Here is a 57,671-nt window from a genome sequence, read left to right as displayed (position 1 = left end):
TTACTGAGATTCCCTAGTATGTATGATCCAAGTACGATTCAAGCAGGGGCACCATTTGGAACATCTATACAAGATGCATTACAGTATATGCTTCAACTAGGCGAATCAGAAGGTTTTGTCACAAAAGATGTAGATGGATATGCCGCCCATATTGAATGGGGGGAAGGTGAGGAGTTAATTGGTGTGCTTGGACATCTTGATGTGGTTCCTCCAGGCGAAGGTTGGTCCCATGATCCATTTGACCCTTATGTGTCGAATGGTAAGTTGTTCGCTCGGGGTACACAAGACGATAAAGGGCCTGTGATGGCAGCCTTTTTAGCAATGAAATGGCTAAAGGATATGGGTGTAAAGCCAAAGAGACGGGTTCGGCTTATTTTGGGGACAGATGAAGAGCGAGGTTGGGCGTGTATGGAGCATTACTTCAAACAAGAAGAAATGCCATTTATAGGTTTCTCACCTGACGCTGCCTTCCCGGTTATTCATGCCGAAAAAGGGTTGCTGGATATGGAAGTGACCAAAAAGATTGAAGTAGAAGAGGGAAATTCGCTTACTCTTACGAGGTTTGATGGTGGAGAACGATTGAATATGGTTCCTTATAAAGCAACAGCACGCGTCGAGGGGAGTTCAGACGAAGAGATTGAAAGTCTGTTTGATGAATTCCTTTTACAAACAGATTATAAAGGTTCCCTTATTGAAGAAGATGGGGAATATGTCATAACCGTTACTGGGAAATCAGCTCATGCAATGGAACCCCGTAATGGAATTAACGCGATTGTCGGTATGGCTAAGTTTTTAGAGACGTTACCATTCTCTCCATCTGTAAGAGAACTCATGAAGTGGATTGGGGATAAGTTTGAGGATGGTCGAGGAACAGCTTTCTCTATCGAATGTGCTGATGTGATTTCAGGCCCATTGACGATGAACCTCGGAACCCTATCTTACCAGGGTGGCGTATGCATTATGGGCTTAAACACCCGTTATCCTGTAGCGGTCCCTTTTGAAGAATGGTTTAATGCTTTCACTGGTTCTTTACAGGAAAGTGACGCATCAGTCGAAATTCAAGAGCATTTAGAGCCCATTTATTTACCTAAAGACCACCCGTTTGTCCAAAAGCTTCTTTCGATTTATGAAAAGCATACAGGTGATACGACAGAACCGATGGCGATCGGTGGAGCTACTTACGCAAGAGCTTTAACGCAGGGTGTTGCTTATGGCGCGATGTTTGCCCACAGTCCTGATACGGCTCATAATGCAGATGAACATGTGATGGTAGAGGACTTACTTCAAGCGGCTCTTATTTATGCAGAAGCCTTGTATGAACTTGCCGTTAGTGATGAAGATTAGAGAAAGGGCTTGAAACAACTATGAACATTACTTCACCAAATCGAACCTATCGATTTTTTCAATTATTTTATGTGCTCGCCTTTTTCGGGTTTGGATCCCTGTTTCCATTGCTTTCTGTATACTTGGAAAAAGAGCAAGGGTTGGATCATACCCAAATTGGCCTTATTGTAGCTACCATCCCAATTGTCACGATTTTTATCCAGCCGATTTGGGGAATGATTAGTGATATCAGCAGACGACCAAGATTACTTCTGTTTATAGCGGTACTTATGGCAAGCGCTATGTCGCTCTTGTATACACAAATGGATACGTTTTTAACTTTATTCTTGGGGATTATAGCTGTTGCAATCTTTCAATCAGCTGTCGTTCCTTTATCTGATAGCTTGTCTCTTCACTTCGTGCAACAGTTCAATAAAGAATATGGCAATATACGCTTGTGGGGAGCGGTTGGTTTCGCGATTGCTGTTTTTATAGTTGGCCGGATTACAGATGTAACTCAAGATTTAACCTGGGTATTTTACGCGTTTAGTTTTGGACTGGTTTTATCGGCTATTGCTCTTACGGCCTTTCCAAAAAGGGGTCAACATGTTGGTGTGAGCTTCCGTGAGGGCTTTAGAACATTGGTGAAACAAAAAACGTTCCTTTTGTTTTTGTTGTCGAATTTCTTAATATTTGGTCCGGTGCTTGCTAACAACTATTACTTTGGCACGTTTATTCTCACTGTAGGAGGCACTTTATCTGGAGTGGGAATTGCTTTTCTCTTAGCAGCCGGTAGTGAAGCCCCGTTTATGAATATCTCTCAAAAGGTTATTAATAAGATGGGAGTTATTCCGGTTATGATGCTTTGTGCTTCGGTGTCGGGTGCGAGGTGGTTGTTTTACTTCTTTGAACCTTCAGCCATGCTTGTCTACAGTACTACGATTGTACAAGGTATTTCCGTAGGCCTTTATATACCAGCTGCGTTATTATTCGTGCGTCAAACTGCGCCGAAAGATGTTCAAGCAACAGCCGTTGGACTATACTCTGCAGTTGGTAATGGGGTCGGGAACGCGTTCTTTACGTTTACTGGTGGGGTATTGCTAGACCGCTTTGACGTGTATGGGATGTATGGCTTCTTTGCTCTGATGACACTTCTTGGATTACTCATCATTATACTGGTACGTTCTGAAGTTAGCCAAACTTCTTACGCCGCTCAGGCAGAAACATAAGGAGATGATCGATCGTGGCTGAGACCCATTATTTTATAGGGATTTCTTTATCAGTCCCTGCTCAACAGACATTAGCTCAACTACAAAATAATTTGTCGCAAGATGTCTCATATAAGCAGTGGACAAACCCGAAAGACCTTCATATTACATTGACTTTTTTAGGTGGAGTAAAGCCAGGGAAAGTAGAAGAAATACAACAAAGAATGAGGAAAGTCGCTAGATCTCATTCTCCATTCCCCATCCTATTAAAAGGAATCGGAACCTTTGGGAAAGAGAATCAACCTAGAGTGTTATGGGTTGGGGCTGAAAAAACAAACTCTCTTACAGCCCTACATCGAGAAGTGCAGGATCAGTGTGCGGAAGCGGGTTTTAAAAAGGACAATCGTTCCTACACCCCGCATATTACCTTAGCTAAGAAATGGAATAATCCTCAAAAATTTCTCTCATCTATTCCAGAAGCAATGATTGGTGAGGAAGAGTTTGTTCATTCCTTTTCTTTGTTTCGTATTCACCCGGATCAGCAACCAAAGTATGAAAGAGTTGAACACTTTAAATTAGGAGAGGAGGCATAACTTTTATTATGGCACAGTTAGTAAAATTACAAGATTATGTATCGAGGTATACAGCAGATCCTTATCGATATCCAGGTCAATTCATTCGCCTAAAACAAGGGAACTGGAAAAAACTGAAATCCTTATGGAACCGTCGCTTTGAATTAGAAGAAAGCGAATACAATGAGGCACTAAGTTCTTTTATTTATAAAGGGGCCGCTCCGAAAAATGAGCAAGAATTAAAGCAGTACTTCCTTGATGGATTACTTCCCTTTCAACTGAAGTGGGCTTCTCGTACGTTAACAGAGATGTCTTTCCTAGATAAGACATATGAATATGATGAAACACTTCGATACTTATTACAAAGGTTTCCCGATACCTTCCTGCTTCTTTATGATCCGATCTTTCAAATTAAGAAAGCACCAATGGAAGCCGATTCTATTATTGTTCATCCCCAGGGAATTTATTGTGTGAAGCATCTTCAAGAGTCAGAAGATGTCACCTATATTCCTGGGGATGAACGTTCATGGTATAAAGAGGAGAAAAACGTACGTACTCGCTTTTTAAGCCCATTGATTTCATTGAAACGTACAGCGAGAATCATTCAAAGTATCCTGAAAGCTCATGGAATCGAGTATCCTGTCAAACAGCTGGTTCTGTCTTCAACGAATAGGATCGAATATAATCTAGAACCCTATCAGACCGAATATGTTGGTCTTGAAGAATATGAAGAATGGTTTGAACGAATGAGAGGGTTCAAGTCTCCTTTAAAATATCAGCAGATGAAAGTAATGGCTTCTCTCCTCAAACACACTCAAGTCACATCAGTTAAGCGGACAGAATGGGGCCGAGAAGAATCCTTTATGGAAGAATAAAAGATTCTATAGGCTGTGGAGAAGGCTTTCCAATGAAGTACCCTTGCCCGAGGTGAATACCAGATTCTCTTAACCATTGATATTCTTCTGTGGTTTCTATGCCTTCTGCTAACAGCGTTATGTTCAATTCAGATGCTGTTTGTTGCACGGATTCAAGAAATGATTGCTTGGATTGGTCTTTCTGGCAATCTTGAATATAGTCACGGTCAATCTTTACGAAATCGGGTTTTAATAAACTAAGTACTTCTAACGTACTATAGCCACTCCCAACGTCATCCAAGGCAACGTGCATGCCTGATGCTTTGTAAGTTGAAAATATATTATGTAAGTGATCGATGCTGTGTATTTTTTCTGTTTCGACGACTTCAAATATGAGATCACTAGGATCAACATTATATTTCTTTACAATGTTGAAGGTATGACTTAGGCAATGTTCTGGAACATAGATGGTTGAAGGTAGAAAATTGATGAAACATTTTTGCCCATATGGAATAAGTTCAGCTTTTGCTTTTACAGCTTCTTCGCGAGCTTTCTGGTCGAGCATGGAATGAAGACCAGCACGTTTGGCAAACGAAAATAATTCACCGGGAGAAACACTTCCATCCCTTGAGCGTAAAAGGGCTTCGTACCCATATACTTCACCTGTATCCATGTGTACGATGGGTTGAAGATAAGAGGTGAAGTGGCCTTCTTCTATGATCGTAACGAGTTCAGGATGTGATAAACGCTCATACAAATGTTCGATTTGCAAAGGGACCGATTGATCTTGCTTAGTGTCACTGAAATGAACCCATTCCTGGTGCATATTGTGTTCTAATAAAATTTGTAGGTTGTGTAGTAACTCATGATGGGAATGAAATTGATACATAAGGAAACTTTCTCCTTGCTGGCTTATGGGCAGTTGGATTGATTGTTCCCAGTTTTGATACTTGTTTGTCGTCCGTACGGTCATGTACCCACTTGAAGGCAAGGATACTGAAGTGCCGCACCATTGACAGTCGATAGACAATATCATCACTCCTTTTTATACTAGTATAATAGAAATAGGACTATTTTCAGAAGTAATAAGGTTTGGAAAAGGGGATTTTTTTATATGTATATCGTCATTCTTAATCCAGCTGCAGGAAATGGCAGGGCCAAACGCTTACATGAACAAATTTGTACAATCCCTCTTTATAAGGAGAAGGATTGCAGAACATTTACTACAGAGTACGCAGGGCATGGAGAATCTCTCACTCGCCAATTGGTAGAAATATACAAGCATAAGATTGAATGTGTAATTGTAATTGGAGGGGATGGTACAGTTCATGAAGTATTGAATGGATTGAAGAAATTTCCTGATATCCCTTTAGCTTTTATTCCAGGGGGATCTGGTAATGATTTCGGTAAGGCGACACTTCATAAGAATCGACCTGATTCAATCTTTCAGTCAATCTTAAATGCTCCGCATTATTCTCCCTATCGTGCAGGAATGTACAGAATGAATCGGCGCAATCAGAAAGATGCAAGGTTATTTGCAAACAGCATTGGGTTTGGTTTCGACGGTGAGATTGTTCAAGCAGCAAACAAATCTGCTATGAAGAAATGGCTTAATCACTATCATGCAGGCTTTCTCATATACTGTCTGGCGCTTTTAAGGACGTTGCGAACATATAAACCAAAAACGATTGAGGTAACGGTAGATGGGGACACACATATCTATCAAAACATATGGATGGTGACAATCGGCGTTCATGGTTATTACGGGGGCGGTATGAAAATCTTGCCGGGAGCTTCGGAAGACTCTGAGCGTTTGTCGCTTCTCATACTTCAAAACATACCAAAGTGGAAAGTCCTTTTGATGTTTGCGACCGTATTCTGGGGTGGACATACTCGTCTTAAAGAAGTAGAAATTCTAACGGGTTATCATGTGGAGGTAAAAAGCAATGAAGCCTTGGCCTATCATGTGGATGGTGAGGGTGGATATTGCAAATCAAGTCATATTTATAAAGAAAAAATACCGAGGGCGGTATTTAAAGGAAAGAAATAACGGAATAAGACTTGAATTCAACAGTTAAAATGCGTTAATCTATTGTTGTCGTGTCTTTAAAAAATCACCCTAAGTGATAGCTTCTGAATAAGAGGACACGAGTTGATCCAGTACGATATTCATAACTATTATACATGCTTACGATCATAAAGAAAACAAACCTGTACAGATTTGAGGAATTGAAGGTGAATTGGTTGGAACAAATACTCGGTAATGATTGGACAATTACCCCAGCAGGCGGCTCTACAGGAGAAGCTTACTATGCACACCACGAAGGAAAGCGCCTATTTCTTAAACGAAATTCCTCACCTTTTTTAGCTGTGCTGTCAGCAGAAGGGATCGTCCCTAAGCTTGTGTGGACGAAACGAATGGAAAATGGTGATGTTATTACTGCTCAGCAGTGGTTAGAAGGTAGAGAGCTAAAGCCTGAAGAAATTAAGCATCCTCGAGTAGCCCAGCTGTTAAGTAAAATTCACCATTCATCTGAATTGTTAGATCTGCTCATGCGATTAGGGAAACAACCTTTAGATCCTATCGATTATTTAAATGACTTAAAGAAACAAGAACAATGTTCAAGTTTCATTAATACTCAAATAGAGATTCATCAAGCATTACGCTATCTTGAACAACAGCTTCCCCACGTTCAAAACCAGAAGAAAGTCGTTTGTCATAGTGATATGAATCATAATAACTGGCTTTTGACAGATGCAGATCAACTGTATTTAATTGACTGGGACAATGCGATGGTTGCTGATCCTGCAATGGATTTAGGTATGATCTTACATTGGTATATCCCAGAAGAGGAATGGGATGTTTGGCTGGACACTTACGGAATTGAATTAGATGAGCCATTGTTGGTACGGATGCATTGGTACATTGTAGCTCAAACGGTTTCCTTCATCCAATGGCATAAAAATCGCCGTGAAGAATCAGAAGCCGCTCGTTGGCTTGAAGACCTTAAGCGGCTCATGGTGAAATTGGGGATTATTAATATTTAACATTTCCAATAGATGAAACCCATTCTTCTAACTGCGATTGGTTGGATGTGATATGGGTTGTTAAGTCCCCTGAATCTTCCCCGGCTTTACCGTAATCATAAATAGCCGGTAAGGAACGCAGGACATGTTCGTCCTGTAATTCTTTCTTCGAAAGAATGGAACGGACTAGCCGTTGGATTTGCTGACATTCAGAAACGCTTCCGCAGCAGTCTTCTGAATGTTCACTAAGCAAGTCATAAAGAATGTTAACTTGATCTTTCACTGTTAATGGCATACATCTATCCCCTTTCTATCTATAGTTTCTACGGTTTTAAAGGGAATATGTACACCATTATTACAAATTAAATACTCACCCTCCTTTATTAGGGTAAAAAAAGAACTTTGGGATAGGATACATCCCAAAGTTCTTTTTTGTGGTTTTATAAGGCGCTGGCTGTAATGTTTGTTGTTTAAGAAGGGTTTGATTTATGCGTTTGATGCATTCGGTGCATATTTAAGTTGGTTCGCTTTAACTTCTGAATTTGTCTTTTCATGAAGCTTTTCAAATGGGTATACAAAAGCCGCGTAACCTACAAAGGATATGCCTAACATTAAAAGAACCAATGCTTCTGTAAATTTAGATAAGAGAGTTAACATGAAATCACTCCAGTTTCCGTATTTGAACACTTTCTATATCTTAAAATAGAAAGCGCTTCCAACCCAACAGCATTTTTCCCTTTTTTAGGAGGAAATTTAATCGTATATCAAGATCTCGCTTCTTTAAGGTGACAGTGGGGGAAAAAAGCGCTTGTTTCCTTTAAGATAGAAGGTTTAGCTTCGTATCGACAAAAACTTTCACTTTTTATTTGTTCGTGATAAGGTAAACATTGATTATGGTAAGGAGGAAGGCAAGATGCGACTTCGGAATAAACCGTGGGCCGATGACTTCATGAGAGAAAATAATCATGTTGTCGTAGAAGAGCCCTTTTCAAAAAAAGATAAATGGAACGATGAATTTAAAGAGGACCAGCCACTTCATCTAGAGATTGGTTCAGGTAAAGGTGCATTTATATCTGGGATGGGTAAACAGCATCCTGAGGTTAATTTTATAGGTATAGAACGTGTAAAAAGTGTCATTGTAGGGGCGCTTCGAAAGGTGTTAGATGCAGATGTATCAAACGTACGCCTCTTGAATGTAGACGCAAGTGACCTTAGAGATTTGTTTGGTGATAATGAAGTCGACCAGATTTATTTGAACTTTTCAGATCCATGGCCTAAATCTCGACACGAAAAGCGTCGTTTAACTTTCCATACTTTTTTAGAACAGTATGAAGCTGTTTTAAAACCAAATGGCCAAATTGTTATGAAAACAGACAACCAGCACTTGTTTGAATACTCTCTTATGAGTTTCTCGCAGTATGGCTGTAAAATTGAAGAAGTCAACCTCGATCTTCATGGTTTAGAAGATCCTTATAATGTCATGACGGAGTACGAAGAGAAGTTCTCCAATAAAGGTCAGCCGATTTATCGGTGCCGCGTACGCTTTCCGGATAGGTTGACTGATTGATAACGCTTACACCCTGATATTCGTCTGTGTTAAACTGATGAAAGACGGGAGGAAGATGTTATGGAAACGTTACATGTAGGTCGTGCAAAGTTAACGTGGTTAAGTGGAGGGGTCACCCATTTGGATGGAGGAGCGATGTTTGGTGTTGTCCCAAAACCCTTGTGGAGTCGTAAATATCCACATAACGACAAGAACCAAATTGAGCTTCGAACAGATCCTATCCTGCTAGAGTTAGATGGGAAGAAATTCTTAATTGACGCTGGGATCGGCAATGAAAAGATGACAGACAAACAGCTCCGAAATTTTGGTGTGGATGAGGAGTCTTCTGTGGAGGATTCTCTCCAACAACTAGGGTATCATTCTAGAGAAATTGATGGTATCTTAATGACTCACCTCCATTTTGATCATGCTTGCGGATTGACTAAATGGGAAGATGAAAATCTTGTTCCGGCTTTTGAAAATGCAGTAATCTATACTTCTTCTGTAGAATGGAACGAAATGAAAAACCCAAACCTTCGTTCTAGGAATACATATTGGGAAGAGAACTGGAAGCCTATTCAGGATAAGGTTCGCCCTTTTGAGGAATCCATGGAGATTCATGAAGGTTTGCATATGATTCATACTGGTGGGCATAGTGCTGGTCATAGTGTTATTAAGTTTGGTGATGGAGAAGACCTCTTTATTCATATGGCTGATATTATGCCAACTCATGCTCATCAGAATGTGTTGTGGGTATTAGCCTATGACGATTACCCAGTTACTTCTGTCCATCAAAAAGAAGATTGGATGAAATACGGGTACAATCGAAAAGCTTGGTACACGTTCTATCATGATGCTTATTACAGAGCCTTACAGTTTAATCAAGATGGTGACGTAGTCAATCAGGTGAAAAGACAACGGTAGACATGGAAAAAAGGTATCTCCTAAATGGAGATACCTTTTGTGTCATTAAGCAACTACGCTTACGTCTAGGATGGTTCCTGTAGCAGCATCCATATAGAATTCATATTGCTTTGTTTGACCATCCATAGATCTGGATACGCCTCCACGGTAAACCGTGTACGGCAGGTCATCATTTGAGAATTCTTCTGTTTTCATGTGAATCCAAGAACCGCTTATAGGACCTTGTCGTTTGAAAGATTCCTTAGCGATCTTCAAAGCTTTCTCAGGAGATAGTTGCTGTTTGTCGTTAATTTGTTTCCATGCTACTACACCAACTAATGTACCAACACCTAAAGCTACCAATGAACGTTTCAATTTCATTCCTAACACCTCACTACTAACGATTTATACTTAATAGTATAGACGAAAATGAGCAAAATAGAAAATAATAGGGTGGATAGGTGGAAACAATTCTGAACATTCGTTAAAATAATGAAGAGATCAAGTGATAATAAATTGGAGATGAATACATATGAATCAAGAAACGATGAGTTTATTTAAAACCTTAACAGAGCTCCAGGGAGCACCAGGTAATGAACATGCAGTTCGTTCTTTTATGAAAGGTGAATTAGAGAAGTACTCTGACGAAATCATTCAAGATCGTTTAGGTGGCGTATTTGGAGTGAAAAAAGGTGACGGGCCGAAAGTTATGGTGGCGGGTCACATGGATGAAGTTGGATTTATGGTTTCTCAAATTACTCCAAACGGTATGATCCGTTTCCAAACGCTCGGTGGCTGGTGGAGTCAGGTGCTTTTAGCTCAACGGGTTCAAATTATGACAGATAATGGCCCAGTTACAGGGGTAATTGGCTCCATTCCTCCTCATAATCTGACGCCTGAGCAACGGAAGAAACCAATGGAAATTAAAAATATGATGATTGATATTGGAGCAGATGATGCAGACGATGCTAAGAAAATCGGTATTAAACCAGGTCAGCAAATTGTTCCAATATGCCCATTCACACCAATGGCGAATGAAAAGAAAATTCTAGCTAAAGCATGGGACAACCGTTACGGCTGTGGCCTTGCTGTAGAGCTTATGAAAGAGCTTCAAGGCGAAACGCTTCCAAACCAATTGTATTCTGGTGCCACGGTTCAAGAAGAAGTAGGGTTGCGTGGTGCACAGGTAGCTGCTAATATGATTCAACCAGATATTTTCTATGCTCTTGATGCCTCTCCAGCGAATGATATGAATGGAGATAAGAAGGAATTTGGTCAACTGGGCAAAGGAGCTTTACTTCGTATCTTTGATAGAACGATGGTAACACACCGTGGGATTCGGGACTTTATTCTTGATACTGCCGAATCAAATGATATACCATATCAATACTTCATTTCACAAGGAGGAACAGATGCGGGGCGTGTTCATACTTCTAATGAAGGAGTTCCATCCGCTGTAGTTGGAATTTGTTCACGCTATATTCACACCGCTGCTTCTATGATTCATGTGGATGATTATGCGGCTGCTAAAGAACTGATTACGAAGTTAGTTCGGACTACTGATCAAAATACTCTTGAACAAATTAAACAAAACGGGTAACATGTTCAAAGGTTGTCCTCTTTGAAGAAAGGACAACCTTTGATGCGTTAAAATGTAGGTTTTTGATCCAAGAAAGGATGTAACGATGAAAATAATCGTTGGCTCTACCAACCCTGCAAAACTTGAAGCTGTCCAACAGATCTTTAGTCAAGATCAAGTGGATGGGATTGAAGTTTCCTCAAAGGTTTCTTCTCAGCCTTTTTGTGACGAAGAGACACTTGAAGGGGCGATTAATCGAGCTAGAGAATGCGCCAAGACTGAGAAAGGTGTTGTAGGAATCGGCCTTGAAGGCGGCGTTATGGAATTAGAGAATGACTTGTACCTATGTAATTGGGGTGCATTGGTAGATTCTGAAGAGAATACGTTTGTGGCCAGCGGTGCACGAATTCCTCTTCCTGATTCAATTGCGAATGAACTGAACAAAGGAAAAGAACTTGGCGATGTTATAGATGATTATGCAAAAGGCGAAAATATTCGTCATCATGAAGGGGCCATTGGGGTGTTTACAAATGAACTTGTAAATCGCTCAGGAATGTTTGCTCACATTGTACAGTTGTTAAAAGGTCAATACGAGTTTTATTATAATAAAAAGGGCGATGAGTAATCGCCCTTTTTTATATGTGTTTATTCAAAAATATACCCGATCACGTCTAATGCTTGCTCAATGGTTTCAACAGTGACGTTAGCTTTATTCGATAATTCCTTTAGAGGATGATGAAGGGATTCCGGTCTGACAAGTATGGTCGGTATACCTTGATTGATTGCAGTCGCAGCATCCATGGCTGTATTCCATTGCTTATACTTTTCTCCAAAAAGAGCAATGACAAGATCGGATTTGTTCATCAATACAGTGGTACGCAAATTGTTTATACTTGATGCAGCATCATCACGGTATACGTTCCCTGGCTGTTCTCCTAGAATGTCTTCACCAACGGAATCGGAACGTTCATGATTCGTCTGAGGACTTACAAACTGCAGAGGCAAACCTTTTTCTTTGGCTTTCTTCTCTAAATCATTTCTCCAGTCATCGTGGATTTGTCCGGCTAAATAAACGGTTAAATTCAACGTACATCTTCCTTTCCTATTCGCAAAGCTAATTTATTATGTACCACTAAAAAGTGTAGCACAAACGCTTTCATCTTACAGGTAACTAGTGTAAAATCTTTACTTGTCAAATTTATATTCCATAGTATGATAGGTATAGGAAAGATACTTAAGGACGTTACGAGATTTTTCAAGGAGAGAGTATGTGTGAAAGCTTTCAATCCCAGGTGGCTATTACTTACATTAACTGGAATAGCCGTTGTCATTCTATTAGCTCTATTTGTTTCAGGTTTCTTTAAGTCTGAAGAAGCTGTCATCCAAGAGGCGAAGCAAGCTGCTGAATCCTCTTTACATGAAAACGACTTGCCGTTAAATACGGAACTTGAACATGTTTCAATGTATTTGCCGGATTCTATGGAAGTGCTATCTGATTCTCCAAACAACATACTTCTGGAGTCTGATGAGAAGAAGTACATCTTGTTTTATAACCCATATGAGAAGAAGACAAGTCAAACGTTCTATAAATCGGCAAAAGAAGACGAAAATGTTTTGAAGGTTGAGGCGTTTGAACATAAAGAGGTCTTCGGTTACATGAAAGTGGCTGCGATTGAAGAAGATACGTATGAGCTACAAGTCGGAGCTGGCGGTGTGAAGATGACGACAGAAACGGACCTGAGTAACATGGAAGATGACGCTCAAAAAATGATGAAGGTCGTTCATTCGATCGTCCTTTCAACTTCTAACTAACAAACGAATCGGGAAGCTGGCCAAGAAAGTTTGGTCAGCTTTTTTGTTGTTTTGGTTACATTTTTTCGGTACGATGAAAGCGATTGAGAATTAAGAGAGGCGGATGTTGAGTGGGGAAACTCAAAGCATTTTTGCGTAAGAAAGGTGTAACGCTTTCTTGGAGGGAGTATGTTATTACTGCCCTTAGTTATATGGCGCTTGGTCTTTTTTCATCATTAATCATTGGACTTATTATTAAAACAATCGGTGAACAAGTTACGCTTCCGGGAGCTGAAATGCTTGTGGAAATGGGGACGTTTGCCATGGATACGAAGGTGTGGGGAGGGGCCATTGGTGTTGCTATTGCTTATGGTTTAAAAGCCCCACCGCTTGTCATGTTTACGGCTCTCTTTAGTGGAGCATTTGGGGCGAGTCTAGGTGGACCAGCAGGGGCTTATGTCGCCACCCTACTATCAGTAGAGTTTGGAAAGTTGATTCATAAGGAGACTCGATTAGATATTATCTTAACGCCTCTTGTCACCATCTTTGTGGGTTACGGAATAGCCTCTGTGATTGGTCCTCCCGTTAATACTTTTATGGTAAGCTTTGGTGAGGTTATTCAGTGGTCAACCGATCAACGTCCTTTTATTATGGGGATCATCGTAGCCGTATTAATGGGATGGGCATTGACAGCTCCGATTTCTAGCCTCGCGATTGCGCTTATGTTAGACATTAGCGGAATTGCCGCAGGTGCGGCTACTGTAGGGTGCGCAGCTCAGATGATTGGCTTTGCTACAATGAGTTATAGGGAGAACGGAATGGGCGGGTGGTTAGCTCAAGGCATAGGAACATCGATGCTCCAAGTCGGTAATGTCTTGAAGAAGCCAATCCTTATTTTACCTCCTACAATTGCTGGAGCCATTTTAGCTCCTATTGCTACGGTGTGGCTTGAGCTTGAGAACAATGCTCCTGGCGCTGGAATGGGGACAAGTGGATTTGTAGGCCAAATTATGACGTTTCAGGTCTACGGCTTTTCCTGGGAAATTCTCATTCAAATCATTTTGTTGCATATTGTTGGTCCAGCCCTTATCACTTTGTTATTATCAGAGTGGTTTAGAAAAAAAGGTTGGATCCAACATGGGGATCTTACAATAGAGTATGAATAAGGAGCGTTTGTGAAATGAAAACATTAGAATCCATTGAACAATACCAAGACATTATTAAAGGAGACAAGCAAACGATCTTGTTGTTCTCTGCTACGTGGTGTCCAGACTGTCGAGTAATAGAGCCGTTCTTGCCAGAGTTAGAAGAAGCTTATAATGAAGTGCAGTTCTATTATGTGGACCGTGATGAATTTATTGATTTATGCGCTGACCTTTCTGTGTTTGGTATTCCTAGTTTTGTGGCGTTTAAGAATGGAGAGGAAACAGGTCGGTTTGTAAGTAAGGATCGTAAATCACGCGAGGAGATTGAAACCTTTATTCAAGGGTTGTCTAAATAATAGAAGTAAAGAGCTGTTCTGATAGCAATTCAGAACAGCTTTTCTTTCGAATAGAGCGGGGCTAATGAGGGAAAGGGAGCTTTTTTCCCTATCCATTTCATGCTAAAATAGCAAACGTATATGTTTCCTTCACCCTATAAAGGAGGAAGAAGTATGAAGATGACGAGTATTAAAATGAAGAAGTTGCTAGAGTCCAGGTTGCAAAATCCTAACTGGAAGACTCGATTCAACCGTGATAAAGATACATTCCGTGTAGAATGGGCAGATACGAAACAAGGGATTGAAATTTCATTACCAGGCATAATTGCGAAATATGAACAAAAGAAAGATCAGGCTCTTGATGAATTAGAAGACCATATTCAAGAAGCTTTACGTATCATGAATGAGAAACAGCAGTTATCTGGTAAAGAAAAGAGTATTTACCCTGTAATACGTGCTGCTTCTTTCCCCACGGAGTCCAATGAGGGAAAAGCGCTTGTTACCGATGAGCATACGGCAGAAACGCGTATCTATTACGCACTAGATCTTGGTAAGTCCTATCGTTTAATTGATCATGCGATGCTAGAAGAAGAAGGGTTGGACCAAGATCGAATCCGAGAAATAGCACGATTTAATTTACGTTCGCTAGATACGGAAGTAAAGCAAGATGAGGTGGCCGGGAACACATTTTATTTCTTATCCTCTAATGATGGATATGATGCGTCTCGCATCTTGAACGAAGCTTTACTTGAACAAATGAAGGCTCAAAGTGTGGGGGAACTAGCTGTAGCTGTCCCTCATGGCGATGTGTGTATTTTTGCAGATATTCAGAATGCATCTGGTTATGATGTCTTAGCTCAGATGAATATGAAGTTCTTCGCTGAAGGTCGTGTTCCGATCACATCGTTACCATTTCTCTATGAAGATAAGAGTCTTGAACCAATTTTCATTTTAGCTCAAAATAAACCGAAATCTGAACAGTAGGAAAGAAAGGGAGTCAAGTGAATGCAAGTATTTTATAACCGTGATGGAATTGGAGATGTACTAATCATCCCAGTAGCGCAAGGAGACCGTAATGAATTGAAGCAAGAACGTTTCGGTGACATTGTGAAAATTACTGAACAATCAAATGGAAAATTATTAGGTTACAACATCTTTAATGCGTCCACGTACGTGAATATTAATGAGAAGGGGGCTATTCAGCTTACAGAAGAATGGCTCACTTCTATTCATGATGTATTTCAAAAGAACGGCTTAAATGAAGAACTGCATGTCGATCTATCCCCTAAATTTGTAGTAGGATATGTGAAAGAAAAAGAACAACATGAAAATGCTGACAAATTGAGCGTCTGCCAAGTCGACTTAGGTGAAGAAACGGTACAGATCGTATGTGGAGCTCCAAATGTGGACGCAGGACAAAAAGTCGTTGTCGCTAAAGTTGGTGCCGTGATGCCAGGCGGAATGGAAATTAAAGATGCTGAGCTACGTGGTGTTCCATCAAGCGGTATGATTTGCTCTGCAAAAGAACTTGGACTGCCAGATGCACCGAAGGAAAAAGGAATCCTCGTACTTGAGGATACGTATGAAGTAGGACAACCTTTCGAGTTAGCGTAAACGTTTCTGAAATGAATAGCACACAAACAAAACGACCAGAGACAACCTCTGGTCGTTTTGTACTATAACCAATAGGCTCATTTGCTAGGGAGTGCTGCTGTAAGGACTCAAGTGTGGAATCTTTATAAGTAGGTAACCATTCTCTGAAAAAAATGGATTCTTTTGAAAAGGAAGGCATTTTGCCCCCTTGAATAGTGTTTCTGATCCGAATAGTGTAAGGATCACTGCGCCTAAAGTAAGAATTTTAGAATCAGGCATTATGGCGCACTCAAATAGAGAAAAAACTGTTAAAATAGGATTAATTCTAAAATTGAAAGAAAGAGTGAGGCTTCATGTGGAATAGAATGAAAAATTGGTTGCATCAAATGCGACAAGAAGAGCAATCTCCAGAAGATCGACAGCCCCCATTTCCGCAAGAGGATGAAACGAAACATCAAAAGCAACAAAATCAGCAGCAATTTCAAACAAAGATGATGTATCAGTATCCAAAACAGGGGAATTTTCGCTTTCCAATGATTCCTGATCGTCAACAAGAACGAGAACCACGGAAAAACTATCAAAGAAACACAGAGCAGAAGAATGAAGAGAAAAACCGAAAGCAAAATCAACGCTCGAGTTATGAGTCATATAAATATTCATCATCGAATGAGGAGAAAGAATGGAGCAAAAAAGATACATACAAACCATCCTCCTTCGATCAAGGATCCCCCTTCACCCCAAGCAATGTACCATCTCCGATTTATGGGTATGGTAAAAGAGAAGGGCATTTCAGCGAAACGGTTCTTGATGAACTGCCATCCTTTATGAAGAAAACAGATGAAGATGACCGACTCTATGAATCTACTTTAGCTAAAGTATTACCCGAAACACACCCTTCCTCATTTATACCTGAACCTGTTTCAGAGGAAGAGCCCACTTCTTCTCAGGAAAAAGACGAACCAGAAATAGTTGAAGAACCTGAAAAAGACAACGTCGTTAATTTCCATATGGATGAAGAACAAGAACAAGAATACCCCCCTGAAGAAGAGCTTTCAGTGGTTTATGATGAAGATGAAGATGAAGATGAAGATGTTCCTCCAACCATTATCATGTATGGATCAAGAAATTCAGAAGATGAAGCGTTAGAAGAAGATGATGTAGAAGAAATAGATGAAGAGCCAACAAGTGTGAAAGAACAAGAATCCGAAGCACAAGGACAAGAACTTCCTCCTTCTACATTAGAAATGGATGCACAAGAAGAAGTATCACATAGTGAAGACGAATCTGTATCAGAAGACGAATATACAGCATATGGGATGGAAGACCATCAACAGGAGAGCAAATCTGAGGATATGCTTGTGGAACAAGAAGAATCATTATTAGAAATGGAGACTGATGAGAACGACTCGGAGTGGTTGGATGAAGAGGATGATCATCCTTCTGATACAATGGCGTTCGACAACATTGATGAAACATTTGATGCTGGTGTAGTGGAACAGCTAGACACCGATGGCGAGAATGAATCATCAGTGGAGCAGCCAGAAACCAATCGTGAGAATGAATCATCAGTGGAGCATGATAGAAGCGAGCTAGAAGATGAACTTGAAGCTGAAGAAGTTTCAGAGGTTAATCAAGAAAGTCAGGAAGAGGTTCATCCTTCAGAAGAAGAGGATGCTGTTGCTCTCCCTCACTCCGCTCAACAGGAAAGCGAGGAGGAGGTTGCGGCAACTCAAGCTACAGCAGAAGAACAGCGTCCAAAGCGCAGAAGCCGTCCATTCAATGTCATTATGACGCCTAGGGACAAGCGTAACCGTGACCAGCAGAAACAAGCCCCTTCAAAGACGTCTGCTCAAGAAGAAATGAAAGAAGAAGTGAAAGTAGATGAGGAAGAGAAAGAAGAACATAAGGTGGAGGAACAGATAGAAAAACAACTCCCTGTTCAGTCAACCATTCCTCCCTATCACTTATTGAATGATCCACCTGCACGTGTAGAGAGTGAAGATGAGTGGATTGAAGAACAAATGCAATTGCTCGAAACAACGCTTCACAATTTCCATGTAAAAGCAAAAGTCGTAAATGCAATGAAAGGCCCTGCAGTAACCAGATTTGAAGTACAGCCAGAACCTGGGGTGAAAGTAAGTAAGATTACCAACCTTTCTGATGACATTAAAATGAGCTTAGCTGCAAAGGATATAAGAATGGAAGCGCCGATCCCTGGTAAAAATGCAATTGGAATTGAAGTTCCGAATCAGAAGTCAGAAGCAGTCGGGCTGCAGGAAATCCTTGAAAGTGATGCTTTCCAGGGCGAATCCTCTCCGCTGTCTGTAGGGTTAGGTCTAGATATTGAAGGCTCTCCGATTGTAACAGACCTAAAGAAAATGCCTCATGGCCTAATTGCGGGTGCAACGGGGTCTGGTAAAAGTGTATGTATCAATACAATCTTGGTGAGTCTGTTGTATAAGGCAAGTCATGAAGACGTGAAATTTCTATTAATCGATCCTAAGATGGTGGAACTAGCCCCATACAATGAGCTTCCGCACCTGGTAGCACCTGTTATTACAGATGTAAAAGCTGCTACCTCAGCATTGAAGTGGGCCGTTAAAGAGATGGAGCAACGCTATGAGCGATTTGTAGAAGAAGGCGTACGCGATATTGATCGGTATAATGATAAAATGAAAGCCAAAGGCAGATTAAATGATAAAATGCCTTACCTGGTCATTGTCATTGATGAGCTAGCGGACCTAATGATGATGTCCCCTCAGGATGTTGAAGATGCGATTTGCCGAATTGCACAAAAAGCCAGAGCTTGTGGCATTCATTTATTACTTGCGACACAACGCCCATCAGTGGACGTTATTACGGGACTGATTAAAGCGAACATCCCAACCCGTGTAGCCTTTAGTGTCTCCTCACAAGTGGATTCAAGAACGATTGTAGACGCTGCCGGAGCAGAGAAGTTACTTGGTCGGGGAGATATGCTGTTCTTAGAAAATGGAGCAGGAAAGACAAAACGCATTCAAGGAGCGTTTGTATCCGATGATGAAATTGAGCGGATTACAAATTACGTGAAAAAAATCGCTTCACCAAATTACCTGTTTGAGCAAGAAGAGCTCATGCAACAACCTAATTTTGAAGAAGCAGAAGACGATTTATTTGAAGAAGCAGTTCAGTTTGTTATTGATCAGAATGGCGCCAGTGCATCACTCCTGCAAAGACGCTTTAAAGTAGGTTATAATCGTGCTGCACGCTTAATTGATACGATGGAAGAGAAAGGCATTATCTCTGAATCGAAAGGAAGTAAACCTCGTGATGTTTATATCGACCATGCTGGATTTGAAGAGTTGAGACGAGAGCATGAATAAATTACCATCACCATATAAAACTTGTCGAATTCCGTGGAATTTTATACTATAAGAAGATGGATGCTTTACGAGTAGAATGACCATAAGAGGGGTTACAAAGTTATGAAAGAAATCGAAAAAAAGATGAACGGCGAAATCAAGCGCCTCACGAACCAAACGTTTAAGTTTGATGAACGTATTCGGGAAGGTTGGTTCTCGGCCGTTTACTTTTTAAAAACACGTGATATTGTGGAAAGTACACTTCCGGATAACTATATCACTATGCAGTTTTTCCAAAAAGATGACGCAGTACTATGCGGAACAGATGAAGCCATTGCGCTGATTCATACATTTGCTGATCACCCTGAGGAGTTAGAGATTCATTCCTTGAAGGATGGGGACCGGGTTAAGCCGTATGAGACGGTTCTGACGATCACTGGGCCTTATCAGTATTTTGGATATTTAGAAGGGATTATTGACGGAATCCTTTCACGTCGAACCTCTGTCTCCACAAACGTATATAACGTTGTAAAAGCAGCACGCGCTTCTGGAAAGCAAAAGCCTGTTATCTTTATGGGAGACCGTGACGATCATTATACTCAACAAGCTGGAGATGGCTATGCGGCTTATATCGGCGGATCAACGGCACAAGCGACTCATGCCATGAATGAATGGTGGGGGAAAGAAGGCATGGGAACTATGCCTCACGCATTAATTCAAATGTTTCAAGGTGACATTGTCGCTGCAGCTAAGGCCTATCATAAGCAGTTTCCTGATGATGAACTGACTGCACTCGTGGATTATAACAACGATGTCATTACGGATTCGTTGAAGGTAGCGCGAGAGTTTGGCAATGAACTTAAAGGTGTACGTGTCGATACGTCCCGTGCACTTGTCGACAAATATTTCCTGAGAAATCAACATCTAATGGGTACATTTGATCCAAGAGGTGTAAATCCTGAACTCATCTTTGCCCTTCGTAAAGCTTTAGATGCAGAAGGATTCCAACACGTCAAAATTGTGGTTAGCGGTGGATTTACAGAAGAACGTATCCGTGATTTTGAGAAATTAAAGGTTCCTGTAGACATTTATGGAGTAGGCAGTAGCTTACTTAAAATGAATACATCTTTCACCGGTGATAATGTCATGATCAATGGCAAACCTGAGGCGAAAGAAGGAAGACGTTATAGACCTAATCCACGCTTAGAGAGAGTAGAATATTTTAATCCTGAAGACTGACATTTCATTGTCAGTCTTTTCTTTTAGTGAATCTTTAACGTTTTTCTCCATCTTCTTTTACTGCTCACCGAACGCATCGGTCCTATCTCGAAGTGTAATAAGGGAATTTCAGGTTTGGGGACATTCAATTGTGGGAAAGGAGGAGAGCGGTTCAATTTCGCTGTGAGAGAACTTGGAAACGTTGTGGGGTTTCGTAACGGTTTTTGTCGAATTGATTCACGTCTACAAGCTGTTTTGTTATAATAGGTAAGGACGTAAAAGTTAAAGTAAATTAGGCGCAAGTTGAGCTTGAATACATATACTAAGAAACAGAAATGACTGTATAATTGTGGAGGTTCTATCAATATGACAACTTACCATTTTGTTGGTATTAAAGGTACCGGGATGAGTGCACTTGCACAAATCCTTCATGATGCAGGAGAGACTGTACAGGGATCTGATTACGATAAACGATTTTTTACACAAGAAGCGCTTGAAGCGAAGAATATAACCATCCTGCCTTTCTCAAAAGAAAACATTACTGAAAACTTAACCGTTATTGCGGGGAATGCGTTTAGTGATGACCATGAAGAAATTCAGGCAGCTAAGGATTTAGGAGTGCCGTTATTCCGTTACCATGAGTTTCTTGGGGAATGGCTTCAGAATTACACAAGTATTGCTGTAACGGGGGCACACGGAAAAACCTCGACAACAGGCTTGCTTGCTCACGTATTGAGTAATATTAAGCCTACATCTTTCTTAATTGGCGATGGTACCGGAGTAGGACATGAGGCAGGGGAGTATTTTGTGTTTGAAGCTTGTGAATATCGCAGACACTTCCTCGCTTACGAGCCGGATTATGCAATTATGACAAACATTGATTTTGATCACCCGGATTACTTTACAAGTCTTGAGGACGTAGTAGACGCTTTCCAAGAGATGGCTTATAAAGTGAAGAAAGGGATTATTGCGTGCGGAGATGATGATCAGTTACAAGAGATTCAGGCAAAAGTACCTGTTGTTTATTATGGCTTAGGTGATGGGAACGACTTTCAGGCATCGAATATCTACGAAGATGAGAACGGTACAACGTTTGATGTTTTTGTTCGCAATACGTACTACAACACGTACACGATTCCAGGGTATGGAAACCATCATGTGTTAAACGCTCTTTCTGTCATTGCACTATGCCAGTATGAAGGAATTCCATCAGAAGATATTAAACACATTTCAAACTTTAAAGGTGTTAAGCGCCGCTTCACTGAGAAGAAGCACAATGATCAAGTCATTATTGATGATTATGCTCACCATCCTCGTGAAATTTTGGCTACGATTGAATCCGCTAAGAAGAAGTATCCGAAAAAGGACGTTGTGGCGATCTTCCAGCCTCACACGTACACAAGAACACGTATGTTCTTGCAGGAGTTTGCTGACAGCCTGAAAGAAGCTGATTTTGTATATCTTTGTGATATTTTTGGGTCGGCTCGGGAAGAGTCAGGGAATTTATCCATTAACGACCTTCAAGAGAAGATAGAAGCTTCACGTCTTTTAGAGTTAAACGAGACGTCTGTTCTTAAAGAGCATGGAGATAGTGTACTGATCTTTATGGGAGCAGGGGATATTCAGAAGTTCCAAGAGGCTTATGAGGAAGAGTAAATTTATTTTTATTTATAAAACAAAGGCGCAGGAAGTCTTTAGACTTCCTGCGCCTTTGTTGGTTTGGTGAACTTTCAGTAGTGCTTCGTTATCATTTAAGACTTTAAATGTTCTGGGTTCAAAGCTTCTAAATCTTGAACAACAAATCGTCCATCTTTCCTTATTAAAACATCATCAAAATAGATCTCTCCACCACCGTATTCAGGGCGTTGAATCATGACCATATCCCAGTGAATTGCAGAATCATTACCGTTTGGTGCTTCGTCATAGCACTGCCCAGGTGTGAAATGGAAGCTGCCATCGATTTTCTCATCAAAGAGAATATCTTTCATGGGATGAAGAATATAAGGGTTCACACCAATGGCAAACTCTCCGATATAGCGAGCTCCTTCGTCTGTATCGAAAATCTCATTAACCCGTTCTGAGTCATTGGCTTTCGCCTCAACAATCTTACCATCTTTAAATGTTAGGAACACGTCTTCAAACGTGAATCCATTATAAGGGGATGGTGTGTTATAGTGGAGGGTCCCGTTAACCGAGTCTTTCACAGGGGCTGTATATACCTCTCCATCTGGGATATTTAAATGGCCAGCACATTTAACATTCGGGATGCCTTTTATAGAGAATTCCAAATCTGTATCTGGACCAGTAATTCGAACGCGATCTGTTTCTTCCATGCGTTTTACAAGTGCGTCCATCGCCTGATCCATTTTTTTGTAATCAAGGGTGCAGACATTAAAGTAGAAGTCTTCGAACTTCTCTGTACTCATGTTTGCAAGCTGAGCCATTGATGCATTAGGGTAACGAAGAACGCACCATTTCGTCTTCGGTACACGGATCTCTCTATGTACTTTTTGTCCCACTGTTTGATTGTATAATTTCATATTTTCAGCAGGAACATCGGAAAGTTCAGAGATATTTTCGCCAGAGCGAATAGCCACATAAGCATCCATTTGGTTCATCAACGAAGCTTCTTGTTCCGCTTGTATATGTAGCTGTTCATCTGTTGCGTTCTGTAGTAGGGAACGCTGGATTTTAGGGTCTTTAAGAGTTACAAATGGATGTCCTTCTGCTTTATATGCTTCTTCAATTAAACAAGAGATAAGTTCTTGCTGAAGGCCAGTATTTTCTATAAGAACCTTTTCACCTTTTTGTAAATCAATAGAGTAGTGTATAATTTGTTGGGCTAGCTGTTGCAATCTTGGATCGCGCATAACAATTCCTCCTTCTCTATTTATATGATACAGAAATTTCTAGCTAAAAAAAAGAAATGAGTTGCAGGAGTTTTCTTAAAAAAAGAGAATACTATAAAGTAATCCCAATTCTAAAATCGACACGTTTATGCGCACTAGCAAACGGGAAAACGATCAACTATACTACATTTTAAAGGGGTGAATCAGGGGATTATGATCATCATACTATATATCGCGGCACTGATCTTTGCTGTTGCCTTCGCTGTTTTAGTTATTTACATATCCAAAACTCTAAAATCAGCTCGAAAAACGCTTGAAAACGTAGCTTCTACGATGGGCGGCTTAGAAAAGCAAATGGAGGGCATTACAACAGAAACGACTTCCTTATTACAGAAAACGAATCACCTGGCAGAAGATATTGGTGAAAAGACTCAGAAGTTAAACACTTTAGTAGACGGTGTGAAGGGAATTGGGGATTCGGTTCATGAGTTCAACCAATCGCTCCATACAATGTCGAACAACTTGAAACATACAGCTGACCAGAATAAAGACAATGCTGCTCAGGCCATGAAGTGGGGGCAGGTCGGTATTGATCTCTATAAAAAGTGGAAGAAAGAAAAGCCGAAAGATGAACATGTAGTACAATAATTTCAATATATTAGGAGGAATAGAGTATGGCACAAAATCAGAACCAAACCAAGGATCAAAACGAAAACATTAACAGTAAAGACTTTTTGATAGGCACACTAATTGGTGGCATTGTGGGAGCTTCTGCAGCCCTTTTATTTGCTCCTAAATCTGGACGAGAAGTACGAGGCGATTTAAACCAAAGCGCTGGATACGTTCGTGAACGTGCTGGTGAATGGAAAGACGTTGCTTACCAAAAAGGAACAGAATGGAAAGACCGTGCTGTTGAAACATCTTCACAGTGGTCCCAAAATGTTTCTGAAAAGTCACAGGATCTAAGTTCTCGTGTGAAAACAAAAGTAGGCGAATTCCGTAATACAAATGATGAAGCTGAACAAGCTGCAGAGGAAGTCGCTGAAGCGATTGAAGAAGCAGCAGAAGAACTTGAAAGACAACAAGAAACAACAACGACAACTACTTATTAATTAAGGTAGTTTAATCGAATGGTTTTGGGAAAAGTTGCTGGTATGCTACATTGATACTAGCAACTTTTTTGTTGTTATAAAGATATTCTGTAAAGGCATATCCTTAGGAGGATGATCGAAGTTGGCTGTTACATTACTTGAGAACTACGAAGAATTACAAGAGAAGTTAAATCAGCATGAACGTTTTATGTTATTAAAGCATAGTTTGACCTGTCCAATTAGTTCAGGAGCTAAACAAGAATATGAAAGCTACGCGTCTCAAACGGATACTCCGTTGTATATGCTGAATATTCAAGAGTCAAGATCCTTTTCAAATCAAGTAGCGGAGTCCTTTGGGGTTAAACATGAATCGCCGCAGGTACTGCTTTTTAAAGGTGATCAAGTCATCTGGAATACATCCCATTGGCATATAAAAGAAGAGGCGCTCAAAGAAGCTGATCAATAAAAGTTTAATTTCAACTTAAAAGGGGATGAAACGGATATTCGTTTCATCCCCTTTTAGGTTTTGGATACGATGGACAGATCTGTTTCGTTTATAGCCTGATGGTTACCTTGTTGAATTCGTTAGCCACTGTAAGGTAAGGTGATCCCCGTGATGAATGGGTTCAAAAAAGGTGGCTTCCTCATCATTTCTAAAAATTTTAAAGCTCTGGCCCGCTACATTTGTAAGGTCAATATCTGCATAACGAAATACATCTTGAAAAATAAAGGGATCCGCATTGGTTTCTTTCGACTCAATCGTTTGCCCAGGGTAGATCAAATCTGTCGGTTTAAGAGGCGCACCTTTTCTTGTGAATGTACGCAATGATTTCTTGAGCGTTAATTCTTTGTTATTAAAAAAGACGTTTATCTCCTGCTCAGATGGGGATGAACCGTTTTCTTTCATCAGCAGTTGTGCTTCAACTGGGTAATGGACAACCGTTGTGAGATGATCACCATCTTGTAATGGCGTTTCTGGATTACTCTCTTTTCCATTTTTTAAAATCGATATTTTGTGTGCTGCAACTCTATGCTTTTGTTTATTTATGAAAACATCAAAGGGGTCTATTTCTTTAAGTACTTCCTCTTGTTGTATAAAACGAAGGAAAGATAGAACTGTTTGATTGGTTTCAATTTCGACTTTGTCACGGTCTTGCACAATGTAAGACAGGCTTTGTTTATCTCCGTTTACGTGTATAAATGGGTGGAGTTGATAACTCTTTCCGTTCAATGTAATCGTTGAGCGAGGGAGTTCGCCTAAAAGATCTTCTAAAGTCGCATCAGGCGCCTTCCCGTCTTCCCCTTTCTCCACTTTGAAGACATCTCCATTTTGAATGGGGTCATTAAGAGAACAAGGGTGGTTATTCTTTAGTAAGTTTGGTGCTGTTCCATGCTCCCCTTTAAGGGTAAGTTGGTTTCCGTTTAAATAGATTACTTTTCCTATACCTGGACGCCCAAATAGCTTCTTGATCTCAATTCCTGCTGCAAGGAGACAATCGCCAACTGTAAGCGTTTTGATATCGAACAAGCGGATGGTCCTTTCGTTTACCGTTACGCTAATATATTGAACAGGATTTTGGTTAGCGGCAATCGCAATACCGATTGGAGTAACAAAAGCAGGGCCTATTGGAAGGTTGTCTGTTTTCTTTAAGGATTGAATGGCATCTATACCTCTGATGGCTACTCGGTTAGCAGGTAGATCCAGTAGCTGGGCAAGTCTTTCAGATAAGGTTGGTGTTAAGCTTCCTCCTCCAACAAGCATAACCGCTTTAGGAGCTTTATGGTTTAGCTGGATGATTTCATCCCTAATGGTATGACTTAGCTTTTCAATAGCAGGCTCAATAGCCTTCGTTACTTCATCATAGCTTACGGTAGTTTCGAACCCGAGTATATCTGATATGGTAGCTTCTTGGTTGTGGCTGATATCCCTTTTTGCTTGTTCAGCTAAAGGGAAATCCAACAGGTAATGGTCGCTGATGGCTTCTGTAATTTCATCCCCTGCAACTGGCACCATCCCGTATGCGGTTACCGTTCCTTCGTCTGTAATGGCTATATCACTGGTTCCCGCCCCAATGTCTACTAAGGCAACGTTTAAGCGCCTCATGGAAGGGGGGATGAGTACGTTAATAGCGGCGATCGGTTCTAATGTGAGAGCTTCCATTTCAAGGTCAGCTCGATGTAATGCAGCAATTAAAGATTCAACCACAACTTTAGGCAAGAATGTAGCAATTACCTCGACTGTGACTTCATCTCCTTGCTGGTCAATCAATGAACCTAATTCTTGACCGTCAAGATGATAATGTAAAACGGAATAGCCAACGCAGTAGTAGTGGGTTGTTTCGAGCTCAGCTTCTTCTCGGGCTAATTCATATTGAGCTTGCTGAACACCGGTTAATTCTAAATGAGTGACATCCTCATCATTCATAAGCGGATGTCCGCTTACAGATTGCTTGATGCGTGTTCTCTTTGTTTTTAGGGCTCTACCTGCTGCGGCGACACATACTTTATGTAAGGGGCCATGTTTTTCTTCTAGTATTTGCTTCACAGATGAAATGGTCTCTGAGACAGATCGTACATCATGGATTTGACCATCCACCATTGTTCGCTCATTATGTTCAATGGAAACAAGATCAATAACTTCGTAAGAATCTGTCGCTTTCATCAGGATTAACCCCACAACAGATCTCGTCCCGATATCAAGCGCAAAGATGCGTTCTTTCAATTTTCTCGACCCCTTTATTAAATTTCTTCGATAAAAATATTAAAAATCCCCGTGACAATTAAAATAATATTAGCTATAATGATGTCTAATTATTATGAATTTATCATAATTTCATCTTTCTAAACAAATTGGAGGCGTATGAGTTGAGTAATGAAGAATTAGACCAGTTAAGACAAGAGTTAGACAAGTTAAATCTAGACATTTTAGATTTAATTAACAAAAGAGCAGAGATCGCGCATCAAATTGGACAGGTGAAGAAGAAACAGGGCATGAATCGTTTCGATCCCGTGCGTGAACGCGCGATGTTAGATACGATTACAGACCATAATGAAGGTCCTTTCGAACATTCTACAGTTGAAAACCTATTTAAAGAAATCTTCAAAGCAAGCCTTGAACTACAAGAAGATGACCACCGTAAAGCGCTTCTTGTTTCTCGTAAAAAGAAACCAGAAGATACAGTTGTTACCGTAAGAGGAGAAGAGATTGGAAGTGGTGATCCTTCTTTCATTATGGGACCATGTGCGGTTGAGAGCTACGAGCAAGTTGCTAAAGTAGCAGAAGCTGTGAAGGCTCAAGGGCTTAAGCTACTCCGTGGAGGAGCTTTCAAACCACGTTCATCTCCTTATGATTTCCAAGGTCTTGGACTTGAAGGATTAAAAATATTAAAGCAAGTGGCTGATGAATACGATCTCGGAGTTGTAAGTGAAATCGTTAACCCGGCAGATATTGAAACCGCAGTTGATTACATCGATGTAATTCAAATCGGTGCTCGCAACATGCAAAACTTTGAGTTGCTTAAAGCGGCAGGTTCTGTGGACAAGCCAGTTCTATTAAAACGTGGCTTATCCGCAACGATTTCCGAATTTGTAAATGCTGCTGAGTACATCATATCACGAGGGAATGAAAACATCATTCTTTGTGAACGAGGCATTCGCACATACGAAAAAGCAACCCGGAACACGCTCGATATCTCAGCTGTACCGATCTTGAAGCAAGAGACACACCTGCCTGTATTTGTAGATGTTACCCACTCTACAGGTCGTCGTGATCTTCTTCTTCCTACAGCGAAAGCAGCAATAGCCGTTGGAGCAGACGGGGTAATGGCAGAGGTTCACCCGGACCCGGCGGTAGCATTATCCGATGCAGCTCAGCAAATGGATATTGAAACATTTAATCAATTCATGAAAGAATTGAAATAGGTTCTTGCATAAATAGACAATTTAATCTATATTTTAAAGAGGAAAAGTACGCCAACGTCACGTTGGCGTACTCTTTTTCTTCAAGAAAATATTTCTACGTATATACACTTCCATGCAACTCTTTCTTACATAGATGTGTTGTTTCAAATGGAATGGTGAATACTGCATATAAAAGCATTGGAATGGCCGATTTATTGCGCTCTCATTAGCAGTGTCGTATGATTATATAGAGATAGAATGAGGGAAAATAAAGATAGAGGCGTAACTTTGAGGAGGTTATAAAGTATGAATGTAACAATATACGACGTGGCACGTGAAGCCAATGTTTCCATGGCAACGGTTTCCCGTGTAGTCAATGGAAATCCAAATGTGAAACCTGCCACAAGAAAGAAAGTATTAGACGCTATTGAGCGTTTAGGGTATCGCCCAAATGCTGTGGCTCGCGGTTTAGCAAGTAAGAAGACTACTACAGTAGGTGTCATTATTCCAGATATCTCAAGTATCTTCTTTGCTGAATTAGCTCGTGGTATTGAAGATATTGCGACAATGTATAACTACAACATTATCTTAAGTAACTCTGATCAGAATAAAGAGAAAGAGCTTCATCTTATTAATTCCATGCTAGGGAAGCAAGTGGACGGGCTTGTCTTTATGGGTGGTAAGATTACCGAAGACCACGTAAGAGAATTCCAAAATGCATCTGTTCCAGTTGTATTAGCAGCGACTGTAGATGAAACAAATAAAGTTCCATCCGTTAATATTAATTATGAAGAAGCGGCTTATGAAGCAACGAAAACGTTATTCGGTCATGGTAATGAGCATGTAGCCTTCATTTCAGGCCCTCTTGAAACAAATATTAACGACCAAAAGCTAGCAGGTTATTACCGTGCGATTGAAGAAGAAGGAAAATCTTATGGAGATCGTTATGTAATCCGTGGTGATTACACTTACGATAGTGGGATTGAAGCACTAGAGCAATTAATTAACATGGAAGAACGTCCTAGTGCGGTATTTGTAGCTTCAGATGAAATGGCGCTTGGTGTCATTCACGGCGCACAAGATAAAGGACTACGCGTACCTGAAGATGTAGAAGTATTTGGCTTTGATAATACACGTTTAGCAACGATGGTTCGCCCAACCCTTTCAACGGTAGTTCAACCGATGTATGACATTGGCGCTGTATCCATGCGCTTATTAACCAAATATATGAATAACGAAAAAGTCGAAGAACAAAATGTAATTCTTCCACACCGAAATGTCGAAAGAAACTCAACAAAATCATAAATATGTCGATATAAAAAAATAGATCATTAGGGTTTTATATTAGGGAGAGAGACAATGAAACGAAATGATTTATTAACTCCAATCGGCATATTTATAGGGATTACGATGATCTTCGTAGGGATCTTTACTACAGGGGGAGCAAGCGATGTAGTATCTTTCATTCAAATTTCCTCGATGATCATTGTGCTTGGTGGCCTTGCAGCTGCGCTCTTAATTAACTTCACGTTGGACGAGATCAAACTGACCGGAAAGGTACTGAAAGAATCTTTTCAGACAAATGATCAGAACTTATCAGGACTGATTGATCTGTTTGTACGTCTTTCTGAACGGGCGCGTCGCGAAGGCCTTTTGGCATTAGAATCAGAGTTAGAAGAAGTGGAAGATCCTTTTATCAAAAAAGGTATTCTTCTAGCGGTAGATGGAATTGAACCAGAGGTTATCAATGATATTATGAATGCTGAAATATCAGCTATTGAAGAAAGGCACCGCAGGGGTCGTGCGATTATTGAGAAGGCGGCAGAATATGCTCCGGCTTGGGGTATGATCGGGACTTTAATTGGTCTTGTTCTGATGCTTAAGAACCTAACAGACCCAACTACACTTGGACCAAACATGGCGATTGCTTTGTTAACGACATTTTATGGGTCTGTCCTTGCCAATCTAGTGTTTTCTCCAATGGCTGGGAAGCTTGCTAACAAGACAGACCAAGAAATCTTTATTAAGCAAGTTACAATAGAAGGTGTAATTGGAGTCCAATCAGGCCAGAACCCTAAAATTTTAGAAGAAAAGCTGAGTGCTTTCCTTTCTGGAAATGAACGTCAACGTCAGGAGGAACAACCGACTGAGGATTTGATGGGGGAAACGCCGAATGAAGCTTAGACGTCGTGACCGTGAACAAGAAAAAGGTGCTCCGAAGTGGATGGTGACATTTTCAGATCTAATGACATTGATTCTTGTGTTCTTTATCCTTCTATTCTCTATGTCACAGATTGATAAAGAGAAATTTGAAGCTGTGGCAGAATCGTTTCGTAGTCGAGCTATATTTGATTTCAATCCTTCGGTTGTAGATCACAATTATCCTGCAGATCAAAGGAATAAGGAACAAGACCAAAAAGATATGAGCGAATTCGAATCAGAGAAAAACGATGATGTGAACAAAGATCAGGAAACAGGTGCTAAAGATACTCAAGATTCCTTAAACAATCTTGTGACTGAAGTCGAAACGTTTCTTAAAAATAATGATCTGACTGAAAAGATCACAGCCAACCGTACAGACCGAGGTGTTGTGCTTACGCTACAAGAGCAAGTACTCTTTAATACAGCTGAGGCTGAAATTATACCCAATGGTCAACCGTTCTTAAAGAAGGTGGGGCAATTGTTAAACAACATTCCAAACCATGTGAAAGTAGAAGGGCATACGGATAATCGTCCAATCTCAACTTATCGTTTCCCATCCAATTGGGAGCTTTCAGCAGCACGGGCAAGTGGTGTGATTCGATACTTAGCAGAGGAAACAGCTGTAGATGCAGCGCGCTTCACAGCGGTAGGGTATGGAGATACAAGACCCATCGTGCCAAATAATTCAGAAGAAAATTGGCAAAAGAATCGTCGGGTGGAAATTGTGATATTAGATCCAAATTACGAAGAAAAAGAAAATACAGCGTCTCCTCAATAAGAAGAGTGTTCCCTTGAACTTTCAAGTCATCATGGGAACACTCTTTTTTTATGATTTCATATAAACTCTTGTCTTCTATAACCATTCCATACTTTATCGAGACATACTTCTCTTATTTAGGGAGGTTATGTTTTAGTTGAATAAACTGCATGGCTTTTTCTAAGACTTTTTCGTTTTTTTCAGTAATTTCAAGCTTTCTCGGAATTTCTTTGTATAGTCCTGAAGCGTCATGCCAGGAAGAAGGAAGCTGAACAGGAGCTTCTTGTTGCCATTTGGCCAGCCACTCTTTAGGCAAAGGGCCTTCTGCTGGTTCGTTATGAGCCATGACGTTCCAAATTTGCGCCCATGCACGGGGTACAACTCTCCAAATATCATATCCGCCCCCACCTAAAGCAATCCATTTCCCTCCACAATATTCGTGGGCTAGTTTATGAGCGATTTGTGGAATGAATTCATATAATTGGGATGTACAGCATAAATGGGTTAAAGGATCTAATACGTGAGCATCTGCTCCATTTTGGGTTACAATAACGTCTGGTTTAAAATACTCAATCACTTCCCTGAATGCGGTTTCATAAACGTGCATAAAAGACTCATCCTCTGTAAACGCATCGACAGGGATGTTGAAGCTGTATCCATAGCCTTCTTTAATTCCTCGCTCGTTGACATTCCCTGTACCCGGGAAAAGGTACCTGCCTGTTTCATGAACGGATAATGTGCAAACGTTAGGATCATCATAAAAGGCCCATTGAACCCCATCGCCATGGTGAGCATCCGTATCAATATAAAGAACTTTCGCCTGATAATGTTCTCGAATGTATTGAATAGCCACCGCACCATCATTATAAATACAAAAACCAGAAGCTTTCCGTTGAAAACCGTGGTGAAGCCCTCCGCCTAAGTTTAAGGCATGATCTACCTTGTCTTGCATGACTGCATCGACAGCTGATAAAGTCCCGCCGACAAGGAGAGAAGAAGCTTCATGCATCCCTTCAAACATGGGTGTATCTTCTGTACCGACCCCAAATTCAAATCCTTCTTCTTCGCTAAGTTTTCCTGAACTTGCTTTTTTTATCGCTTCTACATAGGGTTTCTCGTGTACGAGAAGAAGTTCTTCCTCTGTAGCCATCCTTGGAGAAATGAGTTCCTTCTCTGTAATGGCTCCTATACTTTGAAGTAATTCATAAGCTAAGGTCACTCTTAATTGATTAAAGGGATGATCATCTCGAAATCGATACGTTCTAAAGTCTTCTGAATAGACAAAACCGGCTCTGCAGGTCATTGTTCCATCCCCGGCATATTAGGCCATAACACTTCATATCCTTCAGCTTTTAAATCTTCAATAACAGGCATCGGGTTCATGGTTTGCAAACGGAACACGAGTACTTTATAAGTAGAGTCAGGCTGATAAGGATAGATGAGTACAGATGTAATATTCGTCTTGCGCCTTCCGAGGACAGCTGTCACCTCTGGGAGGATACCGGGCTTATCAATTACTTTAATCTCAATTTGAGAGCTTTGGACCGTTACGCCTGTAAGTTGAATCATTGTATAAAGCATGTCTTTTTCAGTAATAATTCCGACTAATTTGTTTGCTTTAGTGACGGGTACACATGCTATTTCATGTTCATAAAAAATACTAGCGATTTCTTCAACGAAATCTAGTGGGTGAGCTGTAATAACGGGGGAACTCATAATAGATTCTAATGTATTTTGGAGCGCTTCTTTATCTTGCTCGATTTGGAAGACAGAAGGACTCGCATCTCGGACATCTCGGTCGGAGACGATCCCAATCACGTGGTGATGCTCATCAACAATGGGGATATGTCGAATATGATGATCATTTAATAATTTTAAAGCGGTTTCAATAGTTTCGTTTGCTCTTAAAGAAATAACCTCTGTTTTCATAACTTCTTCGACTAACATTTACAGACCTCCTCGATTCGCGCGATAATTTCGTCTTGTTAAAAATCTCAATTCTTCAAATCGATCAATAGATGATTGAGGTACTCGGCTTCCAATCCGTGCCATTAAGCAGTTTGCTGGATGCGACACAATTTCAGGATCATCAGTAGGGTAAGGGGTTAAACCGCCTGCCCCCATCATTCTCTCCATAACGTTTCGGTAATTCCAGATGTTTAACCCTGTTCCTGAAAGGTCCCAGTGCCAATAATATTCAGTAGAAATGACTATAAAATCTTCCATCTCGTCATCCATCATCGACACTTTTAATAACCATGAACCTATTCCGTAACCTCTGTAATCTTGAATAACTTCAATAGCTCCAAGCTCAAGAAGGTCTTCCATCTCGAATTTAGACCATCTTTCTAATGGATCAGGATAAAGGTAAGTGACATAGCCTACAATGGTATCTGATGTTCTTGCAATTAAAATTCTGCCTTCGTCAAAATCAGCAATCTTTTGAACGGCTTCAAACTGCTTCGGAGCCGGTCTGAACGCTTTCAGACCCTCGTGGAAATGATAGTTTGCTAGTTCTTCTGAAGGGAGAGGGCCTTCAACAGTAATTGTTCCGCTTTCTGTTACAATCTCTTTAGAATGATATTCTTTCGTATGCTTCATGTCTCCACCACCTAACGTTACCTATATTTGTTATCTATTATACAGTAAATCTGCCTGAAAAAAATACCTTCCCTTTAATATGGTGCTCTCCTAATCGGTTCGAGGAAGAAGTGGTTACACGTAGCTTCGATTGAAACACCAGGGAACATTATCAGAGATAAAAAACAATCCCGGTAGCTAAATGCTACCGGGATTGTTGTAATGTTTATCCTTCGGAAGATGAATCATCATCTGTAGAGGTATCTCCGCCTGTATCGCCGGATTCTCCAGATCCTCCGGAGTCATTGTTTGACCCGGAATTATCGTCATTTGATGAACCATCATTATTCGTTTCGCCAGAAGAATCGTCATTATTGGAATCATTATCTGTATTATCATTACCTGAATTGTTGTCGTTGTTAGAATTGTCATTATTGTTGCCGCCATTGCCATTATTGTTATTGTTATTGTTATTGTTATTGTTACCAGAACCTTGTCCAGGATCAGTTGGAGGAGGGTCTGGTGTGAAATCTCCGTATTTATAAGCTGGAGATGCGGCTGACTGCATTCCAAAGTAATCAACAGCTCTTACGACATATACACCGCGACCAGAAACACCTAAGCTAGAGCTAGCGGAGCTTCCGACTAATTGGAAACCAGCGCCAGGGACTGGGGCTCGGTAAACGCGATAGCCTACTACATCTCTGCTTCCGGATGGTGCCCAGTTCAGAACGCCACCACTTACGGATAAGGAAGATGGAGCGGCAGGGGCTTGACCATCGTTAGGAACTGCATCTGTCGATGGCACTCGTACATTAGCCCATTGGCTGTTATTTGGTACAAGCTTATCTAAGCTATCAAGTCGATCATAATCGTTTCGCTTAATATAATCGGGATTAAAGAAAACGCCTTGATTTGTAAACTCAGTTGGAGTTGAATCTCCCGCTACATAAGCTTTACCACCAATTTCTACATAGTTTGTAGCAATTAGGCTGTCATCCCTTTTGGTTGGTGCATATTTAGCATAATAAAGGTCGCTCTTCACAAGCCCCATATCTGCACACAATTCTGAAGGAAGTAGTCCAGAAGCTGCGCAGTAGGATTGTCGTACAATCCCTGAAGGACGTTTGAAACTTTCTTTTGGAATCATTAACTCTGGATCAATGTCCGATACTGCATTGACGACGTCAGTCCATAAGTTAACGTTCCGGTTACTATACCCTAATGAGCAGTTATAGCATTGATTGACAGGTTTTGGAGTGTCATATCCCATCCACATACCCATTGTTACGTTAGGGTTTGTTGCGACAAACCAGGTGTCATGGAAATTCTGGGATGTTCCTGTTTTTCCTGCCCAATCTACGCCAGGATATTTAAGGTGATTCTTTGCGTAAGTAGCTGTACCGTAATCTAGTACATCTCTCATCATATCAATGGTTAAATAAGACGATTGTTCAGCAAAGACATCAACAGGCTCTGATTTGTGCTCATAAAGCACGTCACCATCTTTTGTTTCGATCTTATCAATCATAAAGGCATCTACGAATTTACCCATGTTACCAAACGTCGCATAAGCATTCGTGTTCTCTTCTACTGTTACCCCGTAGTCAAGACCGCCAATGGATGCTGATAAGTGGTGTTTGTCACCCTCAGTTAATGTAGTGAAGCCCATTTTATCAAGGTAAGAAGCTGGGTTCTGATTAATTATATCTACGTATGTCTTCGCGGCAGGGACGTTAAAGGATTTAGCTAATGCATAGCGCATTGATGTAAGTCCATGATATCTTCCTGTATAGTTCCCAGGGTTCCACATGTCTGTACCGGCATCGAATTTAGTGCTGATATCAGCAATCACGCTACCCGGATGTCCTGCTCCTAAATCTATAGCAGGTCCATATACAAGAAGTGGTTTCATTGTACTACCATTGGAACGTTTGGAATACGTAGCGTGATTTACTGTGGATATTTCGTAATCACGTCCACCGATAAAGCCGATAATTTTTCCGGTTTTATTCTCGATGAGCATTCCACCTACCTGAGTAGGTTCCATAATGGTTTTCTCTTCACCGGTTTCAGAATCAACCTCTTTTTCAGGAAGATCTGGACCATAATGATTGTAGTTAATACGTAATTCTTGCATTTTATCGTAAATCTCTTTGTTAATCGTGGTATGAACTTTTAATCCATCCTGCGTAAGAGTACGGTCTGCAAGGTTAGAGTACTGTTGTTGCAAGGAGTCATTATTGGCTAGGTCTTCTGCTGTGTAGCCATCTTGTTTAGCAAGAATTCCTTGCAAAACTTTGGTGGCGCGCTTTTCAATTTCAACTGTAAGATAAGGATACTCTTGAATAGGAGAAGGTTCTGGTTTGGCAAAGTTTGCAGCCAGGTTGTAATCAATAGCCTTCTCGTACTCAGCCTTTGAGATCATCTCGGCTTCAAGCATACGCTCAAGAACGGTTTGCATACGTTCAACACCGGGTGCGACCCCTTCTTCTGATTTAATTTCTCCACTATTTGTAAAAGGAGTATAAAGATAAGGACTTTGTGGCATTCCTGCAATATAAGCTGCTTGAGGAAGATTTAAATCTTTGGCGCTCACTCCAAATACCCCTTGAGCAGCGGTTTCGATTCCTGCTATGTTCCTGCCGGATGAATTACGACCAAATGGAACAACGTTGAGATAGGCTTCTAATATTTCATCTTTCTCAAAGAAGCGCTCTAAACGTAAGGCAAGTAAAATTTCTTTTGCTTTACGTTCAAATGAAACTGTATCTGTTAGAATCTGGTTCTTGATTAATTGTTGGGTAAGTGTACTACCACCCGTTTTTACGCTTGCGTTTGTGACTTCTTGGAAAATGGCACGAAGGATTGCTTTTGGAACAACCCCATTATGTGTATCGAAATATTCATCTTCTGTCGCTTTAATGGCGTTGACCACATGATTAGAGACTTGATCAAGCGACACTTCTTCACGATACAAATCGGACTGAATCTTTCCTAAGTACGTATCACCGGCAAAATACAGTTTCGACGTTTCTTCATAATTGTAAATGTCTTTTTCCATTTCGGCTTTAGCTCGAATGGGCTCGTCTTTAACGAGTGAGGCGAAGTAACCGGCACCTAACCCACCAGCAAAGAATACGCCGATAACACCTACAATGAGGAAGAATAACACAATGTTCCAGATCACATCATAGGAAATCCGGAAGTACTTTTGAAGTTTTCCGTCTTCCCACCATTGACGAAGCTTTGATCTATCTGGACCATTGGAATGGTTCTGGCTCATATAACGACCTCCTATTCATACACGCAATATTATACCATATTGCACCATAAGGAGACATGGTTCAACAGGAAATGTGTGTTGCTTTTTAAAAAAATATATGCTATAAATTATGTCACAGTCACGAACGATAATGAATAGTAAACATAGAAGGGTTGAAGTAGTAAGAAGTTCCCTGTTTCAGAGAGCTGACGGTCGCTGTGAGTCAGTACAGAGCAACTTACGAATTACGTCCTGGAGTTTTCTTCTGATGAATCAGAAGACGGGTGAAACCGTTAGAATTTCCTTGAGTGGCAACCATTAATTTGGTTGCAACAAGGGTGGTACCGCGAGAGAACCTCGTCCCTTTTTTAGGGGCGGGGTTTTTTGTGCTCTGGGATAAATGTTGTCCGTAGTATAACCTGAAGTGGGCGCCTTCAGTACTATCATTTCGTTTATGTCGTTAACTTTTTTTGGATTAGGAGTGTTGAAATTTGGATATTTTACAAGATCTACAAGCAAGAGGCTTAATTAATCAAATGACAGATGAAGAAGGTTTAAAAAAACACCTTGCTTCTGAACAAGTAACACTCTACTGTGGATTTGATCCAACAGGAGATAGTCTTCATATAGGGCATTTGCTTCCTGTGCTCATTCTTAAACGATTCCAGCAAGCAGGTCACCGCCCGATCGCCTTAGTCGGTGGGGGCACTGGTATGATCGGTGATCCAAGCGGACGTTCAACAGAACGTCAATTGAATGATGAGGACACAGTTCGTTATTACAGCGAACAACTAGCAGGCCAGCTTGCTAAGATTTTGGATTTTGATAAGGGTGAGAATGCAGCTGTAGCTCGTAACAATCTGGACTGGTTGAACCAAATGACAATGATTGAATTCTTACGAGATGTAGGGAAACACTTTGGTATTAACTACATGTTAGCGAAGGATTCAGTAGAGTCTCGTATTGAAAATGGAATCTCGTTTACAGAATTCAGTTACATGATCCTTCAATCTTATGATTTCCTGAACTTATTCCGTAAAGAGAACTGTACATTACAAATCGGCGGAAGTGATCAGTGGGGGAATATTACTGCTGGGCTAGAGCTTATTCGTAAAAACTCTACAGAAGGAGAAGAAGCGAAGGCGTTTGGTTTAACTGTTCCACTTATTACTAAAGCAGATGGTAGTAAATTTGGTAAAACAGCCGGTGGGGCTATTTGGTTAGACCCTGAAAAGACTACGCCATATGAGTTTTATCAGTTCTGGATTAATACAGATGACCGTGATGTTGTAAACTTCCTTCACTACTTTACATTCTTAAGCCTGGAGGAAATTGCGGAGCTTTCTAAGGAAGTAGAAGAGCAGCCTGAGAAACGTGTTGCTCAGCGCCGATTAGCTGAAGAAATGACGAAGTTGGTCCACGATGAGCTGGCTTTAGAACAGGCTGAAAAGATTTCAGCAGCACTCTTTAGTGGGGATCTAAAGCAGTTAACTGGAGACGAAATCGAGCAAGGCTTTAAAGACGTTCCTACTTATCGTTTAGAAGAAGAGGAAAAAGGATTGATTGATTTGCTCGTGGAAGCTAAGATCTCCTCATCAAAGCGTCAGGCTCGTGAAGACATTCAAAATGGTGCCATTTACATTAATGGTGAGCGTGAACAGGATATGAAATACACAGTGAGCGCTGAAGACCGTATAGATGGCAAGTTTACAATCATTCGCCGTGGTAAGAAGAAATATTTCTTAATTCGTTTCGAAGGGTAATGATTGAATCGAGAAAAAGGCCGGTTAGAGATCACTCTGATCGGCCTTTTAATTTTATTCTATTCGTCTCTTTTGATGCGGTAATGTTGAAGGTGGTAAGGGAGCAAGGTTGTGTATCGTTTTTGAAGAAACCGATCATCTATAAGAACGATGGTACCGGAATCTTCTTCAGTACGAATGAGTCTGCCTGCTGCTTGCAATACTTTATTCATACCGGGATACATATAAGCATAATCGAACCCGTTTTTGCCACGATTATTGAAAAATTGCTTCATCAGATCTTGTTCATCATTTAATTTAGGTAAACCGACGCTTACGACTAGAACCCCGTTTAACCGATTCCCTCTCAAATCGACTCCTTCTGAGAAAATCCCTCCTAATACAGCAAACCCGATTAATGAATCCTCTCTGTCTATACGAAATTCAGACAAATAGTGTTCCCGGTCTTCCTCTGTCATGTGCGGGGTCTGGAGTAAAACGGAGGACTGATGATCTCGTTCTTGGAATCTCTCATACACCTGTTCCATATATACGTAAGAAGGGAAGAAGATCAGGTAGTTGCCGGGTCTTTCTCTTATTAGATCCTCTATTGTGTGTGCGATGGTTTCTGCTGACTCCTCACGGTCATAGTAACGGGTGGATGTCGGTTGAATAAATAAGTCCACTTTGTCTCTGTCGAACGGTGAAGGGATGGAAAATGTATAATCGCCTTCAGTCCATCCGAGCATATCTTTATAATAATCAAAAGGAGCGAATGTGGCCGAGAAGAAAATGGTCGCTCCGTACCCCTTCGTCGTTTTATGAAGAAGTGATGAGGGGTCAATACAGAATAGCTTCAACTCGACTTCGCTTTTGTAACGCCTGATGTAAGAAAGGTAGGATTCATCGTAGAACTTTGAAATGCGTATGAAACTTAACGCCATAAAGTAGGTTTCAAGTAATAGAGATTCTGTATCCTCAACAAAAGGAATTTCGAGTTCTGCTAGTTCAGTAAACTGTTCTACTTGTTCCACGATCCCTTCAGGAATCTCTGCACTTGTCAGCATATAGTCATCGCCCATAGATTTCTTTAGAGAAAGAAAGGATTGGTCGATTGTGTGTAATGCTTGATATAGATGGGGATTCTTTGTTTTATATTCCCGCTTTAGCTGTAAGAAGGATGACTTTGTTAGAAGAGAAGAGTACATAGCCTGCGAGCGGTCAACAAGGTTATGCGCTTCGTCTATAAGAAGGGTTGTCTTCTTCTTGGTGTCGTTCCACAAGCGTTTGAAAGATACTCTTGGATCAAATACATAATTGTAATCGCAAATGATAGAGTCAGCATGATAGGCGACATCTATTGAATACTCGAAAGGACAAACCTGATGCTTCCTAGCGTAATATTCAATAACTTCTCTTGTCATAAGTGTTTCACTAGACAATATATCGAGAAGGGCGTGATTAATACGATCGTAATAACCGTCAGCAAACGGGCAATATTCTGCTTGGCACCCTTCGCTTGTAAAGCACATTTTATCTTTGGCAGTCACTGTGACGGTATGAAAGTGCAGACCACTCTCCTCCATTAAATGAAGTGCTTCTTCAGCAGCTTGCCTTGTGATCGTTTTTGCAGTTAAGTAGAATAACTTTTCTGACCTACCTTCACCAATGGCTTTTATGGCAGGGAAAAGGGTTGAAATGGTTTTCCCGGTTCCGGTAGGCGCATGGGCAAACATGGTCTTATGATCGCTAATGGTTTTATAGACAGCTCCAGCAAATTTTCGTTGACCGGGCCTGAATTCTGGATAGGGGAAAGGGAGTTGTTGTATACTCTGTTGCCGCTTGTCCCTGTGCTGGCTCATTTGTTCCGCATATGGAATATACGCCTTGATGACATGCTCGAACCACTCTTTTAATTCATTGGCCGTAAAAGATTCCGCAAATTGCTTCCGCTCAGAAGATGGTAAGTGTACATATGTAAGCTGTACATCAATTTCATCCAAACCTTGCTGCGTCGCGTAAATAAACGCGTAGCACTTCGCCTGAGCCCAGTGCACAGGGTGGGAGTCCTTCTTTATATCAAAAATAGAAGAGGAGGTTGATTTAATTTCATCAATCGTAATGGTATTGGTTGATTGAAGCAAGCCATCACAGCGTCCTTCTATCTGGATTTCGAGGGAGTCCTCTATATGAGTATAGGCAAGGTGCATTTCTTTGAAATCTTCTTCTCCGTATTCTTTTTGTACCATTTGATGTGCTTTTGTTCCTTCTGTTAGGGATGTGGTCGATTTAAAACGCCGATCCAGGCTTCCGGATCGGTAAACGTATTCAACCAATGCTCGTATGGATGTTTTAATCTGTGTCATATAATCACCAAGTTCTTTTGTGTAGTCTAAGTTTAAAAAGTGAGGTGATGTTAAGGAATATACGGGAAAAACATCTTTTTGTATAAGGCGATTGGCTTTTTACAAAAAGATGCCTTGTCCGTACGATCCTAAGCACCACGCTTACACTTTTCAATCTAGAGTAGTCTAGAAAATAAAGATCGCAGAAACGATGGCAGTCAGAAGAAACGTGATTGCATAGATAATGGATAGAATTTTAATACTTGAGTTCTTCTCATATTTATGGGATCTCTGTAGCTCTGCTGCGGGGGATTCTCCTTCAATTTCTCTTCGTTCTATGGACTTATTTACATCTTTACCAACTAAAAGCGTTCCAATAAAGGCCAGTACGCAAATCCCAATCACAATACTGATATATAAGGTATACACGTGACCCCTCCTTTATATTTATACTCTTAGTGTATCAGGAAATGGAAATAGATGATAATGAAAGGAGAAAAGAGCATAAAAAAACACCCATCCAAAAGGATGGGTGTTTGCGGAAGCTATTAACGAGAGTAGAACTCAACGATAAGTGCTTCGTTAATTTCAGAAGGCATTTCAGAACGCTCAGGGAAGCGAACGTAAGAACCTTCAAGCTTTTCTGCATCGAAAGATACGTACTCAGGTACGAAGTTGTTAGCTTCGATTGCGTCCTTGATCACGTCAAGGTTAGCAGATTTTTCGCGAACTGCGATTGTTTGACCAGGCTTCACACGGTAAGATGGAATGTTTACGCGTCCACCATCTACAAGAATGTGACCATGGTTAACTAGTTGGCGAGCTTGCGCGCGAGTGCGAGCAAGACCTAAGCGGTAAACGATGTTGTCCAGGCGAGACTCTAGAAGTGTTAAGAAGTTTTCACCGTGGATACCTTTCATGTTACCTGCTTCTTCGAATAAACGACGGAATTGACGTTCGTTAACTCCGAAGATGAAACGAAGCTTCTGCTTTTCTTGAAGCTGTGTACCATATTCTGAAAGCTTTTTACGCTGGTTAGGACCATGTTGGCCAGGAGCGTAAGGGCGTTTTTCTAGCTCTTTACCAGTACCGGATAAAGAAATACCTAAACGACGAGATTTTTTCCAAGTGGAATCTGTGTAACGTGCCATTGGATGATCTCTCCTTTACTATTTTTATTTTGTATAAAATAAAAACAGAAGTGTTCCGTTCTCGATGCTCATTTTGTTTTCATGTACCATCGCTCCAGCAGCCGAGAGTTACGCGATACACCTCTTAGTAGAGAGGAACAAAATGATGACAACAGTGGTTCACCAAAGCTGCCTTTTATTTTACACAAACGCTATTATAGAGTTTATTTGATTAGAAGTCAAGGAGTATCAAGAAGAATATCATCTAATTCGGTCTTTGGGTAAGGAGGCTGTGTTATAATGAGGCAAAAAATTTCGAAAGGTTATTTTATATGAAGTTTAATAGCGATCATACACCACCCACGAAACGTTCTCAACTTCTACGCTATGTGCTCATTAGCCTATTTATAGTGGCGGTCCTAGTTGCAATAATGGTACAAAATAATCAAGCAAAACAAATTATGAAGCCAACTCTAGAGCAACAACCTCTGTTAGCTATTCGGCACAACGTGGAAGAAGTAGAGGTTAGTTTAATACAACTACAGGAAGAAGTTCCTTATTTGGTGACGTTTGACATAGACCCTTTTACCTATTCTTTTTCAGCCAAAGCCTATAAGAGACTAAATCAGCCGATTCAAGAGATTAACTATTCTAAGGACGGGGAACTATGGGTAAAACGTAATAACGAATGGTTTTTATTGGATGAGGACCTCGTTGAACGCCCCTCTTCTGCTCGTTCGCCTATGTTTGAAGAACGTGTCTCTTTCATTAAAAAGGTGATTAAAAAGGGGGATGTTTTTCAGATGACAGTACGTTTACATGACCATAATGAATGGTCAGAAGTCTTCCAAAAGCGTCCTATAGATATAGAGAAGTTATATGTTAATGAAGAGGTTTGGGTTGTTCTTTTAGATGATTTCACAGTTGAAATTGTAAAAAAGTGAAAAATTAATGAAAAGTAATAGGAAAAAAAGACTATAAGAAGTATAATGATAAAAAGAAAAGCTTGTAGAGAACTCCACTGAAATAAGGTGATGGATGTATGATTTCTAATAAACCCAATAGTCAATTTCATAATCAATTAAAGGCACGTTTCTTTGACTTGGTCACCCATAATGGAGCGACGGATTGGATGAACTTCTTAGAAGAAATGGAAGTTGTCATAAAAGAAACCCTTGGAGCAGCTAACGCCCATGTATACATATATAATGCATCTGAAAATACATTTAGGATGATTTCTTCTGAGGGGGACGACACACTAGCGCGTGAGATAAACGCACAGTATTGGAGCGGGTTACGTCAGCATCATGGGATGGTTGGTTCACCCATAAAAGAGAGTAGCTTTCAAGAGGATACATATCGTTACTTCATCCCATTAACCCACGAAGGAGAAGTCTTTGGTTTAGTAGGGGTGACTTTTCATACACCTGAGCACCTTACCTTTCATCATTTAGAAACTGTTGGTGAAGAAGTTTCTGCTCTTTATTTAAAGATGAGAAATTACTATCAATCTTTAGATGAGGAAAAACGACATGAGCGCTTGTTCAGGGTTACAGCCAAGTTCCACTCTTCTATGAACATGGATGATGTGCTTGGGGAGATCATTGATACACTACGTCAGCTATATCCGGAGTTTGAATATTATCTGTTGCTCTCCCATGATTATTCTAGTTCTCATGACTTGCCGATTCGTGAGCTAGTCTATGATAGTGATGGAGCGAACAGATCTAGTGCACAAGCCTATTTAACCGGGGAAATGCAGTTCGAAGAATCCTGGAATGAGCGGCAGTCTTGTTTCTACGCTCCGCTTAAAGGGAAGCAAGGTGTTTACGGCGTTTTACAAGTCGTGGCACCAAAGAGTATCCATTTTCTTGAGGAAGATATTAATTTTATTACTTTATTAGCTAATACTGCGGGCAACGCTTTAGAGAACGCCAGGTTGTACCAACAGTCCAAACGTTTAATTTCAGATTTGCAGCTAATAAATGAAACATCACACAAACTTAATTCAAACTTGAGATTATCTGATACCATTTCGTTCTTATCTAACCAGATTCGACAATCCTTTGATGCTGAGCAAGTGGGCGTGCTTCTTTTTAAAGACGGGGAAGCTAGGGATTATGAAGTATTAAAGGAAAGTTCATCGTTCTTTTACCAGGACAAGAGTGAGGAGCTTCTCCGTTATATTACGGATTCGATTGGTGCGCAGAGGGATGCGTTATTCATAGGTGATTTCTCTGTAAAGAATCCTAGCTTCTATAGTCCATATCAATCGGTAATGGCGATTCCTATGATCCAGACTGAATCGTTAAAAGGCGTCGTCATCGTCATGCATACAGATCCGTACTTCTTTAGTTTCGAAACGTTTAAGCTCTTGCAATCGCTTGTCCACCATTCAACGCTTGCATTTGCGAATTCCATGCTAAGAGAAGAACTAGAGCAACTAGTCAGTACAGATTATCTAACAAAGCTTTATTCAAGGAAGCACTTAGATGAAACCATTCATAAACATTTTGTGAAAGATCGTGATGGATCCTTTATTATAGTCGACATTGATAATTTCAAAAAAGTAAATGACACGTACGGTCACCAAGAAGGAGACCGGGTCATTATTGAAGTGTCGAACCTGCTGAAACGCGAAATAGAGAATATCGGAATTACCGCAAGATGGGGCGGGGAAGAATTGGCCATCTATCTTCCGGAAATTGACTTAGATGAGGCCTATGAAATTGGTGAGAAATTGGTGAATAGAGTGAGAGGCTATACGACCCCGCGTGTCACTATATCGTGTGGCGTTTCTTATTGGAATAAGTCAGGTGATGGGAGAGTTGTTGATTTATTCAGAAGGGCAGATAGGGCGCTTTATGAAGCAAAAGAGTCAGGAAAAGATTGCATTAAACGTGAGACGAATAATGGGCAAAGCATTCATAGAAACTAGTGAAGACCCTATACATGTAAAAAGAGCTTGGAGATCCAAGCTCTTTTTTTAATCTTTATATATACTGTTCGACAAGTCTTGCGAATTGCTCAATAAACATTTCATCAATCTCATCAAAACGGTCTTTAACAGGACTATCGATATCTAAAACGCCAAATACGTTTCCGTCCTTATACATAGGGACCACGATTTCGGATTGACTTGCAGCGTCGCAGGCAATGTGACCAGGGAACTGATGGACATCAGCTACGCGCTGTGTTTTCCCTTCTGAAATAGCTGTACCGCATACACCTTTTCCGCTAGGGATACGAACACATGCTGGAAGTCCTTGGAATGGCCCTAAAACAAGCTGGTCCTGTTTCCAAATATAAAATCCTACCCAATTTACCTCACTAAGAAACTGGTTTAATAGGGAAGAGGCGTTGGATAGATTTGCGATTTGATCCGGCTCATCTTCAATTAAAGCCTTTAACTGCTTTAACAATAATTCGTAATTTTGTTCTTTTGTTCCATTATAATGTTCGACATTAAACATCATGCATTCCTCCTAATTTGGCAAAAAACCTAATAGTGCGGGGCGAAAGTTGACGAGCGATTCATGCAGGATTCTTACCTTATTCAACGAATATTTTCGAATAAGGAGGTCATGTGCTATGACAAAATCGTCAACAAGACAAAAAGTGATGGATGCAGCGTGTTTGTTGTTTTATACGAAAGGCTACACTGGAACCTCTGTTCGTGATATCGCCGCAAAAGCCAAAGTTAATGTTTCGCTGATTAGTTACCATTTTACAAATAAACAAGGGTTACTTGAACACCTTATGGTCCAATATTTTGAACCTTATATAGAAGCTATTGAGCAACAGAAAGATGTAGACCCACGCCTTTCTTCACAGGAAAAACTACGTAAAATGATAGAGGTTATTATACAGTATAAGAAACAGCATCATCAATTTACTTGCTTTATTCACCGTGAGTTGACGCTTGATAATGTTCTAGTACGAGAAATGATGGTTACGTATTTAGCCAAAGAAAAATTTATTCTATTTAAGCTGTTTAAGGAATCGTTACAGCATACTAAGATTAAACAAATGCAGGTTCAATACTTGTTTCTGCAATTTAAGGGAATGCTTATGATGCCCTTTTTAATGCCTTACGAAATGAGAGAACATGTCCTGTGGGATCAGTCCCCTGAGTTTTTTGTGAAGCAGTATACAGACACCATTATGCACTGGCTCGATCATGTGTACCAAACAGGCGGTCTTCCGCCAAAGAAAGAAAGCATCATGTAATAGAAAGATAGTCGCGCTCGTGGGATTTCTCCCTCGGGCGCGTTATGATTTATAATCAATCTTATTAGGTGTGTTAACTGTTAGTCTTGTAGGTGTAGATTTACCTGATCATACCCCGCACCGAGGTCTTCCGCTTTGTGTGCATCAGATCCGTAAATAAGTTTGATCCCTTTTTGCGAAGCTTTCTTTACAATTGGTAGGGGAGGGTAGGTTGTTTGGCAGTATGGTTTCCTTAAACCAGCAGTGTTTACATCCAACGAGTATTCTTTTTCCTTAACCTTCTCTAATACTGCATCTGTCTCTTGTGCAAAAGACGTGGATGTGGGGAACAAACTCTGAAATTTATTTGATAGAGTCATATGGCCAATACGAGTAGGTTTATAAGGTCCTAAATCTGCCTCTATTGAACGAAGGAGTGTCTTGTAATAAAGTCGATGCACTTCGTCAACACCACCTGTTTCATTTACAAGTGTTTGGAAAGAAGCTGGATTATAGTCAAGACAGACATATTCGTTCCCAGAAAGAAGAAAATGGACAGATAGTATAGAATCTGTTAAATAAGGTCCGTATTGATTAAGGAAATTTGTAATTTCTTTCTGATACCCCTCAATGTAATCGACTTCTAATCCGATATGAATTGTGATGTCTTTTTCGTAAGTCCTTTTTAAATCTCCTAAGGTGGTAATATAATCATCGATTCGTTTGATATCCATCCCACTATCCTTTGTAGGTACAGGGTCTTTGAAGGATGGCGGTAACGGAGCGTGTTCCGTAAAACTGATAGATGAATAAGTTTTTGAAATGGCGTTTTCAATGTAGTGTTTTAGGGTATCCCTTGTTCCATGGGGGCAGAAGGGCGTGTGTACATGTCCATCTACGATCAAAATGAAACCTCCTCCAAATAAGATGTAGAAAAAATTGTAAAAAGGTTAATAAATTTGAAAATATTTAGCCAAAATGACCGTTTACATGGTATCATAAAAACATTACTATATACATATTTTTACCTGGTATGACATAGATGAATTATTGACAGTTAGGAGGCTTTATATGGCGTATGGCATCGGTGCGATACTAGCAGTGATTGTTGGAATTATTGTGGGGTTAATTTTTAGAAAGCGGGTATATGATGAAGTCGATCGGCTAGAAAGCTGGAAGATGGATGTTATGAACCGTGAAGTGACAGAAGAACTTTCAAAGGTGAAGTCCCTTAATTTATCAGGGGAAACACAGGAAAGGTTTGAATCATGGCGTTCTGAGTGGGATGACATTTTATCAAAGCAGTTACCGGACCTTGAAGAGTATTTATTTGATGCAGAGGAATATGCAGATAAATACCGATTCGGCTCTGCTAGGAAAGTGTTAGCTTCCATTGAAGAGAAGTTAACAGCCATTGAAGCTTCAATTGATAAGATGTTTGAAGAGTTAGATACGCTGCTTCATTCAGAAGAAAATAGCCGCAAAGACATTGAAACACTCCATCCACAAACGAAACAACTTCGCAAAAAACTATTACAACAACGCCATCGATACGGGAGTGCTGAAGTCCGTTTTGAAGTTCTAATCGATACAGCTGATGAGAAACTCCAACATTATTATCAGCTTGTAGAGCAAGGGAATTACTTCGAAGCGAATGAACTTGTTCAGACCATGAAAGACGAAATCGATCAACTAACTGTCCAGATTGAAGAATTTCCATCTCTTTATAAGATGTGTAAGCAAGAGCTTCCATCTCAAATTGAAGATTTACTTAACGGCTTACAACAAATGAGTGAGGACGGATACCGTGTTGAAGCTTATCATTTCAATGACGAGCTTGCAGCTTTTCAAGAGAAACTCAGTAGCTACACCGAGCAATTAGAAAATGCTGAGATGGAAGAAGCGCGCACGGGAGCCCTTGAAATTGAAGAACGTGTAAATGAAATGTTTGCTCAACTAGAGAAAGAGGCAATTGCCAAAAGTTATGTTGAAAAACATCAGCCAACACTGTTATCTCAATTACAATCGATTCGAGAAGATATTCGCATAAGCAAGGAAGAGATCGAAGTATTGCAGCATACATACCAATTTGAAGATAAGGATTTAGAGATCCATGCAAGTCTTGAAAAATGGGTAAACCTGCTAGTGAAACAATATAACGATATTTCTGATGAGCTTGAAGAGGGACTGTCCCATTTGTCGATTCGAGAAGATCTCGAACGCTTTGAAGTTCAACTTCAAGAACTTATGGAACAGCATCAACAATTTAAAGACCGCTTACACGAGGTTCGAGCTGGTGAGCGTGAAGCGCAAGAACAAATTACCGCTATGAAGCAAAAGCTTATTGCTGTTAACCGGAAGCTTCAAAAGAGCAATATTCCTGGTGTCCCTCTTTATTTACAAAATGCCATTGAAGCTGCTGCTCATTCTCTCCATCGAGTTCATGATCTGTTAGATGAGCAACCTCTTGATATGGTGAAAGTACGTGAAGCACTTACTAATGCTACGAAAGAGACAGAAAGTGCTTCTGAACAAACGGAATTACTCTTGGACCAGGCTGCTCTGGTTGAAACCATGATTCAGTACGGAAATCGTTATCGAAGTCAATATCCTTTCACGGCGGCAAAGCTTTCAGAAGCGGAACGCTCTTTTAGAAATTATGAGTATGATCATGCCTTGGAATTGGCAACAGATGCACTTGAAGAAGTAGAACCAGGTGCACGTGCACGCTTAGGTGAATACGTCGGAGTGAGCACAACGGTAGGTTAGGAGGCATTCATGAATAAACGCTTAGTAATGAGTCTCTCCGTCCTATCTATAGGAGTTTGGATGATTACCATTATTCTGCTAATGGTACCTTCTGAAGAGACTCTCGCAGAAGATCATAGTCAACGTTCAAATCCTTCTATTGAAATGAAATCTTCAGATCGATTGGCTCAAGTTGCTTCCCGTTTTGAGTCCTCTAGAAGCAATCAAGTCATAGAAAAGGATAAAGGAACGTGGCAAGAAGTAGGATTGACTCGCTCCTGGGCAAATGAATGGAGTCAGGATGGTACATTTTCTATTGATGATCTATTAACTAAATTAGAGATTAAGAAAGAGCCCTTTCCCTTTTAGGAAAGGGCTTTTTCTATGATGAACAATCTGAAATGTCTTCTAGATCATGTTATAGTTATATTGAATTACAAGAGCGATTGACAGATGCCTCAGGTGAAACGTATGATAATAGAATTGATTGCAATAAGAGAAAAGGGGATCGGTGCCATGATTTACTTCGACAATAGTGCCACGACAAAACCATATCCCGAAGTGTTAAATAGTTTCCAGCAAGTATCTGAACGATATTATGGAAATCCTTCTTCTATACATGCATTTGGAAGCGAGGCTGAAAGACTTCTTCAACAGTCGAAAAAGCAAGCTTCAGGGTTGCTTGGTATTCATGCTGATGAAGTTGTATTTACTTCCGGAGGAACAGAAGGCAACAACATGGCTATAAAGGGAATTGCTTTACAACACCAAAATCGTGGGAAGCATATTATTACTACGACGATTGAACACCCTTCCGTGTTGGAAGCTTGTCGTTCATTAGAGTCGCTTGGATTTGAGGTCACTTATCTTCCTGTTAACGGTGCTGGCCGTATTAGTGTTGAAGATGTTCAAGCAGCTATTCGAGAGGATACGATTTTAATTAGCGTTATGCACGTCAATAATGAGTTAGGGACGATTCAACCTATAGAAGAAATCGCAAATGTAGCTCGTCAACATCCGAAGCTTTACTTCCATGTAGATTATGTACAAGGACTAGGGAAAATTGACTTGGATCTATCGCGTATTGATTTATGCACCATGTCGAGCCATAAAGTCCATGGGTTAAAAGGAACGGGTATTCTTTATGTGAAGCGAAACACTTCTCTATTTCCATTGTTACATGGAGGAAGTCAAGAGGCCTCTTACCGGGCTGGGACAGAGAATCTTCCTGGCATTGTATCTATGGTTAAAGCACTCCGGATGACGAAGGAGAATCAAAAGCAAAAAGGGAAACACCTAAGAGAATTACACCAGCAGTTGTATGAAGAAATCTCTAAATTTGATGAAGTTGTTATGAATACACCTTCAGAAAGTGCTCCTCATATTGTGAATTTTTCCGTTCCCGGGTTTAAACCAGAGGTCGTTATTCATGCTTTGGGAGAACGGGGGATCTACATTTCTACTAAGTCAGCTTGTTCTTCTAAGCATGCAGATGAAAGTGCTGTTCTAACTGCATGCGGGCATTCACATGAACGGTCTTCGGCCGGTCTTCGTGTAAGTATCACGTATGATAATACCATGGAAGAAGGAGCTCGTTTTATACGAGTGCTTCGTGAAGTATTAACCGAATTAAAAGAAGTAATGGGGTAGATAACATGCATTATGATCATATATTAATCCGCTACGGGGAAATGTCCCTGAAAGGGAAGAACTTAAAACACTTCGTAGCCAAGTTGTATGAAAATGTAAAAGCGAAGTTGCACGACTATGACGCAATTACAATTAAACGAAATCGGAATCGTATGTACATCTTGCTAAATGGGGAAGATCCTGAGCCTATCTTAGAAAGATGTAAAGATGTTTTCGGTATTCAGTCGTTTAGCTTAGCAATTAAAGTGGACAATGAAGAAGAACAGATGAAAGAAGCTGCGATTTATGCCTTGACGCATGCGGAAAACGCCAAGACGTTCAAGATTACTGTACGCCGCGTAGACAAAGATTTCCCTATAGATTCCCAAGCTATGAATCGGGTTCTTGGCGGTTATGTGCTTTCAAATACAGAAGGATATACTGTAGATGTGCATAATCCTGATGTGGAAATTAATGTAGAGATCCGTAAAGACGGAACCTATATTACCTCAGAGAAAATACTTGGGGCAGGAGGACTTCCGGTAGGTACAACGGGAAAAAGCCTTCTTCTTCTATCAGGTGGTATTGACAGTCCTGTAGCAGGATATCTGTCAATGAAACGTGGTGTTGAAATTGAGGCGATTCACTTCCATTCTCCTCCTTATACAAGTGAGCGTGCGAAGCAGAAGGTACTTGATTTAGCTAAGCAATTGACTCGTTATGGCCATAAAATTAAAGTCCATATTGTTCCATTTACTAAGTTGCAGCAAACCATTCACCGTGAAATACCAGAAGGATATGGCATGACCGTTATGCGTCGTGTCATGCTTCAAGTGAGTGAACGCGTTGCAGAGGAAAGGGGAATTCTTTCCTTTACGACGGGTGAAAGTCTTGGTCAGGTTGCCAGTCAAACGATGGAAAGCATGAACACGATTAACGAGGTCACCAATTACCCGATTATTCGTCCGCTTGTTTCAATGGATAAACTAGAAATTATTGATATTTCTAAGCGAATTGATATGTATGATATCTCGATTCGTCCTTTTGAAGATTGCTGTACAGTATTCGTGCCGAGTGCACCTAAAACGAGACCAACTCGTGAGAAAGTGCTGCAATATGAAGAGCGTGTTGATTTCACCGATGAAATTGAAGAAACGCTTGCAGGAATTGAAACAGTTGAATTTGAAGAGAGTCAAACAGAAGAAGAGGACGAATTTTCTGATTTGCTCTAAAAGATAAACTTAGCTGAATTTCCAAAAACTGTTCAGAATGAGATCCTCCTTGTGAAGCCATGCTAGTAGTAACAAGGAGGTGAGAATCACATGGCATATAACAACTCAAACGAACTTGTAGTACCTGGTGTACAACAAGCTCTAGACCAAATGAAATATGAAATCGCTCAAGAATTTGGCGTACAGCTTGGTCCTGACTCTACATCCCGTCAAAACGGATCTGTAGGTGGAGAGATCACAAAACGTCTAGTTCAAATGGCTGAACAGCAGTACAACGGTGGCCAACAATAATTGAATATGATGGTATGAAAGGGCAGTGGCGACACTGTCCTTTTCTTATGGGGCGGGAGTCGGAAAGTTGTGACTTTATCAAAGAATATGATATGGTACAAAAAAACGAGGGAGTAGGTACAAATGGCAGAGTTATGGTATGGTGGAACGATTTATACAATGGAGCAAGAAGGGGAACAAGTAGAAGCGGTTGTCACCAAGAATGGTCGTATCCAAATGGCCGGTTCTCTTGAAGAGGTGATGGCTGTGTGGAAAGGTGCAATTGATCAAGAGCATCATCTTCAAGGCCAGGTAATGTATCCAGGATTTGTGGATAGCCATTTGCATATTATCGGTCACGGCGAGCGTTTACTTCGCTTAGATTTATCCTTTATGACATCTCCTGAAGAAGTGAAAGAAGCGTTATCTTCCCATGCTTCGCAGTTGCCACATGGTCAGTGGCTAATTGGAGAAGGATGGAACGAGAATCAGTGGGCAGACCCCCGTATTATACATAAATCAGAATTAGACGAAATTTCAACAGAACATCCGATCATGTTAACACGTGTCTGCCGCCATGCTCTTTTGGCTAACTCAAAAGCCATGGAACTAGCAGGTGTCACTGAAGATACGGAAGATCCACAAGGTGGAAAAATTGTTAGGGATGAGCATGGTTTGACAACGGGTTATTTTCTTGATGCAGCTCAGGACCCAATTAAAGATGCTATGCCTGAATACACCCAAAGTTATTTAGAAAAAGCTATTTCGGTGTCGATAGAAGATTTAACACGTAATGGTATTGTAGGCGGTCATAGTGAAGATCTAAATTACTACGGTGGTTTCAGAAAAACATATGATGCTTTTTTGAATAGTATCGGGCCAAAACATACTAAATTTAGAGCACACCTTCTCGTCCATCATGAAGTCTTAGATGATATGTTGGCAGATGGTTTGACTTATAAGAGTGGAACGGAGTTCGTCGAGCTTGGAGCTGTGAAGATCTTCTCAGATGGAGCGATAGGGGGGCGAACCGCTTTGTTGTCAGAAAGCTATGAAGATGATAAAGGGAATAGGGGAATGGCGATTCATGAAGAAAAGCAGTTAGCCCAGATCGTGAAAAAAGCTCGGAAGCATGATCTTCCTGTAGCGGTCCACGCTATTGGAGATGAGGCGGTAGCTATGATAACACGAATTTTAAATGGCGTACCGGATGCTCCCCATCGAGACCGCATTATTCATGCTCAATTCATGAGAGATGAACTTTATGATCAAGTGAGCTCGACGAATGCCATTGTGGATATTCAACCTACTTTTGTTTCGTCAGACTTTCCATGGGTGCTTGATCGTATTGGAGAACACCGCCTACAAAACGCTTATCCATGGAAGAAGTTGCTCCAAAGTGGCATTCCTTGTGCTGGGGGTTCAGATGCGCCTATAGAAGAGATTAACCCCCTTCTTGCGATTCAGGCAGCGGTTACGCGTAAATCAATCCATGACCAAAAAGCATACGGTATTGAGCAGTGTCTTACTATGTTTGAAGCTATTTCTCTTTATACAAAGGGGAGTGCTTATACGATTCATGAGGAAGGGAAGCGTGGGTTGATAAAAGAAGGTTATGATGCGGATTTCACCATTTTTGATCGCGATCTCTTTGCTCTCCATCCTGATCGTCTCCTAGAAGCAAATGTAACAAGAACAGTGGTTGATGGTACAGTTGTATATCAACGGTAACCGAATGAAAAACGTCTGGGAAGTTCACCTTCCCAGACGTTTTTTTATAAGAATGTTCGCTTTACGCGTTCCCAATAGGAATTATTCTTTAATTTAATCGTTTTAATGACCTTGTCGCTTAGATTAACTTTTACACTCCGTATATTTCGAATCGGAAGAGCTTCGTTATCAATTCCTAAGATCGGGTAGTCATTCCCGTCTTGGACAAGTTGAAGATCTAGTGTGCGATCACCACTGAGAATGAAAGAAGATCCGAGTGTACGGTAACGGTTGCTATTAATAGAAGCTAATTCAGAAACTTGGAAGCATGGTAGTTTAGGATCAACGACTGCCCCCTTTGTCGATTTGTTGTACCCTGTGCTCCCTGTTGGAGTAGCGACGATTAGTCCATCTCCTCTAAATGATTCAAATGGGATATCATCGATGAATACATCAATTTCAATCGTCTTAATAAGAGTTGAGCGCATGCTCAGTTCATTTAAGCAATAAAATGAAGATTCATTATTGATGTTTGCTTCAATAACGGGAAAGCGTCGAACTTCTAAAGCTTCATGCATCATAGAATGAACCATTTCATCAAAATGATCCAAGTTAAAGTCGCAGTATAAACCTGATTCATTTTTAGAAGTTGTAATCCCTGAATAAAGGCAATCTTCACGGAAACCCGTTTTCCTTACCGACTGAAGAAACATTCCGTCTCCTCCAACGCTAATAATGATATTAGCATCTTGATGATTTTGAACAATTTCAAAACCATTTTCTCTTGCTAAATCAAATAAAGGTGTGAGCTTTTCTATAAGCTCGTCCTCATGTTGATAATAAAAAAATAGTTTATTCCGATTCAGCATCATCATTTTTAACACTCCTCTTTAAATGGCGATCTCTTATATACATTTCATGTAACCCTACGTTCCCATCATACCAAAAACGTAAGCGTTTTCTAAATAAAATAATGTCAGATTGTTTAAATTTTATGAAAGGGGATGAAACTAATTAGAAAAGGAGGGATGGAAGAATGGTTTGGGTTTTAGCAGTCGTTTTATTTTTTTTAGTTAATATCATTATTGTTTGGTTTTCTAGATTATACATCACGCTGACCTATTTGCACTCTTCCGATCGTGACTTTCTAAAACTGGAATTACGAATATGGAAATGGGTACGAATCAAAAAGGAAGTTCCTATGATGGCTCTAGATAAAGAGGATCTCTCGTTGAAGACAAAGGAAAAGACAGAGGTCGGTAATAAAAACGAAGGAGAACAGGAGAAGTCGTACACACCAGAAGAAATATTGAACCGTTTTCAAAGTATTCAAGACCTTGTTGGAAGTGTGATTGGATTACATAAGATAGTAAGACGTTTTCTAAGAAAAGTACGTGTGCATACGCTCCTTTGGGATACACAAGTTGGGACTTCTAATGCGAGCATGACTGGGATGATATGCGGGGGCATCTGGTCTGTTAAAGGGGCACTCATTGGTATGGTTTCAAACTATATGGTGTTAAAAGCCTCCCCTGAAATCTATGTGACGCCATATTTTCAACAAAAGCATTCCCAAACTCGGTTGGAGTGTATGATCTCATTTCGTTTTGGGCAAGCTATATTCGCAGTATTACAAGTCGTTCGGTACTCACGTGGAAACATACCGAAGTGGCGGAAGAAACCAGCGTAATTCTTAATTAGGAGGTACAATCATGTCAGAACATCCAATTCAAGGTTTAATGACCACTGCTATGGAAAGTTTAAAAGATATGATCGATGTCAATACGATCATTGGAGATCCAGTTGAAACACCAGATGGAAGTACGTTAATCCTCACCGTATCCAAAGTTGGGTTTGGCTTTGCGGCAGGAGGAAGTCAATTTAAACAAGAGAGTGGTAACAAAAACCAACAGCAACAAGGGAATGGATCAGGCTCAAATGGAGAGGAACTTCCATTCGGAGGAGGTAGCGGTGGAGGTGTTTCTATTACGCCAATTGCTTTCCTGATCGTGAATAAAACATCAGGTGTCAAGATGATCCACTTAGATGAAAGTACACATCTATATGAGCGTATGATTGATCTGGCACCACAAGCAGTACAAAAAATTCAAGACATACTTAGTAAAAACGGCGATAAACAAAATGGTCAATCCTCAGGAGGTAGAGGCCAAAACCAAGGGCAAAATGGTGGTCAAAGCCAAGGTCAAGGACCCGGCCAAAACCAAGGTAGTTCAGACGGACAGAATTACTCCTGGTAGGAAATGATTAGACAAGGAAAGAAACTGCCTTCATAATAGGGAGAGTCGGGCTCTTTCCTTGTTTCATACATACTTAAGGATTCTAGAAGAGCTTTCCTAAAGAAAATCAGAGGAGGAATGCATCATGGCATCTATTACATTTAAAGAAAATCCCGTTACGCTTGTTGGGGATGAAGTAAAAGTTGGCGACAAAGCTCCTAACTTTACTGTACTTGCTAACGACCTTTCAGAAGTTTCTCTGGAGCAATATGATGGAGTGAAGTTAATCAGTGTGATCCCATCAATCGACACAGGGGTATGTGACGCTCAAACACGCCGTTTCAACGAGGAAGCTGCTCAGTTAGATAACGTCAGTGTCCTAACCATTAGCATGGATTTACCATTCGCACAGCGTCGCTGGTGTGGTTCAAATGGTATTGAAAACGTAGATACACTTTCTGACCACCGCGATGCTTACTTTGGTGAAGCATTTGGTGTGCTTATTAAGGAAATGCGACTTCTTGCACGCGCTGTATTCGTTGTAAACAGCCAAAATGAAGTTGTACATGCTGAATACGTATCAGAAGCAACAAACCATCCTGATTACGAAGCAGCCATCTCAGCAGCAAAAGACGCTCAATAAACGTTTAACCCACAAAGGCTAGGCATCTTGGTTTCTTCCTTCTTTGTATACATCTTTGTATGCAACTTAGAGGTTAACAAGACGCCTGGCCTTTTTTGATAGGGTGCCGTTACGTTTAATAGTGCTTGGGGTTGCTCGGGGACAACTCGCTTTCCGCGGCGAGCTGGGAAGCCTCCTCGTTCGCTAGCGCTCTCTGTGGGGTCTCCCCTAAGCTCCTCTTGCCGCAGGAGTCTCGCAGTCCCCGAGCAACCCCTGGCGTAAAGGAACTTAACGCCCTCAAGCTCTAATGATGGCATGTTTCCGTTCTTCTTTACATGGCAAAGGTGGGCCTGGAAACTGCGAGACTCCCGTGGGCAGAAGAGCCTAGGTGAGACCCCGGAAGCCGACGTAGTCGGCTGAGGAGGCTCACCAGCTCCCCACAGGAAAGCGAGTAGTTTCCAGGCCCACCTTACGCTCACGTTACAGCGAACGGAAACCGCGAAACTTTAGCGGAGATTTGTGTTATATAGAATTTCTAAGCTTCGCTCTTTACATAACCCGAAATAAGATGTAGCCTCTAATTTGGTAATCATACGATGCATTTGCTAAACTAGTAAAGTTGAACGTGATAATAGGAGGAATTAACATGGATCAGTCACATGTTGAGTTATTATATACATGGCTCGATGAAACGGCCGAATTAATTGGCCAGGAGATC

General features: G+C 40.7%; 56 protein-coding genes and 1 other annotated feature (2 of these 57 running past the window's edge). Of the genes, 39 read left to right on the top strand and 17 right to left on the bottom strand.

Annotated elements, in window-relative coordinates; genetic code table 11:
* The 4 genes in view from pepV to LQ226_RS09185 are tightly spaced (at most 20 nt apart) and all read left to right on the top strand, a layout consistent with a single transcriptional unit that may run on beyond the window.
* Positions 1-1,344, top strand: partial view of a dipeptidase PepV gene (pepV, locus tag LQ226_RS09200; protein WP_231417517.1) — the 3' portion only. Its footprint begins 69 nt before the window's first position; 1,344 of the gene's 1,413 nt are visible here — the last part of the coding sequence; the start codon falls outside the window, past its left edge; the stop codon is at positions 1,342-1,344.
* Positions 1,345-1,364: 20 nt separating this feature from the next.
* Positions 1,365-2,552, top strand: a complete 1,188-nt coding sequence (locus LQ226_RS09195) for an MFS transporter (protein WP_231417516.1) — start codon at positions 1,365-1,367, stop codon at positions 2,550-2,552.
* Positions 2,553-2,566: 14 nt separating this feature from the next.
* The gene (gene thpR, locus LQ226_RS09190) at positions 2,567-3,124 is read left to right on the top strand and encodes an RNA 2',3'-cyclic phosphodiesterase (protein WP_231417515.1); all 558 of its coding nucleotides are present in this window, start codon (positions 2,567-2,569) and stop codon (positions 3,122-3,124) included.
* An 8-nt stretch (positions 3,125-3,132) separates the two neighbouring features.
* On the top strand, positions 3,133-3,978 hold the full coding sequence (locus LQ226_RS09185) for a nuclease-related domain-containing protein (RefSeq protein WP_231417514.1): 846 nt from the start codon (positions 3,133-3,135) through the stop codon (positions 3,976-3,978).
* On the opposite strand, the gene LQ226_RS09180 is transcribed toward LQ226_RS09185, so the two are convergent.
* Complete coding sequence (locus LQ226_RS09180) at positions 3,965-4,993, bottom strand: EAL domain-containing protein (RefSeq protein WP_231417616.1); 1,029 nt, start codon at positions 4,991-4,993, stop codon at positions 3,965-3,967. The two genes, LQ226_RS09185 and LQ226_RS09180, sit on opposite strands and share 14 nt — an antisense overlap.
* Before the next feature lie 78 nt (positions 4,994-5,071).
* Between LQ226_RS09180 and LQ226_RS09175 the strand changes: the two genes are divergently transcribed.
* On the top strand, positions 5,072-6,007 hold the full coding sequence (locus tag LQ226_RS09175) for a diacylglycerol/lipid kinase family protein (protein WP_231417513.1): 936 nt from the start codon (positions 5,072-5,074) through the stop codon (positions 6,005-6,007).
* A gap of 134 nt (positions 6,008-6,141) precedes the next feature.
* Positions 6,142-7,005 (top strand): phosphotransferase, encoded by an 864-nt coding sequence (locus LQ226_RS09170; RefSeq protein ID WP_370635467.1) that lies wholly within the window; start codon positions 6,142-6,144, stop codon positions 7,003-7,005.
* Here LQ226_RS09170 and LQ226_RS09165 read toward each other — a convergent pair.
* Positions 6,995-7,279, bottom strand: a complete 285-nt coding sequence (locus LQ226_RS09165) for a YtzH-like family protein (protein WP_231417512.1) — start codon at positions 7,277-7,279, stop codon at positions 6,995-6,997. The two genes, LQ226_RS09170 and LQ226_RS09165, sit on opposite strands and share 11 nt — an antisense overlap.
* Before the next feature lie 191 nt (positions 7,280-7,470).
* Positions 7,471-7,641, bottom strand: a complete 171-nt coding sequence (locus LQ226_RS09160; RefSeq protein ID WP_231417511.1) for a hypothetical protein — start codon at positions 7,639-7,641, stop codon at positions 7,471-7,473.
* Between the two features lie 256 nt (positions 7,642-7,897).
* On the opposite strand from LQ226_RS09160, the gene trmB reads away from it, so the two are divergent.
* On the top strand, positions 7,898-8,551 hold the full coding sequence (gene trmB, locus LQ226_RS09155) for a tRNA (guanosine(46)-N7)-methyltransferase TrmB (RefSeq protein WP_231417510.1): 654 nt from the start codon (positions 7,898-7,900) through the stop codon (positions 8,549-8,551).
* A gap of 60 nt (positions 8,552-8,611) precedes the next feature.
* Entirely contained in the window at positions 8,612-9,454 is an 843-nt protein-coding gene (locus LQ226_RS09150; RefSeq protein ID WP_231417509.1) for a YtnP family quorum-quenching lactonase, read from the top strand.
* 45 nt (positions 9,455-9,499) lie between these two features.
* On the opposite strand, the gene LQ226_RS09145 is transcribed toward LQ226_RS09150, so the two are convergent.
* Positions 9,500-9,814 (bottom strand): PepSY domain-containing protein, encoded by a 315-nt coding sequence (locus tag LQ226_RS09145; RefSeq protein ID WP_231417508.1) that lies wholly within the window; start codon positions 9,812-9,814, stop codon positions 9,500-9,502.
* 151 nt (positions 9,815-9,965) lie between these two features.
* Here LQ226_RS09145 and LQ226_RS09140 point away from each other — a divergent pair, with 151 nt between their 5' ends.
* Together LQ226_RS09140 and LQ226_RS09135 are read left to right on the top strand one after the other, a co-directional pair.
* A complete protein-coding gene (locus LQ226_RS09140) occupies positions 9,966-11,033 on the top strand; it encodes a M42 family metallopeptidase (protein ID WP_231417507.1) in 1,068 nt (355 codons plus the stop codon).
* 85 nt (positions 11,034-11,118) lie between these two features.
* Entirely contained in the window at positions 11,119-11,637 is a 519-nt protein-coding gene (locus tag LQ226_RS09135; protein ID WP_231417506.1) for a DUF84 family protein, read from the top strand.
* A gap of 20 nt (positions 11,638-11,657) precedes the next feature.
* Here the strand turns inward: LQ226_RS09135 and LQ226_RS09130 are convergent, their stop codons facing one another.
* Positions 11,658-12,098 (bottom strand): YtoQ family protein, encoded by a 441-nt coding sequence (locus LQ226_RS09130; protein WP_231417505.1) that lies wholly within the window; start codon positions 12,096-12,098, stop codon positions 11,658-11,660.
* Positions 12,099-12,284: 186 nt separating this feature from the next.
* On the opposite strand from LQ226_RS09130, the gene LQ226_RS09125 reads away from it, so the two are divergent.
* The 8 genes from LQ226_RS09125 (at position 12,285) to murC (ending at position 22,091) form a co-directional block, all read left to right on the top strand.
* Positions 12,285-12,824, top strand: a complete 540-nt coding sequence (locus tag LQ226_RS09125; RefSeq protein WP_231417504.1) for a hypothetical protein — start codon at positions 12,285-12,287, stop codon at positions 12,822-12,824.
* A gap of 110 nt (positions 12,825-12,934) precedes the next feature.
* Positions 12,935-13,969, top strand: coding sequence for a PTS sugar transporter subunit IIC (locus tag LQ226_RS09120; RefSeq protein WP_231417503.1), 1,035 nt, complete (start codon positions 12,935-12,937; stop codon positions 13,967-13,969).
* Positions 13,970-13,983: 14 nt separating this feature from the next.
* Positions 13,984-14,304 (top strand): thioredoxin family protein, encoded by a 321-nt coding sequence (locus tag LQ226_RS09115; protein ID WP_231417502.1) that lies wholly within the window; start codon positions 13,984-13,986, stop codon positions 14,302-14,304.
* 153 nt (positions 14,305-14,457) lie between these two features.
* Complete coding sequence (locus LQ226_RS09110; protein WP_231417501.1) at positions 14,458-15,267, top strand: DUF1444 domain-containing protein; 810 nt, start codon at positions 14,458-14,460, stop codon at positions 15,265-15,267.
* 21 nt (positions 15,268-15,288) lie between these two features.
* Positions 15,289-15,897 carry a YtpR family tRNA-binding protein gene (ytpR, locus tag LQ226_RS09105; protein WP_231417500.1) on the top strand — a complete coding sequence of 203 codons (609 nt, stop codon included), beginning with the start codon at positions 15,289-15,291 and terminating at the stop codon, positions 15,895-15,897.
* 344 nt (positions 15,898-16,241) lie between these two features.
* Positions 16,242-19,238 carry a DNA translocase FtsK gene (locus LQ226_RS09100; protein WP_231417499.1) on the top strand — a complete coding sequence of 999 codons (2,997 nt, stop codon included), beginning with the start codon at positions 16,242-16,244 and terminating at the stop codon, positions 19,236-19,238.
* Between the two features lie 102 nt (positions 19,239-19,340).
* Entirely contained in the window at positions 19,341-20,456 is a 1,116-nt protein-coding gene (locus tag LQ226_RS09095) for a nicotinate phosphoribosyltransferase (RefSeq protein ID WP_231417498.1), read from the top strand.
* Between the two features lie 345 nt (positions 20,457-20,801).
* Positions 20,802-22,091 (top strand): UDP-N-acetylmuramate--L-alanine ligase, encoded by a 1,290-nt coding sequence (gene murC / locus LQ226_RS09090; RefSeq protein WP_231417497.1) that lies wholly within the window; start codon positions 20,802-20,804, stop codon positions 22,089-22,091.
* A gap of 95 nt (positions 22,092-22,186) precedes the next feature.
* Here the strand turns inward: murC and LQ226_RS09085 are convergent, their stop codons facing one another.
* Positions 22,187-23,305: an aminopeptidase gene (locus LQ226_RS09085; protein ID WP_231417496.1), complete on the bottom strand. Its 1,119-nt coding sequence runs from the start codon at positions 23,303-23,305 to the stop codon at positions 22,187-22,189.
* A gap of 192 nt (positions 23,306-23,497) precedes the next feature.
* On the opposite strand from LQ226_RS09085, the gene LQ226_RS09080 reads away from it, so the two are divergent.
* The 3 genes from LQ226_RS09080 to ytxJ all read left to right on the top strand — a co-directional run bounded on the left by LQ226_RS09080 (position 23,498) and on the right by ytxJ (position 24,841).
* Positions 23,498-23,932, top strand: a complete 435-nt coding sequence (locus tag LQ226_RS09080) for a DUF948 domain-containing protein (RefSeq protein WP_231417614.1) — start codon at positions 23,498-23,500, stop codon at positions 23,930-23,932.
* Positions 23,933-23,958: 26 nt separating this feature from the next.
* Complete coding sequence (locus LQ226_RS09075; RefSeq protein ID WP_231417495.1) at positions 23,959-24,396, top strand: YtxH domain-containing protein; 438 nt, start codon at positions 23,959-23,961, stop codon at positions 24,394-24,396.
* A gap of 121 nt (positions 24,397-24,517) precedes the next feature.
* Entirely contained in the window at positions 24,518-24,841 is a 324-nt protein-coding gene (gene ytxJ, locus LQ226_RS09070) for a bacillithiol system redox-active protein YtxJ (RefSeq protein ID WP_231417494.1), read from the top strand.
* Positions 24,842-24,943: 102 nt separating this feature from the next.
* On the opposite strand, the gene LQ226_RS09065 is transcribed toward ytxJ, so the two are convergent.
* The gene (locus tag LQ226_RS09065; protein ID WP_354665913.1) at positions 24,944-27,097 is read right to left on the bottom strand and encodes a cell division protein FtsA; all 2,154 of its coding nucleotides are present in this window, start codon (positions 27,095-27,097) and stop codon (positions 24,944-24,946) included.
* A 143-nt stretch (positions 27,098-27,240) separates the two neighbouring features.
* Here LQ226_RS09065 and LQ226_RS09060 point away from each other — a divergent pair, with 143 nt between their 5' ends.
* From LQ226_RS09060 to motS, 4 genes are all read left to right on the top strand, one after another.
* On the top strand, positions 27,241-28,296 hold the full coding sequence (locus LQ226_RS09060) for a bifunctional 3-deoxy-7-phosphoheptulonate synthase/chorismate mutase (RefSeq protein ID WP_231417493.1): 1,056 nt from the start codon (positions 27,241-27,243) through the stop codon (positions 28,294-28,296).
* 285 nt (positions 28,297-28,581) lie between these two features.
* The gene (ccpA, locus tag LQ226_RS09055) at positions 28,582-29,580 is read left to right on the top strand and encodes a catabolite control protein A (protein ID WP_231417492.1); all 999 of its coding nucleotides are present in this window, start codon (positions 28,582-28,584) and stop codon (positions 29,578-29,580) included.
* A gap of 54 nt (positions 29,581-29,634) precedes the next feature.
* The gene (gene motP, locus LQ226_RS09050) at positions 29,635-30,459 is read left to right on the top strand and encodes a flagellar motor protein MotP (protein ID WP_231417491.1); all 825 of its coding nucleotides are present in this window, start codon (positions 29,635-29,637) and stop codon (positions 30,457-30,459) included.
* The gene (gene motS, locus LQ226_RS09045) at positions 30,449-31,255 is read left to right on the top strand and encodes a flagellar motor protein MotS (RefSeq protein ID WP_231417490.1); all 807 of its coding nucleotides are present in this window, start codon (positions 30,449-30,451) and stop codon (positions 31,253-31,255) included. Before motP ends, motS begins: the two co-directional genes overlap by 11 nt.
* Before the next feature lie 112 nt (positions 31,256-31,367).
* Here motS and LQ226_RS09040 read toward each other — a convergent pair whose 3' ends face one another.
* The 4 genes from LQ226_RS09040 to LQ226_RS09025 all read right to left on the bottom strand — a co-directional run bounded on the left by LQ226_RS09040 (position 31,368) and on the right by LQ226_RS09025 (position 37,100).
* Positions 31,368-32,537 (bottom strand): acetoin utilization protein AcuC, encoded by a 1,170-nt coding sequence (locus LQ226_RS09040; RefSeq protein ID WP_231417489.1) that lies wholly within the window; start codon positions 32,535-32,537, stop codon positions 31,368-31,370.
* Positions 32,534-33,181: an acetoin utilization AcuB family protein gene (locus LQ226_RS09035; RefSeq protein WP_231417488.1), complete on the bottom strand. Its 648-nt coding sequence runs from the start codon at positions 33,179-33,181 to the stop codon at positions 32,534-32,536. Before LQ226_RS09035 ends, LQ226_RS09040 begins: the two co-directional genes overlap by 4 nt.
* Positions 33,182-33,835, bottom strand: coding sequence for a GNAT family N-acetyltransferase (locus LQ226_RS09030; RefSeq protein ID WP_231417487.1), 654 nt, complete (start codon positions 33,833-33,835; stop codon positions 33,182-33,184).
* Positions 33,836-34,040: 205 nt separating this feature from the next.
* Positions 34,041-37,100 carry a transglycosylase domain-containing protein gene (locus LQ226_RS09025; RefSeq protein ID WP_231417486.1) on the bottom strand — a complete coding sequence of 1,020 codons (3,060 nt, stop codon included), beginning with the start codon at positions 37,098-37,100 and terminating at the stop codon, positions 34,041-34,043.
* 135 nt (positions 37,101-37,235) lie between these two features.
* Positions 37,236-37,447 (top strand) — a binding site (T-box leader).
* Between the two features lie 123 nt (positions 37,448-37,570).
* On the opposite strand from LQ226_RS09025, the gene tyrS reads away from it, so the two are divergent.
* Positions 37,571-38,842, top strand: a complete 1,272-nt coding sequence (gene tyrS / locus LQ226_RS09020; protein ID WP_231417485.1) for a tyrosine--tRNA ligase — start codon at positions 37,571-37,573, stop codon at positions 38,840-38,842.
* 59 nt (positions 38,843-38,901) lie between these two features.
* Here the strand turns inward: tyrS and LQ226_RS09015 are convergent, their stop codons facing one another.
* From LQ226_RS09015 to rpsD, 3 genes are all read right to left on the bottom strand, one after another.
* Positions 38,902-41,187 carry a helicase C-terminal domain-containing protein gene (locus LQ226_RS09015; protein WP_231417484.1) on the bottom strand — a complete coding sequence of 762 codons (2,286 nt, stop codon included), beginning with the start codon at positions 41,185-41,187 and terminating at the stop codon, positions 38,902-38,904.
* A 165-nt stretch (positions 41,188-41,352) separates the two neighbouring features.
* Entirely contained in the window at positions 41,353-41,595 is a 243-nt protein-coding gene (locus tag LQ226_RS09010; RefSeq protein ID WP_231417483.1) for a hypothetical protein, read from the bottom strand.
* A 119-nt stretch (positions 41,596-41,714) separates the two neighbouring features.
* Positions 41,715-42,317, bottom strand: coding sequence for a 30S ribosomal protein S4 (gene rpsD / locus LQ226_RS09005; RefSeq protein WP_188654460.1), 603 nt, complete (start codon positions 42,315-42,317; stop codon positions 41,715-41,717).
* Between the two features lie 311 nt (positions 42,318-42,628).
* On the opposite strand from rpsD, the gene LQ226_RS09000 reads away from it, so the two are divergent.
* Positions 42,629-43,240, top strand: coding sequence for a hypothetical protein (locus LQ226_RS09000; protein ID WP_231417482.1), 612 nt, complete (start codon positions 42,629-42,631; stop codon positions 43,238-43,240).
* Positions 43,241-43,338: 98 nt separating this feature from the next.
* A complete protein-coding gene (locus LQ226_RS08995) occupies positions 43,339-45,234 on the top strand; it encodes a sensor domain-containing diguanylate cyclase (RefSeq protein WP_231417481.1) in 1,896 nt (631 codons plus the stop codon).
* 55 nt (positions 45,235-45,289) lie between these two features.
* On the opposite strand, the gene LQ226_RS08990 is transcribed toward LQ226_RS08995, so the two are convergent.
* Positions 45,290-45,769, bottom strand: coding sequence for a GAF domain-containing protein (locus LQ226_RS08990; protein WP_231417612.1), 480 nt, complete (start codon positions 45,767-45,769; stop codon positions 45,290-45,292).
* 118 nt (positions 45,770-45,887) lie between these two features.
* Between LQ226_RS08990 and refZ the strand changes: the two genes are divergently transcribed.
* On the top strand, positions 45,888-46,526 hold the full coding sequence (refZ, locus tag LQ226_RS08985) for a forespore capture DNA-binding protein RefZ (protein ID WP_231417480.1): 639 nt from the start codon (positions 45,888-45,890) through the stop codon (positions 46,524-46,526).
* 80 nt (positions 46,527-46,606) lie between these two features.
* Here refZ and hisJ read toward each other — a convergent pair whose 3' ends face one another.
* Positions 46,607-47,410: a histidinol-phosphatase HisJ gene (gene hisJ / locus LQ226_RS08980; protein ID WP_231417479.1), complete on the bottom strand. Its 804-nt coding sequence runs from the start codon at positions 47,408-47,410 to the stop codon at positions 46,607-46,609.
* Positions 47,411-47,576: 166 nt separating this feature from the next.
* On the opposite strand from hisJ, the gene ezrA reads away from it, so the two are divergent.
* From ezrA to LQ226_RS08950, 6 genes are all read left to right on the top strand, one after another.
* A complete protein-coding gene (gene ezrA / locus LQ226_RS08975; protein WP_231417478.1) occupies positions 47,577-49,274 on the top strand; it encodes a septation ring formation regulator EzrA in 1,698 nt (565 codons plus the stop codon).
* A 9-nt stretch (positions 49,275-49,283) separates the two neighbouring features.
* The gene (locus tag LQ226_RS08970; protein WP_231417477.1) at positions 49,284-49,622 is read left to right on the top strand and encodes a hypothetical protein; all 339 of its coding nucleotides are present in this window, start codon (positions 49,284-49,286) and stop codon (positions 49,620-49,622) included.
* Between the two features lie 147 nt (positions 49,623-49,769).
* The gene (locus LQ226_RS08965; RefSeq protein WP_231417611.1) at positions 49,770-50,903 is read left to right on the top strand and encodes a cysteine desulfurase family protein; all 1,134 of its coding nucleotides are present in this window, start codon (positions 49,770-49,772) and stop codon (positions 50,901-50,903) included.
* 5 nt (positions 50,904-50,908) lie between these two features.
* On the top strand, positions 50,909-52,114 hold the full coding sequence (gene thiI / locus LQ226_RS08960) for a tRNA uracil 4-sulfurtransferase ThiI (RefSeq protein WP_231417476.1): 1,206 nt from the start codon (positions 50,909-50,911) through the stop codon (positions 52,112-52,114).
* A 90-nt stretch (positions 52,115-52,204) separates the two neighbouring features.
* On the top strand, positions 52,205-52,405 hold the full coding sequence (locus tag LQ226_RS08955; RefSeq protein WP_231417475.1) for an alpha/beta-type small acid-soluble spore protein: 201 nt from the start codon (positions 52,205-52,207) through the stop codon (positions 52,403-52,405).
* Between the two features lie 123 nt (positions 52,406-52,528).
* Positions 52,529-54,115 (top strand): amidohydrolase, encoded by a 1,587-nt coding sequence (locus LQ226_RS08950; RefSeq protein ID WP_231417474.1) that lies wholly within the window; start codon positions 52,529-52,531, stop codon positions 54,113-54,115.
* Positions 54,116-54,159: 44 nt separating this feature from the next.
* On the opposite strand, the gene LQ226_RS08945 is transcribed toward LQ226_RS08950, so the two are convergent.
* Positions 54,160-54,963, bottom strand: a complete 804-nt coding sequence (locus LQ226_RS08945; protein WP_231417610.1) for an NAD kinase — start codon at positions 54,961-54,963, stop codon at positions 54,160-54,162.
* 167 nt (positions 54,964-55,130) lie between these two features.
* On the opposite strand from LQ226_RS08945, the gene LQ226_RS08940 reads away from it, so the two are divergent.
* The 4 genes from LQ226_RS08940 to LQ226_RS08925 form a co-directional block, all read left to right on the top strand.
* Positions 55,131-55,784: a DUF2953 domain-containing protein gene (locus tag LQ226_RS08940; RefSeq protein WP_231417473.1), complete on the top strand. Its 654-nt coding sequence runs from the start codon at positions 55,131-55,133 to the stop codon at positions 55,782-55,784.
* A gap of 22 nt (positions 55,785-55,806) precedes the next feature.
* The gene (ytfJ, locus tag LQ226_RS08935) at positions 55,807-56,352 is read left to right on the top strand and encodes a GerW family sporulation protein (protein WP_231417472.1); all 546 of its coding nucleotides are present in this window, start codon (positions 55,807-55,809) and stop codon (positions 56,350-56,352) included.
* A 124-nt stretch (positions 56,353-56,476) separates the two neighbouring features.
* Complete coding sequence (gene tpx, locus LQ226_RS08930; protein WP_231417471.1) at positions 56,477-56,974, top strand: thiol peroxidase; 498 nt, start codon at positions 56,477-56,479, stop codon at positions 56,972-56,974.
* 625 nt (positions 56,975-57,599) lie between these two features.
* Positions 57,600-57,671 carry the 5' end (the start) of a class I SAM-dependent methyltransferase gene (locus LQ226_RS08925; protein ID WP_231417470.1) on the top strand. The gene runs 921 nt beyond the window's last position, so only the first 72 of its 993 coding nucleotides appear in the window; its start codon is at positions 57,600-57,602; its stop codon lies beyond the right edge, outside the window.

It is taken from the genome of Pontibacillus sp. HN14, assembly GCF_021129245.1.
Taxonomy (GTDB): domain Bacteria; phylum Bacillota; class Bacilli; order Bacillales; family BH030062; genus Pontibacillus.
Note: the sequence above shows the minus strand (reverse complement) of the source record. Positions and strands in the feature narration are given on the sequence as shown.

Coding starts and splice junctions, on each gene's coding strand:
- LQ226_RS09150 (WP_231417509.1), top strand. CDS start 8,612: ATGGAAACGTTACATGTAGGTCGTGCAAAGTTAACGTGGTTAAGTGGA.
- motS (WP_231417490.1), top strand. CDS start 30,449: ATGAAGCTTAGACGTCGTGACCGTGAACAAGAAAAAGGTGCTCCGAAG.
- rpsD (WP_188654460.1), bottom strand. CDS start 42,317: ATGGCACGTTACACAGATTCCACTTGGAAAAAATCTCGTCGTTTAGGT.
- LQ226_RS09035 (WP_231417488.1), bottom strand. CDS start 33,181: ATGTTAGTCGAAGAAGTTATGAAAACAGAGGTTATTTCTTTAAGAGCA.
- refZ (WP_231417480.1), top strand. CDS start 45,888: ATGACAAAATCGTCAACAAGACAAAAAGTGATGGATGCAGCGTGTTTG.
- LQ226_RS08945 (WP_231417610.1), bottom strand. CDS start 54,963: ATGCTGAATCGGAATAAACTATTTTTTTATTATCAACATGAGGACGAG.
- LQ226_RS09165 (WP_231417512.1), bottom strand. CDS start 7,279: ATGCCATTAACAGTGAAAGATCAAGTTAACATTCTTTATGACTTGCTT.
- LQ226_RS09175 (WP_231417513.1), top strand. CDS start 5,072: ATGTATATCGTCATTCTTAATCCAGCTGCAGGAAATGGCAGGGCCAAA.
- murC (WP_231417497.1), top strand. CDS start 20,802: ATGACAACTTACCATTTTGTTGGTATTAAAGGTACCGGGATGAGTGCA.
- LQ226_RS08995 (WP_231417481.1), top strand. CDS start 43,339: ATGATTTCTAATAAACCCAATAGTCAATTTCATAATCAATTAAAGGCA.
- LQ226_RS08950 (WP_231417474.1), top strand. CDS start 52,529: ATGGCAGAGTTATGGTATGGTGGAACGATTTATACAATGGAGCAAGAA.
- LQ226_RS09015 (WP_231417484.1), bottom strand. CDS start 41,187: ATGACACAGATTAAAACATCCATACGAGCATTGGTTGAATACGTTTAC.
- LQ226_RS09095 (WP_231417498.1), top strand. CDS start 19,341: ATGAAAGAAATCGAAAAAAAGATGAACGGCGAAATCAAGCGCCTCACG.
- trmB (WP_231417510.1), top strand. CDS start 7,898: ATGCGACTTCGGAATAAACCGTGGGCCGATGACTTCATGAGAGAAAAT.
- LQ226_RS09000 (WP_231417482.1), top strand. CDS start 42,629: ATGAAGTTTAATAGCGATCATACACCACCCACGAAACGTTCTCAACTT.
- LQ226_RS09185 (WP_231417514.1), top strand. CDS start 3,133: ATGGCACAGTTAGTAAAATTACAAGATTATGTATCGAGGTATACAGCA.
- motP (WP_231417491.1), top strand. CDS start 29,635: ATGAAACGAAATGATTTATTAACTCCAATCGGCATATTTATAGGGATT.
- LQ226_RS08990 (WP_231417612.1), bottom strand. CDS start 45,769: ATGTTTAATGTCGAACATTATAATGGAACAAAAGAACAAAATTACGAA.
- LQ226_RS09075 (WP_231417495.1), top strand. CDS start 23,959: ATGGCACAAAATCAGAACCAAACCAAGGATCAAAACGAAAACATTAAC.
- LQ226_RS09085 (WP_231417496.1), bottom strand. CDS start 23,305: ATGCGCGATCCAAGATTGCAACAGCTAGCCCAACAAATTATACACTAC.
- tpx (WP_231417471.1), top strand. CDS start 56,477: ATGGCATCTATTACATTTAAAGAAAATCCCGTTACGCTTGTTGGGGAT.
- LQ226_RS09135 (WP_231417506.1), top strand. CDS start 11,119: ATGAAAATAATCGTTGGCTCTACCAACCCTGCAAAACTTGAAGCTGTC.
- LQ226_RS09160 (WP_231417511.1), bottom strand. CDS start 7,641: ATGTTAACTCTCTTATCTAAATTTACAGAAGCATTGGTTCTTTTAATG.
- LQ226_RS09040 (WP_231417489.1), bottom strand. CDS start 32,537: ATGACCTGCAGAGCCGGTTTTGTCTATTCAGAAGACTTTAGAACGTAT.
- LQ226_RS09145 (WP_231417508.1), bottom strand. CDS start 9,814: ATGAAATTGAAACGTTCATTGGTAGCTTTAGGTGTTGGTACATTAGTT.
- LQ226_RS08970 (WP_231417477.1), top strand. CDS start 49,284: ATGAATAAACGCTTAGTAATGAGTCTCTCCGTCCTATCTATAGGAGTT.
- ezrA (WP_231417478.1), top strand. CDS start 47,577: ATGGCGTATGGCATCGGTGCGATACTAGCAGTGATTGTTGGAATTATT.
- ccpA (WP_231417492.1), top strand. CDS start 28,582: ATGAATGTAACAATATACGACGTGGCACGTGAAGCCAATGTTTCCATG.
- LQ226_RS09170 (WP_370635467.1), top strand. CDS start 6,142: ATGCTTACGATCATAAAGAAAACAAACCTGTACAGATTTGAGGAATTG.
- LQ226_RS08940 (WP_231417473.1), top strand. CDS start 55,131: ATGGTTTGGGTTTTAGCAGTCGTTTTATTTTTTTTAGTTAATATCATT.
- LQ226_RS08955 (WP_231417475.1), top strand. CDS start 52,205: ATGGCATATAACAACTCAAACGAACTTGTAGTACCTGGTGTACAACAA.
- LQ226_RS09080 (WP_231417614.1), top strand. CDS start 23,498: ATGATCATCATACTATATATCGCGGCACTGATCTTTGCTGTTGCCTTC.
- LQ226_RS09110 (WP_231417501.1), top strand. CDS start 14,458: ATGAAGATGACGAGTATTAAAATGAAGAAGTTGCTAGAGTCCAGGTTG.
- LQ226_RS09030 (WP_231417487.1), bottom strand. CDS start 33,835: ATGAAGCATACGAAAGAATATCATTCTAAAGAGATTGTAACAGAAAGC.
- LQ226_RS09140 (WP_231417507.1), top strand. CDS start 9,966: ATGAATCAAGAAACGATGAGTTTATTTAAAACCTTAACAGAGCTCCAG.
- LQ226_RS09115 (WP_231417502.1), top strand. CDS start 13,984: ATGAAAACATTAGAATCCATTGAACAATACCAAGACATTATTAAAGGA.
- ytfJ (WP_231417472.1), top strand. CDS start 55,807: ATGTCAGAACATCCAATTCAAGGTTTAATGACCACTGCTATGGAAAGT.
- LQ226_RS09180 (WP_231417616.1), bottom strand. CDS start 4,993: ATGATATTGTCTATCGACTGTCAATGGTGCGGCACTTCAGTATCCTTG.
- LQ226_RS09025 (WP_231417486.1), bottom strand. CDS start 37,100: ATGAGCCAGAACCATTCCAATGGTCCAGATAGATCAAAGCTTCGTCAA.
- LQ226_RS09195 (WP_231417516.1), top strand. CDS start 1,365: ATGAACATTACTTCACCAAATCGAACCTATCGATTTTTTCAATTATTT.
- LQ226_RS08965 (WP_231417611.1), top strand. CDS start 49,770: ATGATTTACTTCGACAATAGTGCCACGACAAAACCATATCCCGAAGTG.
- thiI (WP_231417476.1), top strand. CDS start 50,909: ATGCATTATGATCATATATTAATCCGCTACGGGGAAATGTCCCTGAAA.
- ytpR (WP_231417500.1), top strand. CDS start 15,289: ATGCAAGTATTTTATAACCGTGATGGAATTGGAGATGTACTAATCATC.
- LQ226_RS09100 (WP_231417499.1), top strand. CDS start 16,242: ATGAAAAATTGGTTGCATCAAATGCGACAAGAAGAGCAATCTCCAGAA.